This is a genomic window from Neomoorella stamsii (assembly GCF_002995805.1).
Taxonomy (GTDB): domain Bacteria; phylum Bacillota; class DSM-521; order Neomoorellales; family Neomoorellaceae; genus Neomoorella; species Neomoorella stamsii.
Genome location: NZ_PVXL01000029.1, coordinates 57,672 through 98,054, shown reverse-complemented (window position 1 = coordinate 98,054; position 40,383 = coordinate 57,672). Strand labels below are relative to the sequence as shown.

General features: G+C 56.7%; 35 protein-coding genes and 1 pseudogene (1 of these 36 cut by a window edge). 11 read left to right on the top strand and 25 right to left on the bottom strand.

The window, feature by feature from the left end:
• Positions 1 to 123: 123 nt before the first annotated feature.
• From MOST_RS05360 to MOST_RS05350, 4 genes are all read right to left on the bottom strand, one after another.
• Positions 124 to 1,605, bottom strand: coding sequence for a TolB family protein (locus tag MOST_RS05360; RefSeq protein WP_054937966.1), 1,482 nt, complete (start codon positions 1,603 to 1,605; stop codon positions 124 to 126).
• Positions 1,592 to 1,789: an RNA polymerase sigma factor gene (locus MOST_RS17615; RefSeq protein ID WP_208974871.1), complete on the bottom strand. Its 198-nt coding sequence runs from the start codon at positions 1,787 to 1,789 to the stop codon at positions 1,592 to 1,594. Before MOST_RS17615 ends, MOST_RS05360 begins: the two co-directional genes overlap by 14 nt.
• A 9-nt stretch (positions 1,790 to 1,798) precedes the next feature.
• The gene (locus MOST_RS17610; protein ID WP_208974872.1) at positions 1,799 to 2,143 is read right to left on the bottom strand and encodes an RNA polymerase sigma factor; all 345 of its coding nucleotides are present in this window, start codon (positions 2,141 to 2,143) and stop codon (positions 1,799 to 1,801) included.
• A gap of 496 nt (positions 2,144 to 2,639) precedes the next feature.
• Positions 2,640 to 2,885, bottom strand: coding sequence for a hypothetical protein (locus tag MOST_RS05350; protein WP_054937967.1), 246 nt, complete (start codon positions 2,883 to 2,885; stop codon positions 2,640 to 2,642).
• A 193-nt stretch (positions 2,886 to 3,078) separates the two neighbouring features.
• Between MOST_RS05350 and MOST_RS05345 the strand changes: the two genes are divergently transcribed.
• Both MOST_RS05345 and MOST_RS05340 read left to right on the top strand, forming a co-directional pair.
• The gene (locus tag MOST_RS05345) at positions 3,079 to 4,080 is read left to right on the top strand and encodes a serine hydrolase (RefSeq protein ID WP_054937968.1); all 1,002 of its coding nucleotides are present in this window, start codon (positions 3,079 to 3,081) and stop codon (positions 4,078 to 4,080) included.
• Positions 4,081 to 4,566: 486 nt separating this feature from the next.
• A complete protein-coding gene (locus MOST_RS05340) occupies positions 4,567 to 5,889 on the top strand; it encodes a PocR ligand-binding domain-containing protein (protein WP_054937969.1) in 1,323 nt (440 codons plus the stop codon).
• A gap of 51 nt (positions 5,890 to 5,940) precedes the next feature.
• On the opposite strand, the gene MOST_RS05335 is transcribed toward MOST_RS05340, so the two are convergent.
• Complete coding sequence (locus MOST_RS05335; protein WP_054937970.1) at positions 5,941 to 6,615, bottom strand: cobalamin B12-binding domain-containing protein; 675 nt, start codon at positions 6,613 to 6,615, stop codon at positions 5,941 to 5,943.
• A 269-nt stretch (positions 6,616 to 6,884) separates the two neighbouring features.
• On the opposite strand from MOST_RS05335, the gene MOST_RS05330 reads away from it, so the two are divergent.
• The 3 genes from MOST_RS05330 to MOST_RS05320 all read left to right on the top strand — a co-directional run bounded on the left by MOST_RS05330 (position 6,885) and on the right by MOST_RS05320 (position 9,935).
• Positions 6,885 to 7,688 (top strand): methyltetrahydrofolate cobalamin methyltransferase, encoded by an 804-nt coding sequence (locus tag MOST_RS05330; protein WP_054937971.1) that lies wholly within the window; start codon positions 6,885 to 6,887, stop codon positions 7,686 to 7,688.
• A gap of 95 nt (positions 7,689 to 7,783) precedes the next feature.
• Entirely contained in the window at positions 7,784 to 8,416 is a 633-nt protein-coding gene (locus MOST_RS05325) for a cobalamin B12-binding domain-containing protein (protein ID WP_054937972.1), read from the top strand.
• Between the two features lie 109 nt (positions 8,417 to 8,525).
• Positions 8,526 to 9,935: a methyltransferase MtaB domain-containing protein gene (locus MOST_RS05320; RefSeq protein WP_054937973.1), complete on the top strand. Its 1,410-nt coding sequence runs from the start codon at positions 8,526 to 8,528 to the stop codon at positions 9,933 to 9,935.
• Between the two features lie 214 nt (positions 9,936 to 10,149).
• Here the strand turns inward: MOST_RS05320 and MOST_RS05315 are convergent, their stop codons facing one another.
• The 6 genes and pseudogenes from MOST_RS05315 to MOST_RS05290 form a co-directional block, all read right to left on the bottom strand.
• Positions 10,150 to 12,156 carry an oxidoreductase gene (locus tag MOST_RS05315; protein WP_054937974.1) on the bottom strand — a complete coding sequence of 669 codons (2,007 nt, stop codon included), beginning with the start codon at positions 12,154 to 12,156 and terminating at the stop codon, positions 10,150 to 10,152.
• A gap of 88 nt (positions 12,157 to 12,244) precedes the next feature.
• The gene (gene ligD / locus MOST_RS05310; protein WP_054937975.1) at positions 12,245 to 13,198 is read right to left on the bottom strand and encodes a non-homologous end-joining DNA ligase; all 954 of its coding nucleotides are present in this window, start codon (positions 13,196 to 13,198) and stop codon (positions 12,245 to 12,247) included.
• Entirely contained in the window at positions 13,195 to 14,028 is an 834-nt protein-coding gene (gene ku / locus MOST_RS05305; RefSeq protein WP_054937976.1) for a non-homologous end joining protein Ku, read from the bottom strand. Before ku ends, ligD (MOST_RS05310) begins: the two co-directional genes overlap by 4 nt.
• Before the next feature lie 177 nt (positions 14,029 to 14,205).
• The gene (locus MOST_RS05300) at positions 14,206 to 14,460 is read right to left on the bottom strand and encodes a Uma2 family endonuclease (protein WP_277995733.1); all 255 of its coding nucleotides are present in this window, start codon (positions 14,458 to 14,460) and stop codon (positions 14,206 to 14,208) included.
• 164 nt (positions 14,461 to 14,624) lie between these two features.
• Positions 14,625 to 15,439: pseudogene (locus MOST_RS05295) on the bottom strand (DNA adenine methylase).
• A gap of 134 nt (positions 15,440 to 15,573) precedes the next feature.
• Positions 15,574 to 16,173 (bottom strand): hypothetical protein, encoded by a 600-nt coding sequence (locus MOST_RS05290; protein ID WP_054937977.1) that lies wholly within the window; start codon positions 16,171 to 16,173, stop codon positions 15,574 to 15,576.
• A gap of 225 nt (positions 16,174 to 16,398) precedes the next feature.
• Here MOST_RS05290 and MOST_RS05285 point away from each other — a divergent pair, with 225 nt between their 5' ends.
• Positions 16,399 to 16,815: a cell wall hydrolase gene (locus tag MOST_RS05285; protein ID WP_054937978.1), complete on the top strand. Its 417-nt coding sequence runs from the start codon at positions 16,399 to 16,401 to the stop codon at positions 16,813 to 16,815.
• 168 nt (positions 16,816 to 16,983) lie between these two features.
• Here MOST_RS05285 and MOST_RS05280 read toward each other — a convergent pair whose 3' ends face one another.
• The 3 genes from MOST_RS05280 to ligD (MOST_RS05270) form a co-directional block, all read right to left on the bottom strand.
• Positions 16,984 to 18,216 carry a cation:proton antiporter gene (locus MOST_RS05280; protein ID WP_054937979.1) on the bottom strand — a complete coding sequence of 411 codons (1,233 nt, stop codon included), beginning with the start codon at positions 18,214 to 18,216 and terminating at the stop codon, positions 16,984 to 16,986.
• A gap of 2 nt (positions 18,217 to 18,218) precedes the next feature.
• The gene (locus tag MOST_RS05275; protein WP_054937980.1) at positions 18,219 to 18,710 is read right to left on the bottom strand and encodes a cation:proton antiporter regulatory subunit; all 492 of its coding nucleotides are present in this window, start codon (positions 18,708 to 18,710) and stop codon (positions 18,219 to 18,221) included.
• Between the two features lie 90 nt (positions 18,711 to 18,800).
• On the bottom strand, positions 18,801 to 19,718 hold the full coding sequence (gene ligD, locus MOST_RS05270) for a non-homologous end-joining DNA ligase (protein ID WP_054937981.1): 918 nt from the start codon (positions 19,716 to 19,718) through the stop codon (positions 18,801 to 18,803).
• Between ligD (MOST_RS05270) and MOST_RS17190 the strand changes: the two genes are divergently transcribed.
• The 5 genes from MOST_RS17190 to MOST_RS05250 all read left to right on the top strand — a co-directional run bounded on the left by MOST_RS17190 (position 19,686) and on the right by MOST_RS05250 (position 22,940).
• Complete coding sequence (locus MOST_RS17190) at positions 19,686 to 21,044, top strand: copper amine oxidase N-terminal domain-containing protein (protein ID WP_161952801.1); 1,359 nt, start codon at positions 19,686 to 19,688, stop codon at positions 21,042 to 21,044. The two genes, ligD (MOST_RS05270) and MOST_RS17190, sit on opposite strands and share 33 nt — an antisense overlap.
• Positions 21,011 to 21,520: a hypothetical protein gene (locus MOST_RS17185; protein WP_054937983.1), complete on the top strand. Its 510-nt coding sequence runs from the start codon at positions 21,011 to 21,013 to the stop codon at positions 21,518 to 21,520. The genes MOST_RS17190 and MOST_RS17185 overlap by 34 nt, the downstream gene beginning before the upstream one ends.
• Positions 21,521 to 21,613: 93 nt before the next feature.
• Complete coding sequence (locus tag MOST_RS05260; protein ID WP_054937984.1) at positions 21,614 to 21,868, top strand: DUF401 family protein; 255 nt, start codon at positions 21,614 to 21,616, stop codon at positions 21,866 to 21,868.
• Positions 21,869 to 21,961: 93 nt separating this feature from the next.
• Positions 21,962 to 22,279: an autorepressor SdpR family transcription factor gene (locus MOST_RS05255; protein WP_054937985.1), complete on the top strand. Its 318-nt coding sequence runs from the start codon at positions 21,962 to 21,964 to the stop codon at positions 22,277 to 22,279.
• Entirely contained in the window at positions 22,269 to 22,940 is a 672-nt protein-coding gene (locus MOST_RS05250; protein WP_054937986.1) for an SdpI family protein, read from the top strand. Before MOST_RS05255 ends, MOST_RS05250 begins: the two co-directional genes overlap by 11 nt.
• Before the next feature lie 187 nt (positions 22,941 to 23,127).
• Here MOST_RS05250 and MOST_RS05245 read toward each other — a convergent pair whose 3' ends face one another.
• From MOST_RS05245 to MOST_RS17860, 11 genes are all read right to left on the bottom strand, one after another.
• A complete protein-coding gene (locus MOST_RS05245) occupies positions 23,128 to 23,865 on the bottom strand; it encodes a carbon-nitrogen hydrolase family protein (protein ID WP_054937987.1) in 738 nt (245 codons plus the stop codon).
• A gap of 87 nt (positions 23,866 to 23,952) precedes the next feature.
• Positions 23,953 to 24,159, bottom strand: coding sequence for a hypothetical protein (locus MOST_RS05240; RefSeq protein ID WP_054937988.1), 207 nt, complete (start codon positions 24,157 to 24,159; stop codon positions 23,953 to 23,955).
• A complete protein-coding gene (locus tag MOST_RS05235; RefSeq protein WP_054937989.1) occupies positions 24,156 to 25,568 on the bottom strand; it encodes an S-layer homology domain-containing protein in 1,413 nt (470 codons plus the stop codon). Before MOST_RS05235 ends, MOST_RS05240 begins: the two co-directional genes overlap by 4 nt.
• Before the next feature lie 608 nt (positions 25,569 to 26,176).
• On the bottom strand, positions 26,177 to 27,898 hold the full coding sequence (locus MOST_RS05230) for a GmrSD restriction endonuclease domain-containing protein (protein ID WP_054937990.1): 1,722 nt from the start codon (positions 27,896 to 27,898) through the stop codon (positions 26,177 to 26,179).
• Between the two features lie 41 nt (positions 27,899 to 27,939).
• A complete protein-coding gene (locus tag MOST_RS05225; protein WP_054937991.1) occupies positions 27,940 to 31,251 on the bottom strand; it encodes a DUF499 family protein in 3,312 nt (1,103 codons plus the stop codon).
• Between the two features lie 84 nt (positions 31,252 to 31,335).
• Positions 31,336 to 34,506 carry a DUF1156 domain-containing protein gene (locus tag MOST_RS17605; RefSeq protein WP_054937992.1) on the bottom strand — a complete coding sequence of 1,057 codons (3,171 nt, stop codon included), beginning with the start codon at positions 34,504 to 34,506 and terminating at the stop codon, positions 31,336 to 31,338.
• Between the two features lie 2 nt (positions 34,507 to 34,508).
• Positions 34,509 to 35,012, bottom strand: a complete 504-nt coding sequence (locus MOST_RS05215) for a TIGR02391 family protein (protein ID WP_054937993.1) — start codon at positions 35,010 to 35,012, stop codon at positions 34,509 to 34,511.
• Complete coding sequence (locus MOST_RS05210; RefSeq protein WP_054937994.1) at positions 35,009 to 35,704, bottom strand: DUF5343 domain-containing protein; 696 nt, start codon at positions 35,702 to 35,704, stop codon at positions 35,009 to 35,011. Before MOST_RS05210 ends, MOST_RS05215 begins: the two co-directional genes overlap by 4 nt.
• Before the next feature lie 20 nt (positions 35,705 to 35,724).
• Complete coding sequence (locus MOST_RS05205; protein WP_054937995.1) at positions 35,725 to 39,351, bottom strand: helicase-related protein; 3,627 nt, start codon at positions 39,349 to 39,351, stop codon at positions 35,725 to 35,727.
• 461 nt (positions 39,352 to 39,812) lie between these two features.
• Positions 39,813 to 40,133, bottom strand: a complete 321-nt coding sequence (locus tag MOST_RS18460; RefSeq protein ID WP_422879871.1) for a transposase — start codon at positions 40,131 to 40,133, stop codon at positions 39,813 to 39,815.
• Position 40,134: 1 nt separating this feature from the next.
• Positions 40,135 to 40,383 carry the 3' portion of a hypothetical protein gene (locus MOST_RS17860; protein ID WP_244267237.1) on the bottom strand. 531 nt of this gene lie beyond the right edge of the window, so the window shows 249 of its 780 coding nt (coding positions 532–780); its start codon lies beyond the right edge, outside the window; the stop codon is at positions 40,135 to 40,137.

Genomic DNA, 40,383 nt, shown 5'->3' with positions numbered 1-40,383 from the left:
CTTTTGCACCTCATTCATTCGGTTTCTCGCCTCCTGGTTGGTTTGTTTGTTTTGGTCTATTATTTTTTTACCAGGAGGCTTTTTTATTGGCAACACCTACCTTACATCATTACAGGAATGCTCTCATTGCTTTTCACCCCGCCCGGTTGTTTTTTCCCGCAGTTCCACCTGCACCAGCGTCACTGTTCCTCCATCCCGGCGGGCCACCAGCAGGGTTTTGCCGTCGGGGCTGAAGTGCATGCTTTGATAATTGTTCAACTGGTCCAGGAGGAGCGTCCTTGGTTCCCGCACCCCTTCCATTTCCAGCTGCCGCAGCCAGTTCAATTCGGTTCCCCCCGGTGTGGTATCCGGGGCCAGGAGCAGCCGGTCGGTGGACAGGGTCTGGTTTTCTTTCTGTTTGGGGAGCCTTTTCCCTAGGAGTTCCGGGTTAATGGTCCTGATTTCCTCCTGGCGCTGGCGCACCGTGAACAGAGGTGAGCCGTCCCGGCTGTAGGTCAGCACCCGTTCGGTGGTTTTCGCCCGGATAAAGGCCAGGTACCCCCGGGGACTCCAGGCAGGCTGCCGCCCTCCGGTCAGCCGGCGGGCATCGCCGCCGCCGGGAGTAACCAACCACAGTTCCGGTTCACCGGCAGGACCGGCCCGTTCCACCGCCAGCCGGGACCCGTCCGGAGACCAGGCCGGATTCCTGCCGGGGCCCAGGGATACCGGCTCCTTACCCCCGGTCAAGAGGAAGATCTCTTCTTTCCCGCCGGGTTCCTCCATGGAATAGGCCAGGGTTTTGCCGTCGGGCGACCAGGCCAGGCCGGCCGGGTTTTTCCCCTTATCCACCTTTAAAAGTACGGCGGCACCGGCCAGGGCCCTTTCCACCTGCGGGACGGCCTCCGGCGCCAGGGGAACCGCCGGCATGGCCGCCCTAATAATCTCCGCCTCCCCGGTTTCATACCGCCGCACCAGCGCCAGCTGATCGCCGGAGGGGGTGAGGGCGGGCCAGGCATAGGACTGGCCCCCGGGGGGCTTTACTATGCCGGTCTGGTTGCCGTACTGGTCCAGCAGTAACAGGGCACCGCCCCTCACGGCCAGAAAGCCCCGCCCCCGGGGTGCGCAGGCAAATTCCAGGGGGCTGTCCTCCAGCCAGAATCGGCTGATTTCACTGGTTGTTCCTGCCTCCAGGGTTTTGGGTGCCAGGGTGGACCACCACAGCCAGTACCCGGCTGCCAGGAGCAGTACCGCCGGGAACAGCCAGAAATATTTCGGCCACCGGCCCTTTCCGGCGGGTTGGGCCGAAGATGGTGGCGTCCCTTCCCCGGTGGAGATGACCCCGGGCTGCGGTGCTCCCTCCGAGGTGGAGGCGGCTCCAGGCCGTTGTGTCCCGCCGGCCCCTTCCGTCGGCTGCATCTGAAGCAGCCGCGCCCGCAACTCTTCCCGCAGCCGCGTGTTCACCGGCACGGTTTGGCGCACCCTGCGCATGTGGATTAAAAGTTCGCCCAGGGAGCTTTCATCCGGGATCAGGTCCGTTTCCTCCCGGCCCGTTCCTTTATGGCGCCGGTGGTCCAGCGGGGTAACCTTGTCCGGATTATTGCCGTTATGCGTTCTATTGCCGCCCAATCCCCTCTACCTCCTCCCTGTCTTTTGCATAATTGGCCCGCAGCGCCTTCAGCGCCCGGTGATGAATCATCCGCACCGCCGCGGTGCTTTTCCCCAGCACCTGGGCAATCTGGCTGAACTTTAGCTCCCCGGCGTACCTTAAGGAAACCACGTCCCTTTGTTCCGGTGACAACCGCCGCAGCATGTCTTTGAGCTACCGCACCTCTTCGGAACGCAAAAGCTCCTCCTCGGGACCGGACGGCGCCGCCTCCAGATAAGACATTTCCTCTTCCGTAAATACCCTTTCCCGGCGCCCCCGCAGGTAGTCCACATAGGCGTTGTGGGCGATGCGAAAGAGCCAAACCGCAACGGGAGCATCGCCCCGGTATTTAGGAAAATTTTCCATAGCCTTCAAAAAGACCGCCGCGGTAAGGTCGTCGGCGTCCCAGGGATTATCCATGCGGTAGCGTAAATAGCGATTTACGGCGTCAAAGTACCGGTCGTATAACTCCGCGAAGGAAGCCCGGGTGCCCCGTCCATTTTCATCTCTTTTGTGCAATAGATAAGCACTCCCCCGGGATTTTCCGCGCAACCCCAGCCCGTTCCGGACCGGAGAAAGAGGGTTGGCGGATGTTCCCTCTACTTTCTTTATCCAGGTGCCTGCGGCACACATTCCCCATCGCCTTTCCCTAACTAGTAGACGAACAAACCATGGAAAAAGTAACAGCAAAGGGAATGGTAGACAAAAAAATGTGTGGTAAAATAAGGGATATTCTGTAAGGGTTCCCTGCGTGCAAGCGAAAAATTCTCGTGGCCCGGAAAAAGTTAACATCCAACTCTCTCAATAAGGTCCCAAAATTTCCGCAAATCTTTTTAATTCAGCTTTTTATTTTTCAACGAAGATGGTAATTGATAATAATACCTATATGCGTCTATATCCGGGAATGTACTGTGTGTAGTTACCCTCGGGCGCCAACCTCTCCTGAAGCAGAGTTCCGGCAGCTTCTTGAACCCCTACTCATAGCTGTTCTCTTACTTATAGACGAAAGGAACCACTACTTGGTTCCCTCCGCTAAAATCTTCTCCGTTTCCGTTACCCCGTAAGATGGGGAGTCATTTCCCGACCAGATATTTTCCAAGTCGTGGAAGATGTTATGAGCGGTTACCAGCGGCTTACGATTTATTATCGATGATTTTCTTACTTCAGAAATTTCCTTCTTTAGCCGGTTAAGGGAAATAGTCTTACTTTCATCTTCCGGCTGCGCCGGCAGGTACTTACCGTTATCAAGGGGGTTAATCATGCTCCCGCAGGCATGTATAAATCCAGGGCTCACCGCCGGTTATGGCCAGGAGTTGCACCACCTGCAAAACTTTCCTTCCCCGGCAAAAATTACGCTGCCCAAACTTATACTTTCTTAATATTTCTCCACCACTTTTATGTTTTAATATAAGGGGGAGGGACAAACCCTGCTACATTTCTCAGGAGGTGCTTTGATGTTTCGTCGTCACAAGTTAAGATACTTGCCCTTCATCTTCGTCCTGGCCGCACTGGTGGTTTTTCCCCTGGTGGCCCGGGCCATGAACTACCCGGTGCAGCCCGGCGATACCCTGTGGTTGATTGCCCGGCGTTTTGGTACCAGCGTAGATGCTCTAAAAAGCAGTAATAATTTAAGCAGCGATATTATTTATCCAGGCCAGAACCTTTATATCCCCGATGGGGCTGTAGCAAATACCACCGACTACACCCCCCTGAAGAAGCAAATTGAGGACTACCTGGCCGGCCAGCCGGGAACTTACGGCGTCTACTTTAAAGACCTCATTTCCGGCCAGTCCTTCGGCATCAATGCCGACTCCCCCCTGCCTGCAGCCAGCACGGTAAAGCTGCCGGCCGTCCTGTTTATCAATCACCTGGTCGCCCAGGGCAACCTGGACTGGCAGCAAAAGCTGACCTATAACAGCGCCACCGACTACCAGGGCGGCAGCGGCATCCTGCAGTTCAGTGTCAAAGATGGGGACAAGCTTACCTTAAGAACCTTAACCACCCTGGCCATTACTACCAGCGACAATATTGCCTACAATATGCTGCGCAATTTTGTCGGCAAGGGCAGTATTGCGAGTTTTATGCGGAGCCTGGGTGGCCAAACGGTCTTTCCTGACGGCCAAAACTTGAGCACAGCCCGGGATATGGCTATCTATGTCCAGGCGGCCCTGGACTTTGCTAAAGTCAACCCCGACGGCCGCCGGCTCCTGGACGACATGGCCAATGGTATTTACAATGAAGGCATACCCTTAAAGATACCTGACGGCGTTACTGTGGCCCACAAGGAAGGATTCATCTGGGGCAGCCCGGCTGATGCCGGCGTCGTCTTTGGCTCCCGACCCTTTATCGTCACCGTCCTCTCCCAGGGAGTCGAAGATCCTGACAAGGGCTTTGCCAATATAGCAACCATCACGAGAATGATGTATGACTACCAGGAAAACCTGGCCCGGAATTAGTAAAGGGTAATGATAAAAAGCCCCCGGCCGGCGCTTTAACGCGCAACCGGGGGCTTTAATGCAAGCGCGGGTCTAGGAGCCTGTTGACCAATCCCCACTTTTCAAGGGTTTAAGCGCAGGTGGAGCTTGACACCGCCTTTAGTCTTGTGAAACCCGGCCTAGCGGTACTTGGTCAGGTAAATATATACTTCCATATTGAACGCGTGACTAGAAATTTTTAGGCAATGCTAGTGAGAAGGATACAAAAAATATACATCGAAAATATTAATTTAGTACACAATGAAAAAAATTTGTGCGCTTACCGGTTAATTGTTCCCGTTGTAAACTCACAATAAGGATCTTGCTGTAATCACCCTGCCTCGCGTCGCCCGGCGATTTCCGGGCGGGTTGAAGGAAAGAGGAATGTAAGTCCTGTAAAAAAATTTATACTGGCCGAAAAATGACGCAATCCGTAAATCATTGCCGGTCGGGAGGAGGGCGGTTACAATGCTGGTGCTAAGTTTGAGCGAAAGAGTGGAAGATCTCCAAATAAAAAAGAAGATGGAAAAGGAGCTTCTCCAGAGACTGTTAAACTCTTTTTCTTATGCCACGAAGATGTTTTCCGCCATAACAGATTTAGAAGGAAATTGCCTTCTCTCCTCCGAGCAGGGTGATTGCGAGTTCTGCCAGCTGGTTAAATCGAGCCCCAGTGGAATGGCGCGTTGCCGGAGCTCTTATGCCTGGGCCGGGGAACAGGCCCTCAAATGGAAAGAGCCCTATATTTTCAAGTGCCATGCCGGCCTTATCTCTTGGGTCTGTCCTTTTTTCCACAGAGGTAAACATATCGGGAATTTTATCTGCGGCCAGGTGATGATGTGGCAGCCCGCCGAATTCTGTCATCACTGGATCAGGGAACTAGCGGGTGAGATAGGGCAGGACCCCGACGTTTTATTGCATTCCTTAGACAGGGTTAAGTCGGTGACGTCGGTAGAGATACAGGCCGCGGCCGATCTGGTGTTTATCATTACCAGTTACGTAGCCAAGAGCGAGGGGGAGATCTTTGACTTCCAGCAAAAATTGCGAAGGGTCGGTTCCTGGATATGGGCGGAAAACAAGAAACAGAAGGATGCCGGGAGCCGGATCGCTGGGGGCAACACGGAGCAGGATCTGAACAAGCTAGGGAACGAGATCTTTATCGAGATCAGGCGAGCCAATATCGAGAAGGCAAAAAAGCTGCTAGAGCAGCTCGTCCTGCAGATTTTTATCCAGAGCAAGGGGCAGCTGGAAGTTATCAAGGGACGCAGCCTGGAGCTCCTGAGCTTCCTCATCCGCACGTCGACCGAATACGGGGTAAAGTTCGGGGAAGTAATCCACTTGAGCGATCTGAAACTGAAGGAGATAGATGAAGCCGACACCGTGGAGAAGGCCGTCCTCTGGCTTCTGGCAGTGGGAAACGCCTTCATCGAGTTGATATCGGAAAAGAACTCTAGCGAGGGAGAGGACATCATCAACAGAGTTGTCGATTATATCCAAAAAAACTATAGTTCCGAGAGCCTCTCTGTTAAAGAAATCGCTAGAGCCAGCTACATTAGCCCGGCGTATCTGGGGCAACTATTTAAAAAGAAGATGGGCTATTCCCTCAAAGAGCACATTAACAAGGTGAGGATTGAGCAGGCGAAGCTCCTGCTCAGGCAAACCGAACAGACCATCGAGTCGGTTGCCGTACAGACAGGGTTTAAAGAGCGCAGTTATTTCTGCAAGGTTTTCAAAAAAATCACCGGCTTGAGCCCCAACGAGTACAGGAGAAAGAATTTCTTTCCATTGGCCTGAATCCAAAAACTGCCCGTGCGAACACCGCACGGGCAGCTCGTTCTTCCCCTTTCAATAGGCACAATCCCTTTCCCGCTCATTGCACCGGCTCACCAGGGATTGGGCAATACTGATGGCCTCACGGGCCGAGCTGCCGTAGGCGTCCGCCCCGATGGACTCCGCAAACTCCCTCGTCACAGGTCCTCCCCCCACCATCACCCTGACGCTCTTGCGCAGATGGTGCTTCTCCAGGGCTTTGATTACCCTGGCCATTTCTCCCATGGTTGTGGTCAATAATGCCGACATTGCCAGGATTTCCGGGCGGTACTGCTCCACCGACCTGACAAATTCCGCCGGCGAGACATTCACACCCAGGTCGATAACCTCAAACCCGGCGTAACCCAGGGATAGAGCCACCAGGTTTTTCCCGATGTCGTGAATATCCCCTTCCACAGTGCCGATGACAATTTTCTTTCGCTTATGCAGGCCTTTTTTAATATAAGGTTTCAAGGCGAACAGACCGGCCTCAATGGCGTGGGAGGCGTTGATGACATCGGGGATATAAAAATCTGCCCCCTGGTATTTATCCAGGGTCTGGACGGTTGCCGGTATCATAGCCTCCTCCAGAATCTCGTCGGCGCTCATTCCCATCTGTAGACCCGAGCTAATTGATTTCAATACGCCGTTAGCATCCCCCCTCAGGATGGCAGAAATGATATCCTGGAATATTTGGGTACGGCCGCTCAAGGTATCACCGGCTTTCCTGTTTGTTCCTTCGTTTATAAATTATACACGACAATTCACTATAAATTAGCCACAACTTATTGCCTTTTTTTCATGATCTTAATATTGTCGTAAAGTATAATTCAAGCGGGGTCCCAGGAAATGGTTCTGAGGGATCTAAAACCATCGAAAAGGATGTGATAGGCGGAGTTGAGTTATAATCTTAAGTTTAACACAATTCTATCGTTAAAGGAAGCCGGATTAATTCATACCGGGTTGGGAGGTAACAGCCGATGCTCATTGTGGGAGAATTGATCAACACCAGTCGCAAACCGATTAAAGAGGCAATTGAAAGAGAGGATGCCGCTTACATTCGCGACATCGCGGTGAAGCAGGCGCAGGCCGGGGCGGATTACATCGATATCAACTGCGGCACTATGGTTCACAATGAACCGGAGATCATGGCCTGGCTGGTCAACACCGTGAGGGAAGCAGTGGACGTTCCCCTGTGTATCGACAGCCCCGATCCTCAGGTACTGGAAACGGGATTGAAGCTGGCGACCAGGGGCCGGCCTATGTTAAACTCCATCACCGCGGAACCGGATCGGTTTGAGGCAGTTTTGCCCATCATTAAAAGCTTCAAAGCCAAGGTGGTGGCCCTGTGCATGGATAACGACGGGATACCCTCCACTGCGGAGAAGCGAATCGAGATCGTTAAGAAGCTGGTAGAAGACCTGACAGCAGCCGGTGTTGAGAAGGACGACATCTATATCGACCCGCTGGTTAAGCCGCTCAGCACCAACGACCAGGCGGGGTTGGAAGTGATCGAAGCCGTTGGCTTTATCAGGCAGGCTTACCCCGATGTGCACATTATCTGCGGTCTCAGCAACGTCAGTTTCGGTCTGCCCAACAGGCGGGTCCTGAACCAGGTCTTCATGGTGCAACTGATGACCGCCGGTATGGACTCCTACATCCTGGATCCGCTGGACAGGGAGATGATGGGCTTCTTCCACGCCTCCAGGGCACTGCTGGGGAAGGACCCTTTCTGCACCGGTTACCTGAAGGCCCACCGCAGCGGGTTGTACAGGCGTGACTGATAGCGGCCGTTTCCGGTATCCAGGCAATAATACCGGCCGTATCCTCTTCCCATTACGTCTCAATTAAATCATTAAAAAAAGGAGGATTTGCCGCGATGGCTAGCTTTGAAGAACTGTCACAGGCGGTATTCGAGGGCGATGAAGCACAAGTGGTGGAATTAACTAAGAGCTTGTTGAGCGGCGGAGCTGATCCCCTGGAGGTGATCAACAGGGGCCTGATCGCCGGCATGGAAAGGGTCGGTGTCCTGTTCAAGAACAACGAGATGTTCGTACCGGAGGTCTTGATGTCGGCCAGGGCCATGAACGCCGGGGTGGAGGTGATCAAGCAGAGCCAGCGAGCCTTCGACATGCCGTCCATCGGGAAAATTGTGCTGGGAACTGTCAAGGGGGACCTGCACGACATCGGTAAAAACCTGGTGGGTATGATGTTGGAGAGCGCTGGTTTCACGGTTTACAACCTGGGGGTGGACATCGACCCGGATAAATTCGTGGAGGCGGTAAAGAAATACCAGCCAGACATCGTGGCCATGTCCGCCCTGCTGACCACCACCATGATGAATATGAAATCAACCATCGATGCCCTGGTCGCCGCCGGGTTGAGGGAGCGGGTGAAGGTAATCGTCGGCGGGGCGCCCATCAGCCAGGATTTTGCGAACGAAATCGGGGCGGACGGGTATGCCCCCGACGCCGCTTCGGCCACCGAACTTTGCAGGCGGCTGCTTGAGTAAGACGGCCGGCCGGGTTGACCTGTCGACGCAGGAAGCCCGGGCGGCAACCCGGGGCAAAGACGGATGAACCTCACGGAACCCTGGATTAATTATTATGGAGGGAGCCATAATGGATTACAAGCCTGTTAAAACCTTCAGTGAACTGGCGGTCAAATCCCTTGATGATTTCGTCTACGGGATTGCCCCCCATCCCGTGAAAGCAAAAAACGGCATGGTGATCGGCGCAGGGACGGTTTACCCCGAGATCAACATGACCCTCCCGCCGATGAATATTGAGGAAAGCACCATGCCCGAAGTCAGAAGGCAGTATGCGGAGATGATTGAGGGGATTTTAAAGCGGGCAAAGGACCTGTACGCGCCAGGCCTCATCGTGGAACTTGAACTGCTCCCGGAGACTACCATGAAACCCGAGTGGGGCATCGAAATTAACAAGATCCTGCGGGACAAGATGCACGAGTACGAGGATAAGTACGGGCTAAAAAGCCTCCTGAGGTGTACCCCCAACGACACCAGGGAGATTCTGAGGCCGCCGCTGATGAAGCGGGGCGAACTCCTGGAAAACATGTTAATCACCTTTGAGAAATGCGCCGAGGAGGGGGCTGATATCCTGTCCATCGAGTCCACGGGCGGTAAGGAGGTCCACGATGAAGCGCTTGTCACCTGCAACATCAGGAAGGCCATCTTTGCCCTGGGTGTCCTGGGGGTCAGGGACATGCGGTTCCTCTGGTCCAATATAGTCAGGATCGCCGAACGGACCGGCGCTATAGCCGGTGGAGATACGGCATGCGGGTTTGCCAACACCGCCCTCGCCCTGGCCGAACAGGGAATGATCCCCAGGGTGTTTGCGGCAGTGGACAGGGTGGCCACCATCCCCAGGAGCCTGGTGGCATTCGAAATGGGTGCCATAGGGCCTGATAAGGATTGCGGCTATGAGGGGCCATACATGAAAGCCATCGCCGGGATCCCCATTTCCATGGAAGGCAAAACGGCGGCATGCGCCCATTTAAGTGCCATCGGCAACATCGCCGCCTGTGTGTGCGACATGTGGAGCAACGAATCCGTTCAGAACGTCAAGCTGCTGAGCGCTCCGGCACCCGTGGTATCCACGGAACAGCTCATCTACGACTGCCGGCTGATGAACGAAGCGGCGGCGGACGGGCGCAGCTTTGCCCTGAAGATGCGGGACTGGCTGGCAGCCTCCGATTCCAGGCTGGATCCCCAGGCCTACGTCCTAAGGCCGGACATAGTACTGGAGATCAGCCAGGAGCTGGTTAAGGAAAAGGATGCTTTCGTTGCCACCAAAAAGGCGGCCGCCCTGGCAGTGGAGGTCATCAAGCGTGGCCTGGCCCGGGGCGAAGTTCAGGTGTCCCCCAGAGAGAAGAAGTGGCTGGACATCATCAGCACCCAAATCGACACAATACCCGACGACGGGGAAAAGTTCTGGTACGAAATACAAAAAGAACTCGATCTTAAAAAATGGCGGCCGGAAGAATACGATCTAGAAGTAACCCATGCCTGAGGAGCTCCCGCCTGGACACAGGAGCGGGAATCTCAGGAAATTTATGGAAGGAAGGCGCTCCTAAACATGAAGGACCTTAAAGCGCGGCAACGCCCGCCTCCCGGCTTTGGCGCTTATCCGGATCATTGTACTGGCGCAGCGTCGTGAACCCGCATGCTCTGCGCGGCCGTAGTTGAACAGCATCATACTGGCTCTCATATCTCGCATTCCCCTCCTAAATGTTCCGCGCCACCTCGTAGGCGTCCCAGATGGCCCCCATAATGTTTCGGGGTTCCCGGGAGTCGCCAATGAGGTACAGGCCAGGCATCTTGCCCATAAGGGCGCGGTAAAGTCCCTGCTCGGGCGTAAACCCTGCCGCTACGACTACAGTATCGGCAGGGAGGGTTGTTCTATGGAAGGACCTGTCAATCAGGATAACGCCCGCGTCAGTAACCTCCAGCAGGCCGGTACCGGTTCGCCATTCCACCCCTTGATAGCGGAGCATCTCTATGAGCATGATCCGGTTCATATAGGGCACGGGGATGCCGGCCCGCATCAGGTCCTCCAGGATCTCAATTATCGTCACCTCCTTGCCCTGCCGGGCTAGCCAGAGGGCGGTTTCGCACCCGGCCAGCCCGCCGCCGATGATCACCACCTTATCGCCGGCCTGCTTTTTACCCAAAAGAATATCAGTTGCCGTGCTTACCTTCCCTTTGTCGATGCCGGGCACGTCGGGCATGGCCGGTTTGGAACCGGTGGCCACAACAACGGCGTCGGGGTTTTTCTCCAGGACCAGTTCCGGGGTAACTTCCCGGTTCAGGTTGATCTCGACCTGCAGTTCCCGCAGTTCGGTTTTATACCACTCCAACAGGCGCGCGTCGTCTTTTTTGAATTCCGGCACGGCGGCAGCGATGACATGGCCGCCCAGTTGATCACTCTTTTCGTAAAGGGCCACCTGGTGTCCCCTCTGGGCGGCCACCCGGGCCGCCTCCATGCCGGCCACGCCGCCACCGATAATCATTACCTTCCTAGCCGGACTGACCCGCTCAATGCCATACTCTTTTTCCCGGCCGCAGGCAGGGTTCACGGCGCAGGACAGTGGCCGGCCCAGGAAGCCCCGCCCCAGGCAGCCGTCATGGCAGCCAATGCAGGGCCGGATCCTGTCAACACGTCCCGTCATCACTTTGCTGGCCCATTCAGCATCGGTTAACAGCCCCCGGCCGATGCCGATCATGTCTGCCTTGCCTTCAACCAGAGCCTGCTCGGCCAGTTCCGGTACTTCCATCCGGCCGGCGACGATCACCGGGACCTTAACCGCTTCTTTTAGCTTTTGGGTTAAAGGCAGGTAACAGCCGTGCTCTTGATAGAGGGGCGGGTGGGCCCAGTACCAGGCATCATAGGAACCGGCGTCGGCGTCAAAGCCGTCGTAACCGGCTGCTTCCAGGATCCTGGCGGCCGCCAGCGCTTCTTCCACGTCGCGGCCTTTTTCGGCAAACACTTCCCCGGGCAGTCCTCCCTGGCGCCAGTCCTTGATAAAATTCTTGATGCTGAACCTGAGGAGGACGGGGAACTCTTTCCCCACCCTCTTTTTAATCTCCTGCACTATTTCGATGGGGAAAGTGAGCCTGCCCCGCAAGTCGCCGCCGTATTTATCCGTCCGGCGGTTGAACAGGGCGATGGTGAACTGGTCGAGGAGATAGCCCTCATGCATGGCATGGATTTCCAGGCCGTCGAACCCGGCCTCTACGGCTATCTCGGCAGCCTCGCCAGCCCTTTTGACCAGGGTTTCTACTTCCCTGGTCGCCAGTTCCCGGCAGGTTATGTCCGGATCCCAGAAATTAGGAATGGCCGAGGGGGCCACGGGCTCGCCCGCCAGCATGACCGGCGAAGCCACCCGGCCGAAGCCCATGGTCAACTGTAGGAATATCCTGGTGTTGTAGGCATGGACCCTTTCCGTAAGCTCCCCTGCCGTGGCGATAAAGTGAAAGGGGTTCACGGATATGTTGGGGACCAGGCCGGGTTTAAAGGGCTCAATTTCGTTTTCAACCTTGGTCACACTGGTAATGATTAACCCGGTGCCCCCCCTGGCCCGTTCAATATAATAATCTATGGCTCGCTCTGAAAAGCAGCCGTCCTGGGTCACCAGGCCCAGGACACCCATGGGGGCCATGGCAATTTTATTCTTTACTTCTACCTTGCCTATCTTGATGGGTTCAAAAAGTCTGGTATAGGCTGCCACAATAATTAACCTCCTGCTTTTATCCAGTTAGTCTTAGTACTCACGATAATTATTGTGCACCAATACCAGCCATTTATTAGCCCTTTCTTTTTTATTCGCCCGGCTCCTTGTCCCACCGCAAGCCACGGTAACTGGGGTGACGCAGGCGGCCGTCCGGCGTCTGTTCCAGGTACTCCACGGTACAGACCAGGCGCGGTTCCACCCAGCGGGGCCGGGTCAGGCCCGGCACGGGTTCTCCGAAGGGCGGCGGCACCGCCTTGAGTTTTTTTAACTCCGCCAGCAACCTCTGTTCTTCCTCCCGGTCAAAGCCGGTGCCCACCTTACCCCGGTAGGCCAGGCGCCCCTGCCGGTAGGTGCCCAGGATGAGGGCACCTAAACGTCGCCCGCCGGTCCCGGGCTCGTACCCCATAATAATAAATTCCCCCTGGCGGATATGCCGGATTTTGCGCCAGTGGGAGGAACGCCGGCCGGGAAGGTAGGGGCTGTCTTTGGCCTTGGCCATGACTCCCTCCAGGCCCTGCCTGGCGCAGGCCGCAAAGAAGGTGGTGCCGTGGGTCTCAATAAAGGTGGAGATAACCAGGTTGTCCCCCGGCTGCACGGCTTCCTGGAGCAACCCCTTGCGCCAATGCAGGGGTTGGGGCATGATGTTTTCGCCCCGGCAGTAGAGGAGATCGAAGGCGACAAAAACGGCCGGGTTTTGCCGAGCGGCCTGCCGGTTTTTCACGGGATCGGTAATCCTCCCCCTGGCCTGGAGGCGGCTGAAGGAGGGCCGACCTTCCTCTCCTGGGACGACAATCTCCCCGTCCAGGACCGCCGGCTGCATCCCGACCCGGTGGTGCAGGCCGGCCAGTTCGGGAAAGGCCGGGGTGATGTCCAGGAGATTCCTGGACTGGAGGACGGTTTTCCGGTCGAGGTAAGCCAGGCAGCGGTAGCCGTCCCATTTCACCTCATAAATAAAGTCGGGGGAATCAAAGGGACGGCCGGCCACGGCCAGCATGGGCTTGATTTGAAATACCGGAAGCCGGCCGCCATTCTCCCCCGTCATGATGTCTTGCGCCGCCGGCGGGGTTTCTTTGCTTCTTCATCCCCGGCACCGGCGGCCTTTTCCTTTTTGGCCAGCTCAATGCTGGCCTTCAGGGCTTCCATCAGGTCGACCACCTTACCTGCTGCGGGCCGCGCCGGTACCGCCACCTCTTCACCGGCGACTTTAGCTTCGATAATCTCCAGGAGGGCCTGCCGGTACGCGTCGGTATATTTCTCCGGATCAAACCGGGCCGCCAGGTTGTTAATCAGGGTGACGGCCATTTTGACCTCATTTTCATGGAGCTTGACCTCAAAGTTTAATTCCGGCAGCTGTTCTGCCGTCCTGACCTCCCGGGGATAAAACATGGTGTGCATTACCAGGGTCCTGCCGGAAACCCTTACCGCCGCCAGGGACCCCCTGGTCCTTAAACTTACCCTGGCTATGGCGATTTTTCCCGTAGCCTCCATGGCCTGCCGCAGCAGGGCATAGGCTTTCTGCCCCATCTCGCCTGGCACCAGGTAATAAGCCCTGTCAAAATAAATGGGGTCAATCTCCTCCAAGTCGACAAAGTCGAGGATGTTAATGCTCCGGGTTGTATCCTGGGGAATTCCTTCCAGGTCTTCCTCCTGCAAAATTACATACTTCCCCTTTTCGTATTCGTAGCCCCGGACAATCTCCTCCGGGGGAACCTCTACCTGGCAGTAGGGGCAGTATTTGCGGTACTGGATGGGTGTCCTGCACCTGGCGTGGAGGTAGTTGAACTTGAGATCGCTGCTTTCGGTAGCTTTGTATAGTTTTACCGGCACATTGACCAGGCCAAAGCTGATGGCGCCTTTCCAGAGGGGGCGCACGGCTCTCACCTCGAGGTTGTCCAGCGGTAACCCGGGCCGCTCCCGGCACCAGCATCCCTGGCGCCCCGGGCTTTGTCTGTAGTATCTCCCCCCGGCAGGCAGGCAATACGCCGGTGTGAGCCAGTTCCATGGCTGCCGGCACCGTGCTTAAAATAAAATCCGGCCCCCGGGCCGGTATTAGAAGATATTTTCTATTTCTACGGCAAAGCCACCTATCACCCGCGACCTAATCGTACCCTGCTGCTCGGCTTCCTGATCGAGGACAGCTTTTCCTTCCTGCCGGCAAAAAACCTGCACTGATTTATGTTGGGGATCGACAATCCAATATTCCCTGACGCCTTTCTTTTCATAGACCTTGTACTTGCTGCGCAGGTCGTAATAACCCGTACTGGGGGAGAGTATCTCCGCCACCAGGTCCGGGGCGCCGTTGATACGTTTTTCTTCTATGGGAGACAGGTCACAGGGCCGTACGCGAATCCTCTGAAGGATAAGCCGTTTTAGTTTTAGTAACCTTTCTCAGTTGTCGGTGATAGCCCTCAACGGTAAAGGCCTTGACCCAGGTAAATGGATTGGACGTAATAGTTCTATAAATATCCTCACCTGTAATTCCGGATGACAAGTTCCGTTATCGGTCCTCGCCTTTCCGGCCTGCAGTTAATAGCCCGCGTGGCGTAGACTACCTGGATATCATATCCCGAGTACAGCTCCCGTATAAAGGGCGTGTCGGAATTGCTTAACATTACCAGGCAGCCCCTTTTATCCAGCTCTCGAAACACTTCTGCCAGGCGCTTCTGGTCATCAATCCCGAAAGCATCCGATGTGTAGCCGGTAAAGTTGGCCGTATCCGATACTGGGTAATAAGGTGGGTCCAGGTACACAAGGGCATCCCCGCGGGCAAAGTCCAGTGCCCGGCTAAAGTCAGCGCCGATCACCCGGGCATGACTTAAAGCCCCTCTGACCAGGCGGAGGTTAGTTTCGTCAACTATTTTAGGATTTTTATATCTCCCGAAAGGCACGTTATGCTTGCCCCGCCTGTTCACCCGCCACAGGCCGTTATAACCGTTTTTATTAAGATACAAAAACCGGGAGGCCCGCTCTACCGGGGAAAGATGCTCCGGGTCTAAAGCCCGGATGTAGTAATAATACTTAGGGGTGTTTTTATGCTTTTTAAGGTCGTTCAGGAGTTCATCTAAATTATCACGTACTACCAGGTAAAAGTTTATCAGCTCGTCGTTGTTGTCGAGAAGTATAGCCTTAGGAGGCAGTAAATGAAAAAAACAGCCCCGCCCCCAACGAAAGGCTCTATATAAAGACCATATTTCTTTTTGGGAAATAATGGCTCAAATTGTGGTATGAGCCGGGCTTTGCCCCCAGCCCATTTTACAGGAGGCTTAGGTTTCAATTCTAACATCAGCTGTTGCCTCCAGGGTTAGCCTCTAGCAAAATATTCGCTCCCCGGAGTCAAATTCCTTCCTGAACAGTCCCGGTAGCGGTGACGGGTAAAGCTTGCCCAGCACTGGGTTTAATTCCGGGTGGCCATGGAGCTCATTTAAACTTAACCTCCGTCAGCACCAGGCGGCCGTAACCGTCCACATAGTAGGTCAACTCCATCTCTGCGCCGGTTTCCGGATCCTTCTCCTTTAACTCCGGCTTGACTTCTTTGGTTACCCAGAATGGAGTAGGTTGCCCCTCTACCATTGCTTCGAACATGTTATTATCGATCCAGCCCTTGAAAACAGCGCTGACAGTCTTACGGGGCGCTTCCAGCTTTGCTATCCTTTTAATTTCCCATATCCCGCCGGCAAAGGAGCAGTCAAAGCTAACCCTGTCACCGATGACCAGTTTTGATATAATACCGCTCGCTTTTATTTCCCTGGATAATGCAAATGTGACAGGGTTAATGTTGCTGGGGAACGATATGCCCTCGTCGATAATAATTACAGCTGCTTCCTCTTCTGTTTGCCCGCCATATACGCCGATGATGTTTGTTTGCAGGTTATCCCCTTCTCTGGTGTCGGGCTTCGATTCATTAGGCCTAGCCGATACCTCATTATTGTTTGTCGGCGGAGCTGTCTCCCCCATACCACAGGCGACCAGCAACATGGACAAAACAACCGTCAGCAGCAATACTAATCCTTTCCTCATTGAGATACCTCCCTGCAAATCCCGGCTTCCTATTAATGATAGACGCTGACGCAGCCGTTTTGTTCCGCCGGGGTTATTACTACCTGACCCCAGGATCAGGCTTCTTTGGCACGGTAATCACTGCTTTTCAACGGTACCCTCTAATTGTCAGGAACATAGATTATGATAGCAACTATCAATAATAACCTGCGCAGATAATAAAATAATAAGGAAAGGGGAACAAAAATGACGGCTGCCCCGCAACATAAATCCCATGATAAAACATCGTTTATTATTCCGGCGACCAAAGAAGACCTGTTATTGTTGGCCAGGTTAATTCAGGCCGAAGCGGAGGCAGAACCGCTGGAAGGTATGATTGCCGTCGGCGCCGTCGTGGTTAATCGTGTGCGCCACCCCGACTTTACTGACACAATCTACGCGGTGATTATGGAACCCGGCCAGTTTGAATCGGTGGGCAATAACAGGCTGGCCAGTGTGAAGGCTCCCAATGAGGACTCCGTTAAAGCTGCGACAAAAGCCCTGGAAGGTGTTGATCTGACTAATGGCGCCCTCTTTTTCTATAACCCGCAGCTCACGGATAACCAGTGGATAAGAAGCAAAAAGGTCAAAATGGTTTCCGGCAATCACCTCTTTGTCGTTTAGCAACCCTCACCTTTAAGGGTGCCGTAGTACTTGCCGAAGGGGGCCAGAAGCAGGGCTTCGTTGCGGCAACTACCGCGCTTGATATCTAGAAGGTTCCAGAAAAATTAATACTGTGTGTGGTGCCTCGCCAACCGAGGCTGCAGTGACCCCTCATCTGCCTGCGGGGTTTTAAATCTGCAATCCTTGTTTGACCTTGCCTTTTTCTTTCAAGGCAGGCCAGCCAAAGATGCGCGCCAGCTGGCTGTATATCCACTTGGATTCCTTTGTCAGCAAGGGCCCTAGAATGGCCAGGAGCAACACATATAAGGCTGCGAAGGGTTGTAGCACCGGCAGTAACCCGCCGGTCTTCGCCAGATTGGCGAGAATGATGGAGAATTCCCCGCGGGGGGTAATGGTAAGCCCGATATTGGTACACCCCCGGTACGAATAACCGGCCATCCGCCCGGCAAGAATACCGGCAAGAAAATTACCTGTTAATGTTGCCGCAACGGCAACCAGGACCGGCCCGACGGCGCCTCCCAGGGTTAAAGGGTCGATGCTCAAACCGAAGCTGAAAAAAAACAGGGCCCCGAAAAAATCACGGAACGGCACGACAATATGCTCGATGCGGTCGAGATGGTCTGTCTCGGCCAAAATTAAACCCACCAGCAGGGCGCCAATAGCTTCCGCCACATGGATAGTCTCGGAAAAACCGGCTACCAGGGTGAGGAAAGCAAAGACCATGAGCATAAAAACTTCATCGGAAGGAACGTTAAACAGCCTGTTAATTAACGGTGCCAGTTTGCGGCCGGCGAGGATTAAGCCGAGCATAAATCCCAGGGCAAGGGAGGTAGATTTCAACACGCTCGCCGGTGAGGCCGAACCTGTAAGGACCAGACCGGAAATGATGGATAGATACACTGCTACGAATACGTCCTGGAATAACATAAGCCCCAGGATCATCTCGGTTTCCGGCCGTGCCGTTCGCTTTAGGTCAACCAGAACCTTGGCAACGATGGCGCTTGAGGAAATAGAAATAAGCCCGGCTACCACCAGGGTTTCCCGCAACGGCCAACCCCAGATTACGGGAAGAACCACACCCAGGGTAAAATTTATGGCCATGTAGATGGACCCGCCCACCAGTATAGAACGGCCTGCCTTTAATAATCTCCCGACGGAAAACTCCAGACCGAGGCTGAAAAGGAGAAAGAGTATCCCTACCCGTCCCATAAAATCTATTAAAGGCGCGCTTTTAATAAAGCGAAAATCCAGGATGCCGATTACCGGCGCATGGGGGCCTACAACCATACCGGCAAGGATCAAGAGCGGTACAATAGAAACGCGGAACCTGGCGGCAAGGATTCCGGCAAAAGCTACGATAGCTAATGCCAGCCCGATTTCAAGGAGCACCTGTTCGGGCATAACTATATGCCCCCGTGCAAAATCAGCTCTTTACACGCCTTTACCTGCTTCCTGTCCCCTAAAACTACAATGGTTGCTCCCGGGGTGATGATTTTTTCTGGTCCCGGGTTAAGGACTTTTTCGTCTTTTTTAATTATAGCTATAATGGCAGCGCCAGTTTTCTTGCGGATTTCTAAATCCCCGATAGTTTTCCCTATTGATTGGGCATCCTTCTCCACTTTATACCATTCAAATACCATGTCATCCAGGGCCATTTCAACCGTTTCCAGTGCTTTTGGCACGTAGGCCATACCGCCGAGAATACCTGCCACACGGCGTGCTTCCGCGTCATCCAGAGTGACCATGGAGATGCTTTCCTCCGGGTCATTATTATCAAAATGATAAATCTCCCGCCGGCCATCATCGTGTACGACAATAACTATCTTATCCCCGCTGCGGGTTTCAATTTGGAATTTTTTCCCGATACCGGGGAGCTCGGTTTCTTTTATCAACATTTAACTTCCCCCTTGCCTATAATTCACAGCGGCTTTTTTTCATTTTAACATAAACCTTCCGGTTGCCAAAGCTATGCATCCCCTGCTGCTTTATATGGCCAGTTCTAACAGGGGTGTTAAATCATTGGGGCGCTCCAGGAGTTCCCGGTACAAGTCGCCCCATTCTTCCAGGCGGCGCCTGATGGTATGGATATTGAAATCTCCGGGATTAATCTTTTTCCCCGCCACTTCTTCCCAGGTCAAGGGGGCGGAAACCGGGGCCCCGGGTAAAGGCCGCAGGCTGTAGGGAAAGGCCATGGACCGCCCCCGTACATTTTGCAGGTAATCCAGGTAGACTTTACCCTCACGCTTCTGGATAAGGTGTTCGGTGGTAGCCTTTTGCGGGTAAACTTCAACAATCAGTTGCGCCAGGTACCCCATGGCGGCCGTGATTTCCCGGAAGGTCCAGCGGGGATAAAGGGGAATGAAAATATGCAGGCCGCTGGCGCCTGAAGTTTTGGGGTAGCCAGTGAGGTAGAACTCCTTTAAAGCCTGGTTGACCAGGAGGGCGATTTCCAGCACATCAGCCAAGGTTGCCCCTGCCGCAGGATCGAGATCCATGACAGCGATATCCGGGTATTCCAGGCGGCCAGCGCGGGAGAGCCAGGCATGGACCTCGATGCACCCCTGGTTGGCCAGCCAGGCCAGGGTTGCTTCGTTATTGCAGAGAATGTAATTGATGGTTTTATCGCTATCGGCGTGGTAGACGGGCAGGGTCGCCACCCACTCCGGGGCATAGGCAGGGCACTCTTTCTGGTAAAAGGCCTCCCCAGTAATGCCGTCCGGGTAGCGCTTCAGGACCAGGGGGCGGTCCCGCAGGTAAGGCAGGATGACAGGGGCCATGTCAACATAATATTCGATGAGGTCAAGCTTGGTCAGCCCCTCCGGCCAGAAGACTTTGCCCAGGTTGGTCAACTGGAGCTGTTGCTTCGGCAATTGGGGCCGTATGTATGGCTGGCCCTGACCCATTTCTATCCGCAACCCCTTGTTATTTTTGCCTTGCCACTAGTATCTCCCACCCCGGTTAAGGCCCATACGCCGGGCCGCAAGGAAGTAGCCCTGCGGCGTTCCACCGGCCCACGCCCCCAGGGCGACCAGGATCTTCCTGCCCGCGGCATAACTCAGGGCGGTGAGGCCCAGCCGATGAGTTTTCGCTGGGAACCATTCCCCCCTCCTGACGTCTATATATTATGGAAGCAAAAAAGGCAGAGAGGGGTAATGGCGGTGCCAGGCTCTACTATGCATTACGCTAAAGAACCCTTCAAATCTCTGGTCCTACTGGCCTTATTCTTCCTGCTGGCAGGGCTCATCCCCGCCACCGCCCTGGCCGAGACGGAAGGGATAGCTATTTTTGTCGACGGCCAGGAGCTCAACCTGGAGGAGCCGGCTGTTATCCAGGACGGCTACCTCCTGGCCCCTGTAAGAAACCTGGCGGCGGCCCTCCAGGCCAGGGTGGCCTGGAGCGACGAGAGCAGGACGGTTTTAATCACCACGCCGGAAACCACCATCGTCTTGAAGGTTGGCAGCAAAGAAGCATTGAAAAATGGCGAGAAGCTCTCCCTCCCTGTGCCAGTGCAAATAATTAACGACCGCAGCATAGCGCCTTTGCGTTTCCTGGCGGGAGCCCTGGGCGCCGCGGTTGCCTGGGATGAACAGAACCTGACGGCCACCATCACCACCCCGCCGGCGCCGGTACCAGAACGGGCATACAGCGGGGCCTTCCCGGCACGGGTGGCCTTTACCGCCAACGGTATCCTCTATCTCCTGGACGGTAGCCGTGCTGGGGCCAAACCGGTACGGGTAACTAAAGAAGGCACCGTCGTGACGATCCTGGGCTGGTCCCCCGACGGCCAGTGGCTGGCCTACCTGCAACGGGAAAAGCAGGAAGAGTGGGCCGCCAAGCCTTACCTCTGGGTGGTTAAGGCCGACGGGAGTGGCGCCTTCCAGGTAGACCCGCGGCCGGTACTTGGGCAACCGGCATGGTCGCCTTGTGAAAATACCCTGGCCTACAGCACTGGCGGTCCCGGCGGCGGCTACGCCCCGGACATGAACTTGAAGCTAGCCACCATCAAAGACGGCCGGGTACAGGTAATAGCCTTGCTGCCGGACAGAAGCGAGCTAGTGCAGGACTTCGCCTGGGCTCCGGACGGCCAGAGCCTGGCCCTCTCCTTGCCGCGCAATGAAGATCAGCCCCTGCGTATCGACCGCCTGGCAACGTCGAAGGCCGTCACTTTGAACTGGAAACTGACCGGGACCGCCTGGTGCTGCTGCCAGAAGAAGGCTCCACTGGCGTAGCTAAGGATCTGGAGAAATACGCCGGCCGGACGGTGATGGTGATAGGAACCCTCACCAAGGAGCCCAATATCTATATGCAGGGACCCATCATGCGGGTGAACTCCGTCATGCCGGTACAATCCCCTACCCCGGCGAGTAACGGCGAGGAAAACCTTGCTGCCAGCATTGACTCTTTTACTATCGCTCAACCCGACCTGGTAATCAAGGGGAAAAACCTGGCCCGGGTGGAGATCTGGGCCGTACCCACCGGGACGGGGGTAACCGAGAAGGATTATACCCTCCTCGGCCAGGCCAGCAAGCAAGCTGAAACTGGCGGTCAACAGGTGTGGACTTTTCCCATCCCCCGGGTAACCATCCTTGCTACTGAGATCTTTGCCCGGGGCTATGATGAACAGGGCCGCGATGCCAGCAGGGTCTCCCTGCCTGTCGAAGGCGTCACCGCATTGAATAAAGCCCTGGGGACTGTGAGTAATTAACCATCTGGTTTTAGCTCCGGTCAACCGAAGCTAAAGCTTTTTAGTTAACCTGCCGGGCGGCGGCCTAGCCAGTCCGATTCGCTGATAATACTGATGTTTGGCTTCCTGGTCGGTTTGATCACCGGCACTGTCTCTTACTCCATGGGGATAATTTTCCCCGTAGTGGTGGCTGCTACCGGCGGTCAGATAGAAATGCCCCTGGTGGTATTTGTCTTTGTGGCCACATTTACCGGGGCCATGTTTATCCCCATGCACCTGTGCCTGACATTGACCGTCGACTTCTTTAAAGGCGGGGTGGCCAGTAAGACCACAAGCGCGCTTTCTCCCCCTTCTTTGTTGTTTTTCTAATCGCCATTTCCCTTGACAAACAAGCTGGCGAAAGTTATATTGTGGTTAATTAGATTCATTTCTAAATATACCGGAAGGGAAGGATGAAAGGCCATGGGGTTAAACGCCCTCTTCAAGGCCCTGGGTGATGAGACCCGCCGGGAAATCCTGCGCCGGCTGGCCCGGGGGGATATGTCTGCCGGGGAAATTGCCGCGGCCTTCGACCTCTCCTGGCCGACCATCTCCCACCACCTCAGTGTCCTGAAGGAAGCCGGGCTGGTGCAGGATGAGAAAAAGGGGCAGTACGTCATCTATTCCCTGAACACCACTGTTTTTCAGGATATTGCGGGATGGCTGTTCGACCTGCTGGGGACAATAACGGAGCGGCAGCCAGCCAAAAAAGGGGAGGTGCGTAAAGAAAATGGAAAATAGGTATCGCGTTACCGGAAAAATGTTAGCCCGCGACTGGCCCGCCCTGGTGGTCCTGGCAGCCATGCTTGTTGCCGGCATCCTGGTTTACCCCCGCCTGCCGGACCTGGTCCCGGCCCACTGGAACTTCCGGGGGGAAGTGGATAATTACTTCAACCGCTTCTGGGGCGCCTTCGCCTTGCCCCTGATGACCGGCGGCATTTACCTGCTCCTGCTTTTTGTTCCTTACCTGGATCCCAAGCGGGAAAACTATCCCCGTTTTGACCGGGCTTACCAGATAGTGCGCCTGGGAATGGTCTTCTTTATGGCAGTCATTTATGTCACCGTCCTGGCAGTCGCCCTGGGCGGCCCGGCCAACCTGGTCGGACGGATAGTACCCCTGGCGGTAGGGTTGCTCTTTATCCTGATCGGCAACTACCTGCCCCAGGCGCGTCTCAATTACTTCTTCGGCGTCCGCACGCCCTGGACCCTGGCCAGTGAGGAAGTCTGGCGGCGTACCCACCGCTTTTCCGGTTATGCCTTTATCTTGGCCGGGTTCATGTTCATCGTCGCGGCCTTCCTGCCGCCGCCGGCAAACTTCATCGTGGGCCTGGCCGGCCCGGCCATAGCCGTGATTGGTACCATTGTTTATTCTTATCTGGCATTCCGCCAGGTGTCACGGTAAAACCTGATTGCGGTAAGGCGTGGTTTTCGGTGCTGGCTCTGGTATCAGGAAGGGCTGGCCAGGGCCGGGTAAGCCAGGCACCTTCCTTCGTTACCAACGGATAAGTTAACACCCCTCCCGGGGGCAAAAATAAACACCCGTTCCATGGAACGGGCGTTTTGCTGCTGACCGGCCGGTCTCCCCCCTTTTAGCTACGCTGGCTGTCCCCCGGCAGGTCGCAGGTCAGCAGGGTCTCCGAGGCTTCATCAGCCATAACTACCAGGCCGCCCTCGGGGTCGGCGATCAGGCTGTTCCCCAGGCTCACCATACCGATGTGGCTGCCCACGGCGTTGGCCAGGAGGACGTAGCAGTGGTTCTCCACCGCCCTGGCGATGGGCAGGGCGCGGTTTTTGGGCAACTTCCAGCGGGCCTCGCCTGGTTGGTAGTAGTGGGCGGAAAGGATGAACAGGGCCCGGGCCCCTTCCGCCGCGATCTGCCGGGCCAGTTCGGGATAATTCTGGTCGCGGCAGATGATGACCCCGAATTTTGCCCCCTTATAGTTAAAGACGAGGTGCCCGGTGCCCGGGGTAAAATAGCGGGCCTCGGCGTCCGTCAGGTAGATCTTGCGGTAGGTATGGACGCTGCCGTCGGGCAGGAACACCGAAGCGGTATTGAACAATCGTTCGTCGGCGAACTCGGCCCGGCCGACAATCAAGCCCACACCCAGGTCGACCGCTCTCCTGGTAATCCTGACCAGGGCGCCTTCCAACTCCTCTTTAAACCCCGGCCGGCCCAGGGTAGCAGGGTTATATCCCGTCAGTCCCATTTCCGGGAAAGCCAGGAGCTCCACCCCCCGCCCGGCTGCTTCCGCGGCCAGGCGTAAGATTGCCGCCTCATTGACCGCCAGGCTGTCGGCGATAAACATCTGGGCCGCACCTAGTCGCAAAGTTATCGCCCCCGTGGTATATTTTTCCGTCCCTATCTTACTATACCCGGGGTCGGTGTGACAAGGCGCCTGCCAGCGGGCAACTCGTCAAGCCTTAAAAAAGTCTTCCTCCGCCAGGACCTTTTTTACCACTTCAGGCCGGGCTGGTATACTGCCTCTGGTCGTCTTAACGCTAGAAGATCCCCCGTCTCCTGTTCCCTTTTTCCTGATAAGGTATTGCTCCAGCGATTCTTCAATCGCTGGCGTCCCGGTAACCCGGACAACGACAGGGCTATCCTGGCGATACCTTTTCACCCACTTATCCCCGGACTTTTCCCGTTATCCGAGGGTAAAGGCTGTGCTATGCCTGGTGCGCTTGGAGTCAGCGGTACTTCCGGTGCCGCCAGGGCCTCGGCAGGCACCTGGATCTTTACGCCGCTGTTATACTGGTAATCCGTAACCTTCATGTTGATGGTCATGGTTTCCAGCGGCACGGTTTCTCCCTGGTATTTATTCGCAAAAGCGACCAGGCCGGTCATTTCCGAGGCATAAGTAAGATTGTCTTCCACTCCGACGGCTTCCACACCCCAGAAGGAAACGGACTTCAAGACGCCGCCGGCCTGGTTCAGGGCCTGCTCCATCTCCGGGGTCAACCCACCGGGCAGGGCCTGCATCAGGGCCTGCCAGTCGTCAATCCTGCCGTAGTAGGCGATACGATGAACCTTATGACCGTTCTCTATACCCTCGCCCAGGTACCGGAAGTGGAAACTGTCCTTTAGCCCCGGCGGTAACCCCGCGGCGTTCCTGCTCTGTTCTACCAGGGTTTGCAGATCCGGTAGGGCTTCTTTGGGTAGCTTCATCCACTGGGGTTTTTCCATACCGGGAATCTCTATCTTCTGGTACATAGTCCCGTCCACCAGGTACTGTTCCATGGTCATCTGCATCTTACCGCCCGCCGGCAGGTCTTCACCCGGTGTTTTCTCAGCCGGCAGGTTAAGGATCATGTCCATTTTCTGGTACAGGCTCAAGGGATAGCTGAACTCGCTCATGATATTGCCCTGAATGGAAACCGGGGGCATTTTCCCGACCGCTTCCGGCCGCGGGCGTGCGCTTATAGCCATGCTGCCGGCGAATTTCAGGTCTTTGACCTTAGCCTGGGCCTGCTGGGCGGCCTGGACAATCTTTTCCGCCTCCGGGTCGCTGCCAAAAACCCTGGCCAGGAAAGCAACGCCCTCATCCACGGTCAGGAGCGCGCCGGCGTCCTGGCCGGGCTGCAGCAGGCCGGCCCGTACCAGCCAGGCATAGGGGGTATAACCCCAGCTCTCCCGCCCCAGGGACCCCTTTACATCCGGCGCGGCGACGCCGTCAGGCAGCCCCAGGACCCGGGAGGCCATCACCGCCGCTTCCAGCAGGGTAACCGGCCGGTCGGTGTGCAGGCCGCCGTCGGGGTAGCCCCTGATGACGCCCTTTTCCTTCAAAGCCATTACTGCCGGGCTGTACCAGGCATCCCCCCGGGTGCCAGCAGAGTCGGCCGTCACCTGCATCCCCGCCGCCCGGGCCAGGAGGGCGGCAAACTCACCCCGGGTCAGGGTCTTCCCCGGCGCCGGGGTCTGGGGAAATACTTGGCGGAGCTGGTCGTCGGTCACCGTTCCGGCTAGGGCCGCCGGTGCCAGGGCCAGGATCAGGCCCACGGCTAGTATCAACGCCTGAAACCACTTTTTCATACTTTTCCCTTCTCCCCTTTCGCTGTTCTTCCCCCTGTACCTCTCTTATTGTTTAGTAATTCTCTACCCTGCCAGATTTCTCCTGCCGGCTGGGGAGATTTATAGCCAACGTCAAGGAAATGGCTGGTAACCTCCCTACAAAAGCCGGAGCTCCTCGAGGAACTGCGCCTCCATTCCAGCTGGAAAGTTTTGTACCGACGGTTGACCCGAGGGGCTTAATCGTTGCCCTAAATAAAGCTTGCAGGCGCAGGGAGCGACCATCCATGGCGGCGGCCCGATTAGGACACTGAATGAATTCCTCCGGCTTGGGCTCAAAACCACGCCGTTGATCAGCACCCATTCCTTAGACAGGAACAGCCAGAAGTTAAAAGCGGCGCGGTTTTTACCACCTTCACCCCGGTTATTATCCCGGTGGTGCTGCACATCAAAGGATATACTCGCAACCGGTTTCAGCGCCCACGCAATCCAGGAGGGGATCTCGCTAACGATACGCTATAGCATCTTTTCCCTCTCACGGGCCACTTTCTCCTGAATCTTGCGCCTTAAAAGCTCTTTAATCGCCTCGTTTTGGCGCATTACCCGTGCCGGCACCGCCCTTCCTCTCCAGATTAAAGTCTCAGGCAGGCAGCCAATACCTTCGTAATCCGCTTCTCCCGCGCCTCTAAAAAGCCTTCGTAATCGTCCCTTTCCATGGCCGCCAGCGCTGCCTCATCAATGAGGTGGGTGGCCATAATTTCCTTTTTCCTTTCCGACGGGACCAACTTGGCCAGGTACTCGCTCGGTTTCATCCGGCTGATCCGGCGGTTGGTGGCTTGGGAAATCAGCGTCCGGTTAAGCACCGTGTTGATGTCGGGGTTCTGGTACTTACTTTTACCCTTGACGTCTTTCACTGACGCCAAAAAAACCCGCGGAAAAATATGGTGGTCGTCCAGCGCGTGAAATTCGATGGCATCGTCGGCCCGAAAATCTTTGGCCCCCTGAATGGCGACTAGGTTCATCACGCCCCGGTAAACAGCGTTGACCCGCGCCGTATCCCGCAGCGAAAAATTGGGGTTATGCAGGATATTACGGTCTATTTGTTCAAAAACAGCCGGCTTATGGCCAGGGTCGCTGAACCACTGAACCAAATCCCGATAATCGGCAAGGGTGATGCTTTCCACCGAGCCGGCATAACGCTCAAGGAAAACCGAACCCCAGTACCATTTCTTCACCCCGCGGTAGGCCCGATTATCCAGTTTATCCCGGTCAATCCGGTAGAGAAGGGCAGCTAGTACCGGCATCATCGTCGAATACGGAAGCCACTTCTGCACAAAAGCACCGAACCCGTCTTGACTCGTCGAAGTAGCCCGCTTGAGGGCTTTTTCCAGGTAAAGCACGGCGGTTTGCCAATCTTTTGCGAAGTCTTCCGGCCGCAGGTTAATTAAGAACTTACTTTTAACCTCTTGCTCCCGGATAAGCGCTAAGGTACGTAGCACCAGAACACCGTAAATATCAGGATCCCCGCCCGAGAACTGGTGGAGCAATTCATTACCCTCCATCGCCTCCTGCCAGAGCCGGTGCAGGTCGATACCAAAACGGTACAGCCGGGCAGTCAAAAGGTCATATACCGAAAGGGCCACCCCGGTGCTGTTGAGCTTCTCGAATATAGCGCATACCTCGGCAATCCCGTCGGCATCGTCTGGCTTTACCTTCGGAATTTCAATGGTAGGCACATAGAACTGCCGGATGACCTCAACGGCGCTGTTCCATACCGGCTTACGTACTTTAAAGTACTCATTGAAGTAATGCTCCCGGTCACGCTCGATCAGCCAGCGCTCGTAATCGTTGAGCCAGTCTTCCCATCGCGGGAGTTCCGTGAACGGAACAATCAGTTTTTCAAACTGGTAGGCTCGGTCCAGGTAACGCCCACATTGGTCGGCTCGTTCGCTGAAGACGGCCACGTCCAGGTCACCAGCGCTGATCTTTTTCAAGTCTAAGAAAAAACGGTAGGGATACTTGGTCCATTTTAAAGGAAGCGGCGGGGCCGCAAAAGCGTAGTGCAGGGAGGTTAAGCGCTGCTGGCCGTCGAGAATCAGCCAGTCTGGCTTGAGCAGGTCCCGCGGCTTCTCTACCCCGGCCACGGCCCGGAAAGCGAAGGGGCTGCTCTCCGCATCCACTTTCAAAAGGAGAAACGAACCGATGAAATAACCCTTCAGCACCGAGGTCAAAAGGTCTCTTACGTCATCTCGGGTCCAGACGAAGTTACGCTGAAATTCAGGCAGGGCGATCTCCCCACTCCTCGCCCGCTCCACCAGGTCGAGCAACCTTTTCTTGTCTGGTGTGATATCCAAAATGCTTCCCCTTCCCCGAAAAGATAGATCGCTTTAAATGATTACTCCAGCTTCAGCTCTGCCGCAATCGCGCCCAGTAACTCATTCACCTTCTGGACAACCTCATCTGGCAACGTCCCCACACCGCCTAGTTCGACCTGTAGCTTAAAAACGAGGTTGTAGCCGACAGTAGTGTTAACCAGTTCGCCGATGACTTCTGCTAAGTCCTGAATCTGGTGGGGACGCAGCTCGGCCCGGGCTACTTTGAAACCGGGCTTCGGCGGAAGCGGCGGCACAGACTCAGGGGGTGACGCCATCTCCGTCGGCACGCGGAGCTTGACCTGCTGCGCGCCGCCGAAAGAGCAGGGCCAGGGACCCGAATCCACGGTCTTTTCCAGCAACCGGGCCTTAACCGCCCCGTTGATGGCTTCCCGAACCGTTGCCCAGGGCAAGGGCTTGCCGGCCTTGCGGGAAAGGGCACCGGCAATGGCCAGGGCCGTTGTTTCCTCGCCCGGCCAGGCTTCGGGGAGGTTCTCCGGAAGCACCGCTATGACCGGAATAGGAGGCGGCGGAGGCTGGAGCCTGGCGTCATCGGTCAGGATTCCGGCCGGTATCTCCTCGGCGCAGATGCTGGCCACCTCCGTGGTCAGCCACAACTTCCCGGTTTTAACCGCCTCGGATACCGCCGCCAAGATGACCTCCCGCCCGGCCCCGGGAATGACCACCAGTTCGGTGTACCCCTCCCTCGGTACCTCGACTACGTTTCCGCCGCGGAAGTACCCGACCACGTCCCTAACGGTTATTTCGGGCGGGTCGGGCCATAGCCCCGGCATCGTCCACGGCACCAAGAGACCAGAGGGGATTTCCGACAAAGTGGCGGCTTCTGGCAGCACGAGCTCCAGGCCGGGGTCCTTTAGGTCCGGCTCCGCTGGCTCCGTGCGCCAGATGGTCCGCACAGACCGGTCCGGCCGCACGGCGCGCAAAACAAAGAGCCCCTCCCTGACCCCCTGGATCAGCGTCTCCAGGATCTCCTTCCGGCGCAGCATCTTGGGCAGGTGGGGGAACTGGGCGAAGGCGCCGACCAGGTCTTTTACCCGGCGCGCTGTTTCTCCCTCGCGCCACAGGTTATAGGGGCCTTCGGGCAAAAGGGCCTCCGCGCTGATCTCCGTCTCCTGAATGCGGACGCGGGGATCGTTCTTGATGGTATTGAAAAGGGGCTCAATCCCTACGGTAAGCTTGTAAGCCAGGATTTCGTTCTTTTCCGAAACCGTTACGGCTAGGCAGTAGGCCTGCCGGACTGCCTCAGCAATCTTCTTTTTGGCACCTTCCGTATAGGCGCTAAGCAACTCGGCCCGCAGCGGGTCCAACTGCTGTCCCTTGAGCATATGGTGGACCTCTTCCCAGCCGAGGTACTCCCGAATCCGTTCACGGGCAATCTCCAGCCCCTCTCTTGACGGCACCGCCAGCACCACAGCGTTGCGGTAAACCCGCGGCCGGTCAGGACCGGTGGTTTCCTCGATAAAGCGCTTGGCTTCCGCGCTGGCGTTCCCCGCCGTGGAGGCCGCTTTGGGTCCCAAGACAGCGTAATGGAACTCGCCGTCGTCCTCGATGTCTTTAGACCGCTCGGGAAGGACGTGCACCCTGGCGCCGGCCGCCATAGCCCCCTCGGTCAGGCTCTTCATTTTGCCGATAGTCTCAACGAGCTTGGCTTCGATTAGCTCCGCCACTACCCGCCCGCAGGCCTCGCTGTGCATCTGCCGGAGGTTGGGCCGCGAGCCCAACCGCCAGGTTTTGGGCAACCCATGGCGACCATCACCGCCTTTTTCTACGTCACTGAGGGCTTCTTCATCGAGGAACCAGGAAACCTCAGCCCAGCGCCCGAGCGCCTTTTCTAATTCAATCCTGTCCGGGCGCGTATGGCCGAGCAGCGCCAAAAGGTCGCGGGTCAGTGCCTTCTGCCCGATGGGCTGCGAGTGAATAAAGGTCGCCAGTACGGCCTGCTCGACCTCCCGGAATTTAAGCCCGGGGGTTTCCGACTGGATCGCCCTGGCCTTAGCCAACTCTCCCTCCAGGATGCCCGCCCACTCCTGCCGCTTCCCCTCGTACTCTTCGCTGGCGGCCACCGTGGTGAGCTCCCTGGCGGCAGGCGAAATCTCCCCGCTGCCCGGAGCATGCAAAAACACGTTAGCGGCGATAAGCGGGCATTGGTCCCACTTCTCGGCTTCCCGCAGGGCCAGCGCGAAGGTCCGTAAAACCCCCCGCGTTCGCTGGAAGCCCTCGAGCTGGGTCCACTTCACGTAGAAAACCTCCGTCAGATCCGGATGGAAAGGAAAACTGTGCAAAAAACGCTCCTCAGCCGCTTTGCCGGCTTTCTTCGTCTGGTCATCCAGCTCGTTAATGCCCTTGAGCGCCGCCATGACGTGCGGGCGAAAAGCCTCCCGGTCGCGGATGGATTCCGGCGTAAAAAGCCGCCGTCGCAGCACTTCCGCCACGTCCTCCTTGACCACGGGTTGGATACTCTCTTCCTGCTCGCGCCGGAAGATGTCGTACATCTCCTTGGCGATTTCCTTGCCCAGCGCGTCACTCTTCTTCGGATCGCTCGCCAAAAGCGAAACGACCACCGCGCAGTGCTCCACCTTCGTGGCCGCCTGGGTCAAATACTGGAAGAAGTTCTGCATCCGGCCGCGCCAGATCGGGTCAAGCCCGATCTTCTCACGGGCGAACACCAGCACTTCGTCCATCAAAACAAGGGTGCTCAGCCCCTCCCGGCCCGGAAGGAAGAGCAGTTCCGCCAGGAGGTTCTCCGCCGGGGCGCTCTCCCTTTCCTCGTCCTTACCGTCGGGATGCAGGAGCCGCAAGCCTTCCGCTCCCGCGATCTGCCAGGCCAGCACGCTCCACGGATGTTTGAGCCAGCGGGCCTGTCCATCCGGCGCCTTGATCGCCATCCCTTTTTCCACGTCTAACTTATCAAAGGGCAGGCAGGCCACCCGTGCCTTGGGCGGGGTAATGCCGGCGTGCTCGATAAATTCTTTGACGGCGGGCAGGTCCGGCAGCCTTGCCGGGTCGGAAACCAGGTGGTAGAGGGTGATCAGGGTATGCGTCTTGCCGCCGCCGTAGGTGAGCTCCAACTGCCGCACAGCCTTTTCGTTTTTGCCCGCCAGGCGGACCAGCACGTCCTTCGCCAGTTCGCGCAGGTTGAAGGTCGGGTAGGTCAGGGCGAAAAACTCGGCCGGATCCTGGTAGATCGGCTTGGCCCGGCCCATAACCACGTCATAGAGGTCGGCCGCAAAAACGGCCAGCGACAGCTCCCCCGATCTCACGTCGTCACGGAGCCGCACCACCTGGTGCCAGGGTGTCCAGGGAAGTTTACTCATGGCTATCCATCTCCTAAAATCAAGTTGCTCGCCGATTGGTTTTCCAGTCTAGCAAAATTAATGTGCTCGTCGCTAAACGGATAATTAATCTTCCGGAAACAGTTCCGGTTGCTTCTCAAGAGCTAATCCTCGCGCTGCCACGTGGTTGCTGATGCTCTCCAGTAGCGAGCGTTCGTTGCTGCCGGGTGGGGCTAGTTCGATCAGGGCCTGGAGGAGCTGGTGGAAGAGGTGGTGGCGGCGCAAGCCGCGGTTATCCAGGTACTCGTCCACCTTCACCACGTCACCCGCTTTCCAGAGATGCATCAGCCGGTGCACCTGGTCGATGAGGGGCACGGGGCGGCCCTCGGTGTCCAGGCCCAGCTTCTTGCCCTTGCGCTGCTGCCAGGTTTTGAGCCGCACCTTGCTGCCGGTGCCTTCCCTGATCTCGTCTTCTTCCCCGGCTTCTTCATCCTCTTCTTCGTCCTGCTCCTGACCGCCGGTACGCACCAGGAGATCGTACTGATCGGCGAGCTCTCGGTCCGAGAGGCCGCAGGAGACGGCGTAGAGGATGCAGGCCCCGGCCGGAACGTCCTCAAAACCGAAGTCGTGGCGGTGCAAAAGGTAGTAGGTAGTTACGTCGTCCAAACCGCTAGCGCCTTCCGCGCCCTCGTTGTGGGAGAGCACCCGGCCCACGACGAAGTCCACCACCAGGCGACGGACCGCCCGCAGGAACTCGGAAACGGTCATCACCTGGCCGGGCTCGTTGGCCTTTTTCACCACCGGGTGCTTGCTGTAGGCCTCTAACGCCGGGCCGGTGGCCGCCCAGACGAAGTCGGGCCCCCGGATGCCGGCGTCCCAGAACTCCCGCAGCCGGGCGTGGATCTTCTCCCGCATCTCCTCCAGCACCCGGTTGTCCCAGCCGGGCCGGGCGGTTTCCGGGCGCTTTTTGCAGACGAGCCATACGGAGGAGGCAAGCGCCGCCGAAGAGAGGGCGCGGGTGCGGTTGCCCATCTCCGTCTGGATGGGCCAGCTCGCGTCCACGACAAACCCGGCCCGGATGATGGCCGAAACCAGGGTCTCCCAGGCGTCCGGGTGCTTGTGAGCGAAGACGATGACCAGCCGCCCTTCGGGTTTCAGCGCCCGGTAGCAGGCCTGGAAGGCGTGGAACATCCCCTCTTCATAGGCCGCCTTGGATTGCTGCCGGTCGCCGCCAAAGCGGCTAGCGTCGTCAATCAGCTCGCCGTCGTTCTTATCGTGATCCCACTTGGGCGAAAGCTGCTCCCGGAAGACCTCGTCTATCTCTGGGGAAAGACCGTGGAGCGTCCGCCGCAGCCAGACATAGAAGAAATCCATTAAGACAGCATAGCCGATGGCGTCATAGTAAGGGGGGTCGGTGACGATGAGGTCCCAAAAACCATCCAATTCTCCTGTAGCTGTTTTCTGGAAGGCTCTCATGAATTGACTTTCTTGTCCAAAACCCAATACGTGGTCTATATAACGACTTACCCATTCAATCGCCCCTGGATAACCACCGGAAGCTTCTTCAGACGGGTTTGCTTCAGCAAAATCCCACACAATTGGTAGGGCAAATCTCGCAAAGGTGCCACGGGTTGTTTCTCTCGTAAGTGTCCACGAAGACACCGTACTATTTCGGTTCGCCACAAAATCTAACGCCTGCGCCAAATACGCCCCCACCGCCTCCACCCACTCGGGCGGGTAACCAGCCGCCCGCATAGCAATGCGGGCGGCGCGGGTGTGTTTAACAAAGGTGCCCAGGGCTAAAAGCTGGCGGGGGGTGAAGAGCTTGTAAAACTTGTCTAAGCCATACTGCACGCACCATGTATTCCGCTTAGCATCTTCCATAATAGGCTCCTCCGGCAGCCTAAAGGGAATCTCCGCAAAGACCCGCGCCAGCTCCTTCTCCGCTTCCTGCGCTACACGGACCTCCTCCACCGCTGGCAGGCGATACTCTTTGCCCTTCGGCCCGTCCACCACCACAGCGGTCATCACCGCCCCTAACCGCCCGGCCTGCCCTTCCAGGCGGATGTCCTCCATGGTCATAATCGTCCCGCAGCAGGGGCAGGTGGCGCCGGAGCGAGACATGGTGCCGGCGCCGATTTTCCGGTCGTGTTCCTGCCTCTGCGCCGCGTTGCCGCCGACCACCGGCACATCCTTCTGGACGCCGAAAACAACGCCGGTTTTATCCGGGTTCGGCTCCATGGTAAGCACCACGCGCTTTTTATCTTTCTTGCAGAGCCAGCGCGTCTTGAGCAGGGGAATCGTCGCCCGGCAGTTCTTGCACTCTACCGTCCGTGCCCAGAGGTAGGCTACCGTGGGTTTGGACACCCACCGGGGGTTACGCGGGTCCCGAAGGTACTCCTCCTTAAACTCGGCGTTTAGAGCCTCAAGGTCGAGCGAGCCGTCCTCTTTAAGCGGTACCAGCCTGGACGTGCGCTTCTCAAAAGGACGCCCGTCCAGCTGCAGCGGCTCAAAGTCGGCGTAGGTCGGGTAGAGGCGCGCCAGGTCCCGGCGGGCCCGCGCCAGCACCCATCTCCCCCAGGCGCGCACGTGCCAGGCTAAATTAGAGGTTGGAGATTGGAGGTCAGAGGTTGGGAAAAGAAATTCAAACTCCATTTGTCTCTTCTGGGGCCGCCCCTTACCCGCTATCTCAGGGTGGGCCTTATAAAACTGCTCCATGAATTCTTCATTGGTTAGGATAAACTCCGGTAGCGGCCTGGTCTTACCGGCTAGTTTCTGCGGGTATTCCAGGGTGCACTTGAGGATGAACCAGGCCACCGGGTTGATGTCAATGGCGGTCACCTCGCAGCCGAGCCGCATCGCCTCCAGCGGTATCGACCCGCCCCCGGCGAAGGGGTCCAGCACCCTGGGTGCCCGGCCACCGTAAGCCTTTCTGATCTCTTCGCGGACCCATTCCAGCGCCGGGCCGTTCTCCCGCCCCCAGTGCAGGATGCCGCCCTCGGTCTCCTCCCGGATACGCTCGATGACCCGGCCGCCGGGCAGTTTCTTCTTCTCCACTTTCCGCACTACCCGGCCCGCCAGTTTCTCCAGAATCCGCCGGCGCTCCTCTGGCGTGCCGGGATCGGGCAAGAGCGTGGCGATCAGCGCCGCCCGGCAGGCCGCTAACGGGCGCCGCGCCGGCCAGATATGCAGGGTGGAAATATGCCCGTGCCGTACGTTCTTCTCATGCACCGAGTCCAGCGAAGCCTGCTTCAGCGGAAAAGCCAGCTCGATAAGCCGCGGGAAGTCATTACTCACGATCACTTCCTCCGTGTTCGCTTAGACGTTTTCACTATCCGGATTAAATGATTTGCCCATACTAACATTTCTAAGGCAATAAATGGCTCATCCATGTATCTGTGTTCGTGAGCCCGAGGATTTCGAATCCCAACCATACAACCTGCCAATATTTGCATGTAACCCTGCTGCTGATCTTTCTGCGATTGAGTTTTTAACTCATTTATCTTTAATCGTGGTTTTTCAGGGCTAAAAACCGCGTTCATTAGCTTAGCTCCATCGGTTGTAAAGCCAGACTTGTGCTTGACTACATTATTTAGGCACTTATAGGCCTCTTCGACGGCCAAAGCAAAGTGCCCATCTAGAAAAACTTGTCTTGTTGCCTCTCTTAAAGTCTCATCTGTGATTAGATTATCGTAAAGTGAAGTTACATCAGCTTCCGGTTTTAGCCGGAGACCCAGTTCATCAACTAGGCTCTGCACAGCCGCTGCTCGGGACAACATCATGCGAAAAGCAGCAACCCTCATTCGCTATGTCTCCCATATAAGTGTTTTGCCATGCTAGCAAAAATCTGATCAATCTGCTCAGGCCTAGCGTCGGCGGCAATATGGATCTGAATGTCAATATGGACACTTGGTAGTTTGACTCCAGATCCAGAATATACCTTCAGGTCTTCAGGGGGCGCATAATCATTCGGTTTATTATCTGCTATTAACTCACTAGTTGTTGTTTTTTTTCTTAATTTGACCTTTCTACCACTTTGTGCCTTAGCAACAACAGCATCTTGAGCACTTGGGTCTGCCTCACACAAAAGGAGATAAAATGCTGCCATCTTCTTTGCAGCTACCTCTCCAGTTCCTGTGCTGCGGGAAAACCAGCTTACAACCGCGTCCCTATCAGGATTCGGTCCAGGGAACGCGTCAAGCAACTCTGGAGGATAAATGTTTTCGCGAATTGTTTTGCAAACATCCGGGTAATGCTCTTCGCTCCGCCAATCATTAGCAAGGGGTGTCGGCTTACCCTCGTCGTCAATAAAACCAACTGCCCTTAAAGGAGGAATGAGGTTTTTCCCAGCTGCCTCAGATATGCCCAAGACAGAAGCTAGGTAGCCCGGCGTAACTTGACGCGGAGGCGCTTGGATAAACTTACGTCGCAAGTCCCACCAATTACGCACAGGAATACTCGGATACGTCACCCGCTTTTCGTTTCCTTCAACCACGTTATCTCCCTCCATTAGACTTATTTTTCCGCCGCCGCGAAGATTTCCTGTTCGCCGATGACCACGCCGCCTTTGCGCCGGGCCAGCATTTTGCCGAAGGGGTCCTGGACGCGCAAAAGGCGCGGGTGGGCGCTGGCGCAGTCGTAAACCACGTAGAGCCAATAGCGGTGGCGCAGGTTGCAGGCCCGCGCCCATTCGTTCTCCGAAAGTTCGATGTCGCCAATGCTGGCCCGCCCCTTGACCTCGATGGCCCGCTCCTCGCCCGCGGGGTGGCGCGACAAAAGATCGAAGCCGGGGTAGGCTTCCAGGCCGGCATCAAGCGCCAGCTCAGGCAATGAAACGTCCTGGACAGAAAAGCCCCGCTCCTCCTCGTAACCTCGGGCCATCCGGACGGCAATTCGCTCGATCTCCCGGTCGTAGCGCTTTCTGTCCTCCGGATCGGTAGATGGCACCACCAGGGCGTGCGCTAAGAACTGGATCTTGCCCGGAACGATCAGTTCCGGCTCCCGCCGCAGCACCGCCAGGGACCTTTCTTTCCGGTCAGCGAGCTCCCGCTGCTGTTTTTTGACCTTGGTCAGTTCCCCCTTAGCCGCCGCATCACCTGCCCCGACCCGCTCGGCAAGGCGGGCCCGCTTCAAGGCCAGTTCCGCTTCCTGGTAGGCGTAGCCACGGCAGATAAACTCCTCCCGCCCGGCCAGGGTGTCCTCCAATGCCTGCCGCCGAGCCGCGGCCAGCGGTTCGGCAACCCGCTCGATAAGGAAGTTTTTCGCCTGCGCGCAGGCAGCGGTGACGGTGGCAACAAGGGGAATGGCCGCCGGGGGGATTCCTTCGGCGCCGCGCAGCAGCATCAGGTGCTCCACCGGGCACTCTTCGATCTCCCCGGTCTCGTCTTGCCGCAGCCCCACCAGGCGCACCTCCACCGGTTCTTCCCGGCCATAAACCGCGGGCAGCGCCGGATCGGCCCGCCGCACCACCCGCACCAGGGCCAGGTGGAAAAAATAGGGGCACTGGGCATACGGATCAACAAAAACGCCGCCTTTCCGCGCCAGATCCGTAAACCGGCCGCGCACCAGCGAGCAGTAGCGGTCGAAGAGCGGTTCGCCAGGGTGCAGGAAAATCGCCGGTTCGCCTTCGGCCGGCTTGTAAACGGTCAACCGCTCCCACCTGGCAGGGTCGTAGCTTTCCAGGACGGGCCAAAAGGGGTCGAGTGCCCCCGGCTGGAGGGATTTGAAGGAAAAATAGCCTTCCAGATCGCCATCAATACCAATATGTAAAAGCGGCGCCGATTTCTCGATGAAGCGGCGGACGTACCCCGGCAACAGGCGCCGCAGTGTTTCGCACTCTAATTTGGCCCGCTGTTCAGGTAACTGGAGAGCGACATCGCCGCCGGTGCCGAGGAGCTTTTCCCGCTGCTCCAGCCGCGCTTTGAACTGCTCCGGCGCGAGGCGACCCTCGATCTGCTGGACAGCCTCCTCTTCCCGCTCCTCCATCACCGCCTGCAGGATCAGTTCTTTCAGCGATACCCCTTCGAACTGCATCCCGATGACATCGAAGACCTTCTCCGAACCGAGCTCACGCCGGATGTGCTCCAGTTTTTCGAGTAGCGTTTTGAGCACCTTGCCCTCGCGGGTCTTCCCCGCCACCAAGTTGAAGATGAGCACCGGGTCGTGCATCTGCTTGTAGCGGTGGATGCGCCCCATCCGCTGCTCTAACCGGGCCGGGTTCCAAGGAATGTCGTAGTTGACCATCAGCCAGCAGAACTGGAGGTTGATCCCCTCCCCGGCGGCATCGGTGGCCACCATCAAGTTAGCGCCGCCCTCCCGCACCGGCTTCTTAAAGAACTCCACCTGCGCCTCGCGCTCCTGGTAGTCCATACCACCGTGGATAAAGGCGATCCTTCCCGCGTAACCCAGGCCTTCCAGGCGCCGGACCAGGAAATCAAGGGTATCCCGGTGCTCGGTGAAAATCAGGATCTTCTCCTCCCGGAAGCGTTCGTCCTGCAGCACTTCGCGCAGTTTTTCGAACTTCGCTTCTTCGCCTGAGGCGAGCACCTGGCGCGCCAGGTCGAGCAGGTCTTCTACCTGCAACCGCTCGGCCAGCAGTTCGGCCAGCGAGGTGGCCACCCCTCCGGTTAGAAGCTGGTCCTCAGCCACCTCGTTCTGCTCCCGCCCGTCCTGCGGCTCCTCTTCGTCGGCGGTCAGCCGGTCGAAAACATCGGGCGTTTTCTCGATTTTATGTTGGAAGGCGGTGAGCTGCTCTTCCGTGAGCTGGCCGCTCTGGATGTCCTCGATCAGCCTGTCCAGCTTCTCCAGACGCCGCTCTAGCGAGCGCAGCAAAGCGTAGGTGGAACTAGCCAGCCGGCGCTGGAAAATGCTCATGGCCAGCCGCGCCGCCGCACGGTTGAGAATCCGGGCGCGGTTGTAATAGGTGCGAATATAGGCAGTGGTCTCGTCGTAGAGGCACTGCTCGGCCGGGCCCAGGTCGTAGCTTAAAGTGTGGGATTCTCTTTTAGGGTAGATCGGGGTACCGTCAAAACGCACCATTTCCTCTTTGGTCCGCCGGATAAAGTGGCGCCGCCGCGCTTCCGGAGGGTAGGCGTTGAAGGCGTCCATGGTGGCCAGCGCCTCCGGCTCCAGCAGCCGCCACAGGCAAAAGTAAGGAAAGTCCTTGCCCATATGGGGTGTGGCCGTAAGCAGCAGCAGGTGGTGGCAGCGCCAGGGAAGCATCCAGTCGGGATCGTCCGCGGCCCCGGCAATCGCTTCGGCAAGGCGGTAGCGGTCGGTTTTTCTCACGGTGAAGTCGGGGTTGCGGTCGGCCGAGAGCTTGTGGGCCTCGTCGAAAACCGCCAGGTCGTAAGGCTCCACGTCAGGATCGCCGAGGCGCGCGAAAGTCGGCGCCCCGCAGAGGGTGTCCACGCTGACGATCACCAGATCGCTCCCCGGGCCGGTGAAAGGGTTGCCGGAGCGGGAGTCCGTCCCGGTAACTATCTTGAAAGGCAGGCTGAAAAGGGTCCTTAGCTCCCGCTGCCAGTTTCCGACCAGACCCGCAGGCGGAACGATCAAGACGCGCCGGATCAGGCGCCGGGTGAGCATCTCGCGGATGTAGAGGCCGGCCATAATGGTCTTGCCGGCACCGGCATCGTCAGCCAGCAAAAAACGCAGCCGGGGCTGGGGAAGCATATGGTCGTAAACGGCGATGCGCTGGTGCGGCAGCGGGTCGATTAGCGAAGTCTCGGTGGCGAAGGCCGGGCTAAAAAGGTGGCCATAAGTCAGGCGCTCGACCTCGACGGCCAGGCGGACGATCTCCGGCGGGGCGGTGAAGTCGGTATTGCCCGGTAGGTGCGGCTCCGGCAGCTCGTCGGACAGCCAGTAGGCCGCTTTGTCTTCGGCCACGCGAAACGCCCCGGCCGCCTGAATCCCGGCGCCCGTATCAGTGAGTGGCGGTTTACGTAACCTCTCAGGACCATCTATTCCCAGGCGCAGGATCTGACTCCAGGCTAGACGGTTAGGGCGCGCCTGCCCGTTCTCCCAGCGATTAACAGACGCGAAGGAGACGCCCAGAAGCTCGGCCAGGCGTTTTTGGCTCAAACCCAGTTTAGCTCGCAACCACCGGATGCGGTCCGGATAATCTTCAGGGAGATACTTCACTTTCCCCCTCCATCTTTAACCAACTAAAGGGTCTTCTGCTGCCAAAATAGACTATCGCTTGCGTAATGTCAAGACTATATCAGGTGCTACATCAAAACGGGGCGACCCTCTAACGGGTAAGCCCGAAATATGACCAAATAGCCTTTCTTGGGGAGTCCGAACCATAAAGGCGCGTACTCTATTGTATTTGTCTGGATTATTCTCCATTCTCCTCCTAATTTCCTGCCCAAACCAGTCGGCACCGCTAACTGTCTTGCTTTAAGTTTTTCTTCCCTTGTTTTTTAAGAGGGAATAATGTAACACTCGATGCAATGGAAAACATAGACCCGCGGTAAAATGTCAAGACGCTGAATTGGAAATTTTAATGTCTCAAAATGTAAAAAGATAATAAGAAACCAAGCCGGTAAATCAAAACAGTAATTACCAGCGCAAACAGTAAAAGTAAGTTGCAAAAGAGGTATTTAACCCAACCTCCTTTGCCGGTAAATTTGGCCCTCACTCAGCAGCGTGAAGACCATACGCACGAGCTTGCGGGCAGTCAAGACCAGGGCACGTTTATGGTGATGATGCCTGGCTTCGGTAAATTTCTTACGGTAGAACGCGGCGTATTCCGGCTCCCGCAACCGGACGGAATTAGCCGCTTCAATGAGGTAGTACCGTAAGTAATAATTACCAGACCTGGTGAGGGGGATATCCTCGGCAGAAAACTTGCTGGACTGATGCTGCCGCCAGGTCAGGCCCGCGAATTTAGCAAGGGCATTTTGATTCTTAAATCTGGAGATGTCACCTATTTCCGCTACTATACCGGCAGTGTAAACTGGCCCTAAAACCTGGAATAGTGTCTAACGTTTGAGGAATGGCTTTTAGTTCTTTGGCAATGACCTGGTCGATTTTCTTCTGCTGGGTTTCAAAGAAACGGATCGTCTCCAGGGACATAGCCAGGGTAACATCAACAGCATCCCGCATTTTGGGGTTTAAACGGTAGGACTTGCGGGCCGCCTGTTTAATTACTCTAGCCATCTCCGGGACATC

What these genes read in the sequence shown, in the direction of transcription:
- MOST_RS05215 (WP_054937993.1), bottom strand. Translation starts at nt 35,012, where the DNA reads ATGAGGGTTGCTGCTTTTCGCATGATGTTGTCCCGAGCAGCGGCTGTG.
- MOST_RS05330 (WP_054937971.1), top strand. Translation starts at nt 6,885, where the DNA reads ATGCTCATTGTGGGAGAATTGATCAACACCAGTCGCAAACCGATTAAA.
- ligD (WP_054937981.1), bottom strand. Translation starts at nt 19,718, where the DNA reads ATGGGTCAGGGCCAGCCATACATACGGCCCCAATTGCCGAAGCAACAG.
- MOST_RS05325 (WP_054937972.1), top strand. Translation starts at nt 7,784, where the DNA reads ATGGCTAGCTTTGAAGAACTGTCACAGGCGGTATTCGAGGGCGATGAA.
- MOST_RS05235 (WP_054937989.1), bottom strand. Translation starts at nt 25,568, where the DNA reads ATGAAAAAGTGGTTTCAGGCGTTGATACTAGCCGTGGGCCTGATCCTG.
- MOST_RS05285 (WP_054937978.1), top strand. Translation starts at nt 16,399, where the DNA reads ATGACGGCTGCCCCGCAACATAAATCCCATGATAAAACATCGTTTATT.
- MOST_RS05250 (WP_054937986.1), top strand. Translation starts at nt 22,269, where the DNA reads ATGGAAAATAGGTATCGCGTTACCGGAAAAATGTTAGCCCGCGACTGG.
- MOST_RS05280 (WP_054937979.1), bottom strand. Translation starts at nt 18,216, where the DNA reads ATGCCCGAACAGGTGCTCCTTGAAATCGGGCTGGCATTAGCTATCGTA.
- MOST_RS05225 (WP_054937991.1), bottom strand. Translation starts at nt 31,251, where the DNA reads ATGAGTAAACTTCCCTGGACACCCTGGCACCAGGTGGTGCGGCTCCGT.
- MOST_RS17615 (WP_208974871.1), bottom strand. Translation starts at nt 1,789, where the DNA reads ATGCTGCGGCGGTTGTCACCGGAACAAAGGGACGTGGTTTCCTTAAGG.
- MOST_RS05260 (WP_054937984.1), top strand. Translation starts at nt 21,614, where the DNA reads ATGTTTGGCTTCCTGGTCGGTTTGATCACCGGCACTGTCTCTTACTCC.
- ligD (WP_054937975.1), bottom strand. Translation starts at nt 13,198, where the DNA reads ATGACGGGGGAGAATGGCGGCCGGCTTCCGGTATTTCAAATCAAGCCC.
- MOST_RS05255 (WP_054937985.1), top strand. Translation starts at nt 21,962, where the DNA reads ATGGGGTTAAACGCCCTCTTCAAGGCCCTGGGTGATGAGACCCGCCGG.
- MOST_RS05275 (WP_054937980.1), bottom strand. Translation starts at nt 18,710, where the DNA reads ATGTTGATAAAAGAAACCGAGCTCCCCGGTATCGGGAAAAAATTCCAA.
- MOST_RS05350 (WP_054937967.1), bottom strand. Translation starts at nt 2,885, where the DNA reads ATGATTAACCCCCTTGATAACGGTAAGTACCTGCCGGCGCAGCCGGAA.
- MOST_RS05340 (WP_054937969.1), top strand. Translation starts at nt 4,567, where the DNA reads ATGCTGGTGCTAAGTTTGAGCGAAAGAGTGGAAGATCTCCAAATAAAA.
- MOST_RS05345 (WP_054937968.1), top strand. Translation starts at nt 3,079, where the DNA reads ATGTTTCGTCGTCACAAGTTAAGATACTTGCCCTTCATCTTCGTCCTG.
- MOST_RS05290 (WP_054937977.1), bottom strand. Translation starts at nt 16,173, where the DNA reads ATGAGGAAAGGATTAGTATTGCTGCTGACGGTTGTTTTGTCCATGTTG.
- MOST_RS05320 (WP_054937973.1), top strand. Translation starts at nt 8,526, where the DNA reads ATGGATTACAAGCCTGTTAAAACCTTCAGTGAACTGGCGGTCAAATCC.